The organism is Geodermatophilus sp. SYSU D00879 (genome assembly GCF_054050375.1).
Map to the genome: position 1 here is coordinate 1 of NZ_JBJGZF010000019.1, position 57,516 is coordinate 57,516.

At 75.4% G+C, this 57,516-nt stretch carries 50 protein-coding genes, 1 tRNA gene, 1 other RNA gene and 1 riboswitch (1 of these 53 only partly in view); of the genes, 29 read left to right on the forward strand and 23 right to left on the reverse strand.

Going from position 1 to position 57,516, the window contains the following annotated elements; genetic code table 11:
• Window positions 1–242: 242 nt before the first annotated feature.
• From ACI79B_RS19700 to ACI79B_RS19725, 6 genes are all read right to left on the reverse strand, one after another.
• The gene (locus tag ACI79B_RS19700; RefSeq protein WP_456929540.1) at window positions 243–1,655 is read right to left on the reverse strand and encodes an acyl-CoA carboxylase subunit beta; all 1,413 of its coding nucleotides are present in this window, start codon (window positions 1,653–1,655) and stop codon (window positions 243–245) included.
• A 58-nt stretch (window positions 1,656–1,713) separates the two neighbouring features.
• A complete protein-coding gene (locus ACI79B_RS19705) occupies window positions 1,714–2,952 on the reverse strand; it encodes a beta-ketoacyl-[acyl-carrier-protein] synthase family protein (protein WP_456929541.1) in 1,239 nt (412 codons plus the stop codon).
• 50 nt (window positions 2,953–3,002) lie between these two features.
• Window positions 3,003–3,242, reverse strand: a complete 240-nt coding sequence (locus ACI79B_RS19710) for an acyl carrier protein (RefSeq protein ID WP_387984847.1) — start codon at window positions 3,240–3,242, stop codon at window positions 3,003–3,005.
• Between the two features lie 77 nt (window positions 3,243–3,319).
• On the reverse strand, window positions 3,320–4,285 hold the full coding sequence (locus ACI79B_RS19715; protein ID WP_456929542.1) for a beta-ketoacyl-ACP synthase III: 966 nt from the start codon (window positions 4,283–4,285) through the stop codon (window positions 3,320–3,322).
• On the reverse strand, window positions 4,282–5,484 hold the full coding sequence (locus tag ACI79B_RS19720) for an acyltransferase domain-containing protein (RefSeq protein ID WP_456929543.1): 1,203 nt from the start codon (window positions 5,482–5,484) through the stop codon (window positions 4,282–4,284). Before ACI79B_RS19720 ends, ACI79B_RS19715 begins: the two co-directional genes overlap by 4 nt.
• A gap of 256 nt (window positions 5,485–5,740) precedes the next feature.
• Entirely contained in the window at window positions 5,741–6,919 is a 1,179-nt protein-coding gene (locus ACI79B_RS19725) for a PucR family transcriptional regulator (protein WP_456929544.1), read from the reverse strand.
• A gap of 44 nt (window positions 6,920–6,963) precedes the next feature.
• Here ACI79B_RS19725 and ACI79B_RS19730 point away from each other — a divergent pair, with 44 nt between their 5' ends.
• Window positions 6,964–7,653: a phosphatase PAP2 family protein gene (locus ACI79B_RS19730; RefSeq protein WP_456929545.1), complete on the forward strand. Its 690-nt coding sequence runs from the start codon at window positions 6,964–6,966 to the stop codon at window positions 7,651–7,653.
• The gene (locus ACI79B_RS19735) at window positions 7,650–8,135 is read left to right on the forward strand and encodes a pirin family protein (protein WP_456929546.1); all 486 of its coding nucleotides are present in this window, start codon (window positions 7,650–7,652) and stop codon (window positions 8,133–8,135) included. Before ACI79B_RS19730 ends, ACI79B_RS19735 begins: the two co-directional genes overlap by 4 nt.
• Window positions 8,136–8,183: 48 nt before the next feature.
• Here ACI79B_RS19735 and ACI79B_RS19740 read toward each other — a convergent pair whose 3' ends face one another.
• Window positions 8,184–9,473 carry a right-handed parallel beta-helix repeat-containing protein gene (locus ACI79B_RS19740; RefSeq protein ID WP_456929547.1) on the reverse strand — a complete coding sequence of 430 codons (1,290 nt, stop codon included), beginning with the start codon at window positions 9,471–9,473 and terminating at the stop codon, window positions 8,184–8,186.
• A gap of 153 nt (window positions 9,474–9,626) precedes the next feature.
• Window positions 9,627–10,652, reverse strand: a complete 1,026-nt coding sequence (locus tag ACI79B_RS19745; RefSeq protein ID WP_456929548.1) for a LacI family DNA-binding transcriptional regulator — start codon at window positions 10,650–10,652, stop codon at window positions 9,627–9,629.
• Window positions 10,653–10,836: 184 nt separating this feature from the next.
• Between ACI79B_RS19745 and ACI79B_RS19750 the strand changes: the two genes are divergently transcribed.
• From ACI79B_RS19750 to ACI79B_RS19775, 6 genes are all read left to right on the forward strand, one after another.
• A complete protein-coding gene (locus tag ACI79B_RS19750) occupies window positions 10,837–12,132 on the forward strand; it encodes an extracellular solute-binding protein (RefSeq protein ID WP_456929549.1) in 1,296 nt (431 codons plus the stop codon).
• Between the two features lie 100 nt (window positions 12,133–12,232).
• Complete coding sequence (locus ACI79B_RS19755; protein ID WP_456929550.1) at window positions 12,233–13,219, forward strand: carbohydrate ABC transporter permease; 987 nt, start codon at window positions 12,233–12,235, stop codon at window positions 13,217–13,219.
• A gap of 8 nt (window positions 13,220–13,227) precedes the next feature.
• Window positions 13,228–14,127: a carbohydrate ABC transporter permease gene (locus ACI79B_RS19760; RefSeq protein ID WP_456929551.1), complete on the forward strand. Its 900-nt coding sequence runs from the start codon at window positions 13,228–13,230 to the stop codon at window positions 14,125–14,127.
• A gap of 50 nt (window positions 14,128–14,177) precedes the next feature.
• Complete coding sequence (locus ACI79B_RS19765; protein WP_456929552.1) at window positions 14,178–15,278, forward strand: ABC transporter ATP-binding protein; 1,101 nt, start codon at window positions 14,178–14,180, stop codon at window positions 15,276–15,278.
• 93 nt (window positions 15,279–15,371) lie between these two features.
• Entirely contained in the window at window positions 15,372–16,772 is a 1,401-nt protein-coding gene (locus ACI79B_RS19770) for a GH1 family beta-glucosidase (protein WP_456929553.1), read from the forward strand.
• A 23-nt stretch (window positions 16,773–16,795) separates the two neighbouring features.
• Window positions 16,796–17,827, forward strand: coding sequence for a glycoside hydrolase family 88 protein (locus tag ACI79B_RS19775; RefSeq protein ID WP_456929554.1), 1,032 nt, complete (start codon window positions 16,796–16,798; stop codon window positions 17,825–17,827).
• Here ACI79B_RS19775 and ACI79B_RS19780 read toward each other — a convergent pair.
• Window positions 17,746–18,711 carry an FAD-dependent oxidoreductase gene (locus ACI79B_RS19780; RefSeq protein ID WP_456929555.1) on the reverse strand — a complete coding sequence of 322 codons (966 nt, stop codon included), beginning with the start codon at window positions 18,709–18,711 and terminating at the stop codon, window positions 17,746–17,748. The genes ACI79B_RS19775 and ACI79B_RS19780 overlap by 82 nt on opposite strands.
• Window positions 18,712–18,723: 12 nt before the next feature.
• Complete coding sequence (aceE, locus tag ACI79B_RS19785) at window positions 18,724–21,522, reverse strand: pyruvate dehydrogenase (acetyl-transferring), homodimeric type (protein ID WP_456929556.1); 2,799 nt, start codon at window positions 21,520–21,522, stop codon at window positions 18,724–18,726.
• Between the two features lie 316 nt (window positions 21,523–21,838).
• Between aceE and ACI79B_RS19790 the strand changes: the two genes are divergently transcribed.
• From ACI79B_RS19790 to ACI79B_RS19800, 3 genes are all read left to right on the forward strand, one after another.
• Window positions 21,839–22,264, forward strand: coding sequence for a DUF3052 domain-containing protein (locus ACI79B_RS19790; protein WP_387984824.1), 426 nt, complete (start codon window positions 21,839–21,841; stop codon window positions 22,262–22,264).
• 101 nt (window positions 22,265–22,365) lie between these two features.
• Window positions 22,366–22,827 (forward strand): peroxiredoxin, encoded by a 462-nt coding sequence (locus ACI79B_RS19795; RefSeq protein ID WP_456929557.1) that lies wholly within the window; start codon window positions 22,366–22,368, stop codon window positions 22,825–22,827.
• Between the two features lie 106 nt (window positions 22,828–22,933).
• Window positions 22,934–23,005, forward strand: a tRNA-Val gene (locus tag ACI79B_RS19800).
• 203 nt (window positions 23,006–23,208) lie between these two features.
• Here ACI79B_RS19800 and ACI79B_RS19805 read toward each other — a convergent pair.
• The gene (locus ACI79B_RS19805) at window positions 23,209–24,009 is read right to left on the reverse strand and encodes an esterase/lipase family protein (protein WP_456929558.1); all 801 of its coding nucleotides are present in this window, start codon (window positions 24,007–24,009) and stop codon (window positions 23,209–23,211) included.
• A 227-nt stretch (window positions 24,010–24,236) separates the two neighbouring features.
• Between ACI79B_RS19805 and ACI79B_RS19810 the strand changes: the two genes are divergently transcribed.
• The gene (locus ACI79B_RS19810) at window positions 24,237–25,145 is read left to right on the forward strand and encodes an alpha/beta fold hydrolase (RefSeq protein WP_456929559.1); all 909 of its coding nucleotides are present in this window, start codon (window positions 24,237–24,239) and stop codon (window positions 25,143–25,145) included.
• On the opposite strand, the gene ACI79B_RS19815 is transcribed toward ACI79B_RS19810, so the two are convergent.
• The 7 genes from ACI79B_RS19815 to ACI79B_RS19845 all read right to left on the reverse strand — a co-directional run bounded on the left by ACI79B_RS19815 (window position 25,120) and on the right by ACI79B_RS19845 (window position 37,640).
• Window positions 25,120–26,655, reverse strand: a complete 1,536-nt coding sequence (locus ACI79B_RS19815; protein WP_456929560.1) for a long-chain-fatty-acid--CoA ligase — start codon at window positions 26,653–26,655, stop codon at window positions 25,120–25,122. The two genes, ACI79B_RS19810 and ACI79B_RS19815, sit on opposite strands and share 26 nt — an antisense overlap.
• Window positions 26,656–26,714: 59 nt before the next feature.
• Window positions 26,715–29,669, reverse strand: coding sequence for a wax ester/triacylglycerol synthase family O-acyltransferase (locus tag ACI79B_RS19820; RefSeq protein WP_456929561.1), 2,955 nt, complete (start codon window positions 29,667–29,669; stop codon window positions 26,715–26,717).
• Window positions 29,666–31,906: a glycerol-3-phosphate 1-O-acyltransferase gene (locus tag ACI79B_RS19825; protein WP_456929562.1), complete on the reverse strand. Its 2,241-nt coding sequence runs from the start codon at window positions 31,904–31,906 to the stop codon at window positions 29,666–29,668. The genes ACI79B_RS19820 and ACI79B_RS19825 overlap by 4 nt, the downstream gene beginning before the upstream one ends.
• A 126-nt stretch (window positions 31,907–32,032) precedes the next feature.
• Window positions 32,033–33,040 (reverse strand): NAD-dependent epimerase/dehydratase family protein, encoded by a 1,008-nt coding sequence (locus tag ACI79B_RS19830; RefSeq protein WP_456929563.1) that lies wholly within the window; start codon window positions 33,038–33,040, stop codon window positions 32,033–32,035.
• A 59-nt stretch (window positions 33,041–33,099) separates the two neighbouring features.
• Window positions 33,100–34,506 carry a WS/DGAT/MGAT family O-acyltransferase gene (locus ACI79B_RS19835; protein ID WP_456929564.1) on the reverse strand — a complete coding sequence of 469 codons (1,407 nt, stop codon included), beginning with the start codon at window positions 34,504–34,506 and terminating at the stop codon, window positions 33,100–33,102.
• 105 nt (window positions 34,507–34,611) lie between these two features.
• Entirely contained in the window at window positions 34,612–35,616 is a 1,005-nt protein-coding gene (locus ACI79B_RS19840) for an alpha/beta fold hydrolase (protein WP_456929565.1), read from the reverse strand.
• Window positions 35,617–35,687: 71 nt separating this feature from the next.
• On the reverse strand, window positions 35,688–37,640 hold the full coding sequence (locus tag ACI79B_RS19845) for an FUSC family protein (RefSeq protein WP_456929566.1): 1,953 nt from the start codon (window positions 37,638–37,640) through the stop codon (window positions 35,688–35,690).
• A 63-nt stretch (window positions 37,641–37,703) separates the two neighbouring features.
• Here ACI79B_RS19845 and ACI79B_RS19850 point away from each other — a divergent pair, with 63 nt between their 5' ends.
• The 7 genes from ACI79B_RS19850 to nadA all read left to right on the forward strand — a co-directional run bounded on the left by ACI79B_RS19850 (window position 37,704) and on the right by nadA (window position 44,326).
• Entirely contained in the window at window positions 37,704–38,552 is an 849-nt protein-coding gene (locus tag ACI79B_RS19850; protein ID WP_456929567.1) for a Nif3-like dinuclear metal center hexameric protein, read from the forward strand.
• 15 nt (window positions 38,553–38,567) lie between these two features.
• Entirely contained in the window at window positions 38,568–38,852 is a 285-nt protein-coding gene (locus ACI79B_RS19855; RefSeq protein ID WP_456929568.1) for a DUF3311 domain-containing protein, read from the forward strand.
• A 3-nt stretch (window positions 38,853–38,855) separates the two neighbouring features.
• On the forward strand, window positions 38,856–40,511 hold the full coding sequence (gene mctP / locus ACI79B_RS19860; protein ID WP_456929569.1) for a monocarboxylate uptake permease MctP: 1,656 nt from the start codon (window positions 38,856–38,858) through the stop codon (window positions 40,509–40,511).
• Window positions 40,512–40,600: 89 nt separating this feature from the next.
• On the forward strand, window positions 40,601–41,341 hold the full coding sequence (locus ACI79B_RS19865) for a zinc ribbon domain-containing protein (RefSeq protein ID WP_456929570.1): 741 nt from the start codon (window positions 40,601–40,603) through the stop codon (window positions 41,339–41,341).
• Window positions 41,338–42,429 carry a bifunctional RNase H/acid phosphatase gene (locus ACI79B_RS19870; RefSeq protein WP_456929571.1) on the forward strand — a complete coding sequence of 364 codons (1,092 nt, stop codon included), beginning with the start codon at window positions 41,338–41,340 and terminating at the stop codon, window positions 42,427–42,429. The genes ACI79B_RS19865 and ACI79B_RS19870 overlap by 4 nt, the downstream gene beginning before the upstream one ends.
• 152 nt (window positions 42,430–42,581) lie before the next feature.
• Window positions 42,582–43,172: a dihydrofolate reductase family protein gene (locus tag ACI79B_RS19875; protein WP_456929572.1), complete on the forward strand. Its 591-nt coding sequence runs from the start codon at window positions 42,582–42,584 to the stop codon at window positions 43,170–43,172.
• 122 nt (window positions 43,173–43,294) lie between these two features.
• Window positions 43,295–44,326: a quinolinate synthase NadA gene (nadA, locus tag ACI79B_RS19880; RefSeq protein WP_456929573.1), complete on the forward strand. Its 1,032-nt coding sequence runs from the start codon at window positions 43,295–43,297 to the stop codon at window positions 44,324–44,326.
• A gap of 3 nt (window positions 44,327–44,329) precedes the next feature.
• Here the strand turns inward: nadA and ACI79B_RS19885 are convergent, their stop codons facing one another.
• Window positions 44,330–45,082, reverse strand: a complete 753-nt coding sequence (locus tag ACI79B_RS19885) for a sulfite exporter TauE/SafE family protein (protein WP_456929574.1) — start codon at window positions 45,080–45,082, stop codon at window positions 44,330–44,332.
• Between the two features lie 24 nt (window positions 45,083–45,106).
• On the opposite strand from ACI79B_RS19885, the gene ACI79B_RS19890 reads away from it, so the two are divergent.
• Window positions 45,107–45,466, forward strand: a complete 360-nt coding sequence (locus tag ACI79B_RS19890; protein ID WP_456929575.1) for a DoxX family protein — start codon at window positions 45,107–45,109, stop codon at window positions 45,464–45,466.
• A gap of 263 nt (window positions 45,467–45,729) precedes the next feature.
• On the opposite strand, the gene ACI79B_RS19895 is transcribed toward ACI79B_RS19890, so the two are convergent.
• Entirely contained in the window at window positions 45,730–46,299 is a 570-nt protein-coding gene (locus ACI79B_RS19895) for a hypothetical protein (protein WP_456929576.1), read from the reverse strand.
• Between the two features lie 263 nt (window positions 46,300–46,562).
• Window positions 46,563–46,723: riboswitch (cyclic di-AMP (ydaO/yuaA leader) on the reverse strand.
• A 125-nt stretch (window positions 46,724–46,848) separates the two neighbouring features.
• On the opposite strand from ACI79B_RS19895, the gene rnpB reads away from it, so the two are divergent.
• An RNA gene (gene rnpB, locus ACI79B_RS19900) (RNase P RNA component class A) lies at window positions 46,849–47,272 on the forward strand.
• A gap of 146 nt (window positions 47,273–47,418) precedes the next feature.
• Complete coding sequence (locus ACI79B_RS19905) at window positions 47,419–47,784, forward strand: YciI family protein (protein ID WP_456929577.1); 366 nt, start codon at window positions 47,419–47,421, stop codon at window positions 47,782–47,784.
• Here the strand turns inward: ACI79B_RS19905 and ACI79B_RS19910 are convergent.
• Entirely contained in the window at window positions 47,781–48,776 is a 996-nt protein-coding gene (locus ACI79B_RS19910) for a DMT family transporter (protein ID WP_456929578.1), read from the reverse strand. The genes ACI79B_RS19905 and ACI79B_RS19910 overlap by 4 nt on opposite strands.
• A 72-nt stretch (window positions 48,777–48,848) precedes the next feature.
• Here ACI79B_RS19910 and ACI79B_RS19915 point away from each other — a divergent pair, with 72 nt between their 5' ends.
• Together ACI79B_RS19915 and ACI79B_RS19920 are read left to right on the forward strand one after the other, a co-directional pair.
• The gene (locus ACI79B_RS19915) at window positions 48,849–49,862 is read left to right on the forward strand and encodes a LysR family transcriptional regulator (protein ID WP_456929579.1); all 1,014 of its coding nucleotides are present in this window, start codon (window positions 48,849–48,851) and stop codon (window positions 49,860–49,862) included.
• Window positions 49,859–50,431 carry a dihydrofolate reductase family protein gene (locus tag ACI79B_RS19920; RefSeq protein ID WP_456929580.1) on the forward strand — a complete coding sequence of 191 codons (573 nt, stop codon included), beginning with the start codon at window positions 49,859–49,861 and terminating at the stop codon, window positions 50,429–50,431. The genes ACI79B_RS19915 and ACI79B_RS19920 overlap by 4 nt, the downstream gene beginning before the upstream one ends.
• A 272-nt stretch (window positions 50,432–50,703) precedes the next feature.
• Here ACI79B_RS19920 and ACI79B_RS19925 read toward each other — a convergent pair whose 3' ends face one another.
• The gene (locus tag ACI79B_RS19925) at window positions 50,704–51,678 is read right to left on the reverse strand and encodes a nuclease-related domain-containing protein (RefSeq protein ID WP_456929581.1); all 975 of its coding nucleotides are present in this window, start codon (window positions 51,676–51,678) and stop codon (window positions 50,704–50,706) included.
• Between the two features lie 106 nt (window positions 51,679–51,784).
• Between ACI79B_RS19925 and ACI79B_RS19930 the strand changes: the two genes are divergently transcribed.
• Both ACI79B_RS19930 and ACI79B_RS19935 read left to right on the forward strand, forming a co-directional pair.
• The gene (locus tag ACI79B_RS19930) at window positions 51,785–52,741 is read left to right on the forward strand and encodes an NERD domain-containing protein (RefSeq protein WP_456929582.1); all 957 of its coding nucleotides are present in this window, start codon (window positions 51,785–51,787) and stop codon (window positions 52,739–52,741) included.
• Between the two features lie 142 nt (window positions 52,742–52,883).
• On the forward strand, window positions 52,884–53,663 hold the full coding sequence (locus ACI79B_RS19935; protein WP_456929583.1) for a prepilin peptidase: 780 nt from the start codon (window positions 52,884–52,886) through the stop codon (window positions 53,661–53,663).
• A 7-nt stretch (window positions 53,664–53,670) separates the two neighbouring features.
• On the opposite strand, the gene ACI79B_RS19940 is transcribed toward ACI79B_RS19935, so the two are convergent.
• Complete coding sequence (locus ACI79B_RS19940; RefSeq protein ID WP_456929584.1) at window positions 53,671–54,393, reverse strand: response regulator transcription factor; 723 nt, start codon at window positions 54,391–54,393, stop codon at window positions 53,671–53,673.
• 426 nt (window positions 54,394–54,819) lie between these two features.
• On the opposite strand from ACI79B_RS19940, the gene ACI79B_RS19945 reads away from it, so the two are divergent.
• The 3 genes from ACI79B_RS19945 to ACI79B_RS19955 form a co-directional block, all read left to right on the forward strand.
• The gene (locus tag ACI79B_RS19945; RefSeq protein ID WP_456929585.1) at window positions 54,820–55,929 is read left to right on the forward strand and encodes an AAA family ATPase; all 1,110 of its coding nucleotides are present in this window, start codon (window positions 54,820–54,822) and stop codon (window positions 55,927–55,929) included.
• A 148-nt stretch (window positions 55,930–56,077) separates the two neighbouring features.
• Window positions 56,078–56,416: a type II secretion system protein gene (locus tag ACI79B_RS19950; RefSeq protein ID WP_456929586.1), complete on the forward strand. Its 339-nt coding sequence runs from the start codon at window positions 56,078–56,080 to the stop codon at window positions 56,414–56,416.
• Between the two features lie 85 nt (window positions 56,417–56,501).
• A protein-coding gene (locus ACI79B_RS19955; RefSeq protein ID WP_456929587.1) for a type IV pilus twitching motility protein PilT crosses the window boundary here: on the forward strand, window positions 56,502–57,516 show its 5' portion. 74 nt of this gene lie beyond the right edge of the window; the window shows 1,015 of its 1,089 coding nt (coding positions 1–1,015); the start codon lies at window positions 56,502–56,504; its stop codon lies beyond the right edge, outside the window.

Sequence of the window (57,516 nt, forward strand, 5' to 3'; positions counted from 1 at the left end):
CCGCGACGTCACGCCGGAGCCCGAGGCCCTGGCCCTGATCCCGGACGCCACCGCGCACCGCCTGCAGGCGCTGCCGATCGGCTTCTCGGGGGACTCGGTGGTGGTCGCGGTCGCGGGGGGGGGCGGGGCGCCCCCCCCCCCCCGCCCCCCCCGCCCCCCCCCCCCCCCCCCCCCCCGCCCCCCCCCCCCCCCCCCCCCCCCCCGCGCCCCCCCCCGCCCCCCCCCCCTCGTGCGTGCCGGTCCTAGAGCGGGATGTTGCCGTGCGCCCCGCGGCCGGCCGGGGCGGCGGCGAGGGCCTCCACCAGGCGGCGGCGGGTGCGGGAGGGCTCCACCACCTCGTCGACGACGCCGATCTCCAGCGCCCGGTTCACCCCGCCGGCGATCCGCTCGTGCTCGGCGGCCAGCCGCGCGTGCAGCGCTTCCCGCTCGGTCGGCGGCACCGCGGCCAGCTTCTTGCGGTGCAGGATGCCGACGGCGGCCTTGGCGCCCATGACCGCCACCTCGGCGCCGGGCCAGGCGAACACGGCGGTGGCGCCGAGCGAGCGGGAGTTCATCGCGATGTAGGCGCCGCCGTAGGACTTGCGGGTCACCAGGGTCACCCGCGGCACGACCGCCTCGGCGAAGGCGTGCAGCAGCTTCGCGCCGCGCCGCACCACGCCGTCCCACTCCTGGCCCACGCCGGGCAGGTAGCCGGGGACGTCGACCAGCACCACCAGCGGCACGCCGAAGGCGTCGCACATCCGCACGAAGCGGGCGGCCTTCTCCGCCGACGCGGAGTCCAGGCAGCCGCCCAGGCGCAGCGGGTTGTTGGCGATCACGCCGACCGTCCGCCCGCCCAGCCGGCCGAGCGTGGTGACGATGTTCGGCGCCCAGCGCGGGTGCAGTTCCAGCCCCGGCCCGTCGAGCACGGCGGCCACGAGCGGCTTGACGTCGTAGGCCCGCTGCGGCTGCTCGGGCAGCAGGGAGCGCAGGTCGACGTCGGGGGCGTCCGCCGCCGGGGCGAAGGAGCCCTGCGCGGCGAACAGGTCCACCGCCTGCCGGGCGGTCTCCAGCGCCGCCGCCTCGGACTCGGTGACCACGTGCACGACGCCGCTGCGCCGGCCGTGGGTGTCCGGGCCGCCGAGGCGTTCCATGTCGACGTCCTCGCCGGTGACCGAGCGGACGACGTCGGGACCGGTGACGAACACCCGCCCGGCCGGCCCCATGATCACCAGATCGGTGAGCGCCGGCCCGTACGCGGCGCCGCCGGCGGCCGGGCCGAGCACGACCGAGACCTGCGGCACCCGGCCCGAGGCGCGCACCATCGCGGCGAACACCTCGCCGACGGCGTGCAGCGCGGTCACGCCCTCGGCCAGGCGGGCGCCGCCGGAGTGCCAGATGCCGACCACCGGCACGCGCTCGCGCAGCGCGGTGTCGATGGCGTCGACGATGTGCCGGCAGCCGTCGATCCCCATCGCGCCGCCCATCACCGTGGCGTCGGTGCAGAAGGCGACGGCGGGGCTGCCGGCCACCGTCCCGCGCGCGGCCATGACGCCCGAGGTGTCGCGGGGGGCGAGCAGGGCCACCGACCCGGCGTCGAAGAAGCGGGCGAGGCGGTCCTCGGGGTCGCGCGGGTCGGGGCTGGGCAGCGTCGGGACGGCGTGGACGGTGGTCACCGGACCTCCAGGGGCGGGCCTTGTGTGCGGGGCCGGCCCGGGGGCCGGGCGGGGCGGGTTACGCGGTCGTGAAGACCAGCGCGATGTTGTGGCCGCCGAAGCCGAACGAGTCGTTGACCGCGGCGGTGAGGGACGCCTGGCGCGGCTCGCGGCGGACGATGTCGAGGGCCTGCACGGCGGCGTCGTCGTCGGGGTCGTCGAGGTTCGCCGTCGCGGGGACGACCTGCTCGCGCAGCGCGAGGACGGTGAACACCGACTCCAGGGCGCCGGCGGCGCCGAGCAGGTGGCCGGTCTGGCTCTTGGTCGCGGCGACCAGGGCGTGGTCGCCGACGGCGCTGCGGATCGCGGCGGCCTCGGCGGTGTCACCGACCGGCGTCGAGGTGGCGTGCGCGTTGACGTGGCCGACGTCGGCGGGGTCGATGCCGGCGTCGCGCAGCGCGGCGCCGATCGCGCGGGCGGCGCCCTCGCCCTCCGGGTGCGGGGCGACCAGGTCGTAGCCGTCGGCGGTGGCGCCGGCGCCGGCCAGCCGGGCGTGCACCCGGGCGCCGCGGGCCTTCGCCGAGCCCGCGCGCTCGAGGACCAGCGCGGCCGCGCCCTCGCCGAGCACGAACCCGTCGCGGCCCTTGTCGAACGGCCGTGAGGCGCGCTCGGGCTCGTCGTTGCGGGTGCTCATCGCCCGCATCGCGGCGAACCCGGCCATCGGCAGCGGGTGGACGACGGCCTCGGCGCCGCCGACCAGGACGACGTCGGCGCGGTCGAAGCGCAGCAGGTCCAGGCCCCAGCGGATCGCCTCGGCGCCGGAGGCGCAGGCGCTGACCGGGGCGTGCACGCCGCCTCGGGCGCCGATGGCCAGCCCGACGGCCGCGGCCGGGCCGTTGGGCATGAGCATCGGGATGGTGAAGGGGGAGACCCGCTTGGGGCCCTTCTCCTCCAGGACGTCGTCCTGGCCGAGCAGGGTCAGCGCCCCGCCGATGCCCGTGCCGAAGACGACCGCGATGCGCTCGGGTGCCACCCCGGCGTCGGCGGCGCCGGACTCGGCCCAGGCCTGCTCGGCGGCGATGACGGCGACCTGCTGGCTGCGGTCGAGCCGGCGCGCGCGGACCCGGTCGAGCTGCTGGACGGGGTCGGTGGCCAGGGTCGCGGCGAGCTGGGCGGGGAACTCCTTCACCCAGTCGTCGTCGAGGCGGCGGACCCCCGACCGTCCGGCCAGCAGCGCGTCCCAGGTGCTGGCGACGTCGCCACCGAGCGGCGTGGTGGCTCCGAGGCCGGTGACGACGACGTCGTCGTGCGTGCTCATGACGGGTCCTCTCCTGGGGGCGTGCGGGCGCGGGCGGCCGGGGACCCGGCTCAGCCCTGGTTCTTCTGGATGTAGCTGATGGCGTCGCCGACGGTCTTGATGTTGCCGAGCTCGTCGTCGGGGATGGCCACGCCGAACTTGTCCTCGACGGCGGTGGCGATCTCGACCATCGACAGGGAGTCGACGTCGAGGTCCTCGGTGAACGACTTCTCCGGGGTGGCGTCGGCGGGGGCGACCCCGGCGACCTCCTCCAGGATCTCGGCCAGACCTGCCTGGATGTCCTCGCTCACGCGGGGGTCCTCTCTCTCGGTGGGGGCGGGCGCTGCCCGCCGTCGGGCCCGGACGTCCCGGGTGTCTGGGGTGCCGCTCAGGGCAGGACGAGCACCTGGCCGGCGAAGGTGAGACCGGCGCCGTACCCGAGGACGAGCGCGAGGTCACCGCTCCTGGCCTCGCCGGACTCCATCAGCGCGGTGAGGGCCAGCGGGATCGACGCCGCGGAGGTGTTGCCGGCCTGGACGATGTCCCGGGCGACCACGGTCTCCTTGCCGAACCCGAGCCGCCGGGTCATCGACTCGACGATGCGCAGGTTGGCCTGGTGCGGGGCGAACACGTCGATGTCCTCGGGCCCGACGCCGGCGGACTCCATCGCCTGGATGAGGGTGTCGGTGAGCCGGGTGGTGGCCCAGCGGTAGACCGCCTGGCCCGCCATGGAGATGCCCCGGGAACCCGCGACGATCTCGATCGCGGAGAACTGGTCGCCGTCGCTGCCCCACGCCACCGGGCCGATGCCCGGCTCGTCGGAGGCGCCGACCACGGCCGCGCCGGCGCCGTCGGCGAAGATCACCGCGGTGGAGCGGTCGGTCTGGTCGACGACGTCGGTGAGCCGCTCGACGCCGACCACCAGCGCGTTGCGCGCCGAGCCCGCGCGGATGGCCGCGGAGGCCATCTCGAGCGAGTAGCAGAAGCCGGCGCAGCCGGCGTTGAGGTCGAACGCGCCGGGGCGGGGGATGCCCAAGCGGTGGGCGACCTGCGGGCCGATGCCGGGGATCGGCTCCTTGAGGCTGGCGCTGGCGAGGATCACCAGGTCGACCTCGTCGGGCGCCAGGCCGCTGGCGGCCAGCGCCTTGCCGCCGGCGGCGACGGCCATCTCCTGCAGGGTCTCGTCCTCCGAGGCCCAGCGGCGCTCGGCGATGCCGACGCGGGTCTGGATCCACTCGTCGTTGGTGTCCATCACCTGGGCGAGCTCGTCGTTGGTGACGCGTCGGCGGGGCCGGTAGCCGCCGAGGCCCAGGATGCGCGCCCCGGGGGCGCCCTTCGGCAGTCGGATGCTCACGCGGGGACCTCCGGGTAGAGACGGGCGAGCGGGTCGCCGGCGTCGACGAGGTCGCCGTCCTGGACGAGCCACTCGGCGAGGACGCCGTCGTACCCGGCCGAGACCTTGACCTCCTCGCGGCGGCTGCGCACGCAGCCGAGCGGGGTGCCGGCGGGCAGGTGGGTGCCCTCGGGGACGTCGGCGGGGCTGACCGTGCCACGGACGGGGGAGACGACGACGCGCCAGTCGGGCTGGTGCTCGGCCTCGGGCCGGCCGCGGGCGGCGTCGACGATCGCGCGGGCGCGGTCGAGGTCGCCGGGGCCGGCCAGCGCGAGCACCTCGACGTCGGCGCCCTTCCACTCGCGCTTGGCCAGGCCCGCCAGCGCGCCCGCCGGCGGCAGCTCGATGGCCGCGGTGACGCCGAGCTCGCGCAGGGTGGCCAGGCACGCGTCGAAGCGCACCGGGCTGGTGACCTGGCTGACCAGGCGGGACAGCGCCTCGGCGCCGGAGTCCACGGCGGCGCCGTCGGCGTTGGACAGCAGCAGCCGGCTCGGGTCGGCCGGGCGCAGGCCGCCGACCAGGCCCTCGAGCTCCTCGCGGGCCGGGCCCATGTAGGAGGTGTGGAACGCGCCGGCCACCGACAGCGGCATGACCCGCGCCTTCGCCGGCGGCTCGGCCTTGAGCGCGGCCAGCCCGTCGAGCGGACCGGCGACGACGACCTGGCCGCCGCCGTTGAGGTTGGCCGCCACCAGCCCGTGCCGCTCGAGCGCCTTCTCCAGCTCGTCGGGGTCGGCGCCCAGGACCGCGGACATGCCGGTCGGGGTGAGCCCGCAGGCGCGGGCCATCGCGCGGCCGCGGACCGCGGTCAGCGCGATCGCCGCCTCGATCGACAGCACGCCGGCCAGCGCGGCCGCGGTGAGCTCGCCGACGCTGTGCCCGGCGATGACGACGTCGCGGCCGGTCTGCGGCGAGTGCGCGACCGGGCCGGGCAGGCCGCCGAGCTCGCGGGCGACGAACAGGCTCATCGCGACGACGAGCGGCTGGGTGACCGCGGTGTCGCGGATGGCCTCGGCGTCGCCGGTGGTGCCGAGGGTCAGCAGGTCGGCGTCGGCGATCGCCCCGGCCCAGCGGAAGAAGGACTCGGCGCCGGGGAGCTCCAACCAGGGGGTGAGCATCCCGGGCTTCTGCGCACCCTGCCCGGGTGCGAGGACGGCCAGCACCTCTTCACCGTCTCATTGGTCACGGTCTCCCGCGCGCTCGGCCGGCACGAAAGGTCACCGCTGCTGTTTGGAGGATTCCCACAACGGCTGAGCCTGGACGGGCCGTCGCGACGCCGATCCGTGGTGGACAACACTGCAGGACCCCCTTGTGGCCGGGGAGCCGTCAGTGCCGTCTCCGCGGAGGTGCACCGGGAGCGGCCCCCTCGCAGGGGCCCGCTGCGAGCCCGCGAGCGGTGGGGGGCGAGGGGGTCCTCCCTCAGTGCCAGAGGGAGCGCTCGCCGCCCAGGTCGGCCAGCGCGAGCGCGACCTGCAGCGTCCAGGCGCCGCGCGGGTCGGTGGCCACCTGCCCGGTCACCTCGGCGGCCCGCTTGAGCCGGTACCGGACGGTGTTCGGGTGCACGAACAGCGCCCGCGCGGTGGCCTCCAGGTTGCCGCCGCCGGCCAGCACCGCGCGCACCGTCTCCAGCAGGTCGCCGCCGGCGGTGCGCAGCGGCAGCACCACCCGCTCGGTGAGCGCCGCGCGGGCCAGCGGGTCGCCGTCGAGGGCCCGCTCGGGCAGCAGCGCGTCGGCGGGCACCGGCCGGGGCGCCCCGGGCCAGGCCCGCGCGGCCCGGAGGCCGGCCAGCGCCGCCGCGGCCGACCCGCCGGCCGCGCTGAGCCGGTCGACGACCGGGCCGAGCACCACCGGGCCCGGCCCGAACTCCTCGGCGACCCGCTCGGCCGCCAGGTGCAGGTCCTCGGTGCCGCCCAGCACCACCACCAGCTGCTCGGCGTGCACGCCGACGAGCACCTCGCAGCGGTGCGAGCGGGCGGCGCGGCGGACGTCGGCGTGCGTGTCGCCCTCGGCGGGGGCGACCCCGACCAGCACGGCCACCGGGCCGGTGCCGTCCCAGCCGAGCGCGGAGGCGCGGCCGGGCAGCTCGTCGGAGCGCTCGCCGCGGACCAGCGCGTCGACGACCAGCGCCTCCAGCCGCGCGTCCCAGGCGCCGCGGTTCTCGGCGAAGCTCGCGTAGACGTGCGCGGTGGCGAAGGCGACCTCGCGGCTGAACAGCAGCACGGCCATGCGCAGCGCGTCGGCGTCCCCGGGCTCGGCCACCGACTCGACGTGGTCGTCCATCACCTGGACGGTGAGCTCCACCAGGTCGACGGTCTGCTTGAGCGGCACGGCGCGGACCAGGTCGCGCGGCGCGGCGCCGAACACCTCGCCGGTGAGCCGGGGCGGCCGGTCGGGGGAGCGGCACCACTCGACCAGCGAGGCGATGCCGGCCTGCGCGACGAGCATGACCCACGAGCGCTGGTCGGCCGGCATGGTGCGGAACCAGGGCAGGTCCTCGTCCATGCGGGCGACGGCGCGGGTGGCGATGGCCCCGGAGGCGCGCTCCAGCCGCCGCAGCGTCGCCGCCGTCGGCGGGCGGTCGATCACCCGGTGGGCCACGCGGCCAGCGTGTCACGGTCCGTCGCGTCGGGGAGAGTGGGGGAGTGACCGCCCCGACCACCGCGCCCGCCTGGCCCCGCCGCCGGGTGCTCCGCACGATCGGGACCGGCCTCGCCGTCCTCGCCGTGCTCGGGACCGGGGTGGCGGCCCGCTTCGGCCCGCAGGTGCGCCTCGACGACGCGGTGAGCCGCGGGCTGTACGCCGGGGACGACCGCTCGGCGCCGGTGAGCGCGCTGCTGGAGACCCTCACCACCCCGGGCGTCACCTGGTTCCGCGTGCTGGTGTTCCTGCCGGTGCTGGTCTGGCTGGTCCGCCGCCGCGCGTGGCGCACCGTGCTGTGGGTCGTCGTCGCGGTCACCGCGGTCGGGCCGCTCACCACCGGCCTCAAGGAGCTGGTCGGGCGCGCCCGCCCCGCGTTCGAGAACGGCGGCCTGGTGTACGAGGGGCTGAGCTACCCGAGCGGGCACTCCTCGGGCATCGCCACGCTGGTCACCGTCGCGCTGGTGCTGGCCTGGCCGCGGCTGACCGCGCCCGGCCGCCGTGCCGCCGTCGCCGCGGGGGTCGCGCTCGCGGTGCTGGTCGGGCTGACCCGCGTGTGGCTGGGCGTCCACTACCCGTCCGACGTCGTCGGCGGGCTGTGCCTGGGGACGGCGTGGTCGCTGCTGGTCGCCCTGGTCGCCGGCGGGCTGCCCGGCGGTCCGGCGGCGCTGCCCGGGCGGGACGCGGCGCGGTGACCGGCGTCGAGGGCGCCGTGCTGCTCGAGCCGGGCGACGGCTCGCTCGGCCCGCTGCTGCGGGTCACCGACGACCGGCTGCCGCCCGGCGCCGGCTACGGCGTGCACGCGCACCGCGCCGTCGACGTCGTCGCGGTGGTGCTGGCCGGCTCGCTCACGCACCGGTGGGGCGGGGACGCCCCGCTGGCCGCCGGCGACGTCGGGGTGCTGCGCGCGGGCACCGGGCTGGACCACGACGAGGTCGCCGGCCCCGGCGGCGCCCGGGTGCTGCAGACGTACCTGCGCGCGGCCGACCCGGCCGCGGCCCCGGCGCACGAGGTCGTGCGCGCCTCCGCGGGCTGGGTCGACCTGGGCCGCCCCGACGCCCGGCTGTGGCTGGGGCCCGACGGCGCGGACGTCCCCGACGGCGTCGTGCTGCGCCCCGGCGGCGGGGTCGCCGTCGTGTGGCGGGTCGACCCCGGCCGTCCCGCCTGGGCGAGCTGACCCGGGGACCCTCCCCCGCGGAGGAGGGCCCCCGGCCGCCGGTCTCGGTCAGCAGACGTCCGGCGGGACGCTGGACCCGCAGACGTTGTCCACGAAGTCCACCGCGCCGACGTCGAGGAGGAACGGGATCTGCGGCGAGCTCAGCAGCACGTCGACCGGGGCGTTGCCGGTGAGCCCGTTCTCCTCGACGACGATCCCCTCCGCGGGGCCCGGGTCGATGCCCGCCGCGTTGTTGAACGGCGGCAGCGTCACCAGCACGAGCCCGCCGGCGGGGAACTGCAGCGAGGCGGCGTCGACCGAGGGCGCGTTGCCGTGCACCTCGTTGTTCCGCACCGCCACCGAGTCGGCGTTCACGATCCCGATCCCGGTGCCGGACACCCGCAGCGACGCCTGCACCTCACCCACGCCGGCGAGGCAGAACCGGTCGTTGCCGGACACCTCGTTCCACCGCAGCTGCCAGTCCCCGCCCTCGACCTGGCGGCCGGCCTCGGGGATCTCGGTGGCCGCGTCGTCGAAGACCAGCACGCCGACGCAGTTGCCGGACACGTAGTTGTGCCGGATGGCCCCGCCGCGCGACTCCCGGGCGAAGACGCCGATGTTGTAGCCCTGCACGTCGTTGGCGACGACGTCGGCGTAGGACTCGTCGGAGTCGGTGACCCCGATCCCGGCGGTACCGCTGTTGGGCGCCGCGGGCGTCCCGCGGTCGACGCCCTCCAGGATGTTCCGGGTGATCCGGGTGTGGGTCGAGTCCGCGGCGAGGATGCCGTAGCGCTCGTGCCCGTGCGCCCGGGTCTTGGCGACCCGGAAGCCGTCGGCGCCCCACGCGGCGATGCCGTTGGCCGGGTGGTCGTGGGTGGACAGGTGGCTGACCCGGACCGGGCCGTCGGGGTCGAGGAAGAACAGCCCCGAGACGTCGTCCCGCAGCGTGGCGGGGTCGCTCTCGGGGTCGGCCGCGTTCTGCGCCTCCCAGCACGGGGTGGACTCCACCTCGGGCAGCTGGTCCGGGGTGGTCCACTCCGGCCAGACGATCCGCGTGCCGTCGTCGCCGCGCCCGGCGCCGACGATCGTCAGGCCCTTGCCGTCGACGCAGACGGCCTCCTCCCAGGTGCCCGCCTCGATGCGGATCGTGTCGCCGGACGCGGCCCGGTCGACGGCGGCCTGGATGGACTCGCCCGGGTGCACCACCCAGGTGTCGTCCCCTCCCGACGAGCCGCCGCCGTCGGCTCCCGCCGCGCCGGCCGGGAGGGCGGCGAGGACGAGGACGGCCGATGCGGTGACCGTGAGCCCGCGGGCCGGGCCCGACGGCCGCGGACGCCCCGCTGGTCTGGAGTGCTGCATGTGTCCTCCTGGTCGCGACTCGCGCTCGGGGACCCGGCGCGTGGCACGACCATGGGGACGGAGTGACGGAAGGGTCCGGCGACACGACCGAGACGCCTGTGACCTCATACCTGGGTCGCGGGCCGGTTCCGACCCGGGGAGCGGGGTGCGCCCTCAGGCGGAGGCGCGGTGCACGAGGCGGGTCGGGCAGACCCGCGCCTCCACCCCGGTGTCCCCCTCGACCTGGCGCAGCAGCAGGTCGGTCATGTGCCGGGTCATCTCGCCCAGCGGCTGGGCGACCGTGGTCAGCGGCGGGTCGGTGGTGGCGGCCACCGGGGCGTCGTCGAAGCCGACGACGGCGACGTCGCCGGGCACCGAGCGGCCGGCCTCCCGCAGCGCCCGCAGCGCCCCCGCCGCCATCGGGTCGGAGGCGACGAACACGCCGTCGAGGTCGGGGGCCCGCTCGAGCAGCGCGGCCATCGCGCGGTGGCCGCCGGGCTCGGTGAAGTCGCCCTCGGCGACCAGTGCGGGGTCGAACCCGACGCCCGCGGCGTCCAGCGCGGCGCGGTAGCCGGCGTAGCGGTCCAGGCCCGCGATCATGTCCTGCGGGCCGGCCACGGTGGCCACCCGCCGCCGGCCCGAGGCGAGCAGGTGCTCGGTGGCGGCGCGCGCCCCGCCGGCGTTGTCGGCGTCGACGTAGCAGGCCTCGCGGCCGTCCGGCGGGCGCCCGGAGAGCACCAGCGGCACGCCGGCCCCGGCGAGCACGCCGGGCAGCGTGTCGTCGCGGTGCGGGGAGACGAGGATGACGCCGTCGACGTGCCCCTGGCGCACGTAGCGGCCGACCTTCTCCTGCTCGCGCCCGCCCCGGGCGGCCAGCAGGACGAGGTTCAGCTCGGTGTCGGCCAGCGCCCCGGACAGCTCGCGCACGATCCGGGCGAAGAACGGGTCGCTGAAGACCTGGACGTTGGACTCCGAGAGCACCAGCGCGATCGTGTCGGTGCGCCGGGTGACCAGGCTGCGGGCCGCCGGGTTGGGCACGTAGTGCAGCTGCGCGACGGCCTCCTCGACCGCGCGCCGGGCCTCCGGGCGCACCTTCGGCGAGCCGTTGACCACGCGCGACACCGTCGCGCGGGACACCCCCGCGAGCTGCGCGACCTCGTCGAGGGTGGGCGAGGACCCGCGACCGGCGACCGTCGTCACGTGACCTCCTCCGTCGTCGTGGGGGTCCATGGTGCACGCCCCGGGTTCCCGGCAGTTCGTGAGAGCGCTCTCTTGACACGGGAGTGTGACGCCCACCACTCTGCTCCCACCGCTCGTGAGAGCGCTTTCACGGACGTCACCGCAGTCCGGACGCAGCCGTCCGGGAACCGATCCAGGAGGACCGATGACCGTTCCCCAGAGACGCAGGGCGGCGCTGGGTGCCGCGCTGGTCGCGTCGCTGCTCGCTGCCGGCTGTGGGGGCTCCGGCTCCGACGACGACGGCACCATCACCCTCGACCTGGGCCTGTTCGGGACCTTCGGGTTCCAGGAGGCCGGGCTCTACGACGAGTACATGGAGCTGCACCCGGAGATCCGGATCGAGGAGGAGTCGGTCGAGCGGTCGGCCGACTACTACCGGGCGCTGCAGACCCGGCTCGCGGCGGGCTCCGGCCTCGCCGACATCCAGGGCATCGAGATCGGCTTCGTCGCCGACGTCGTGGAGAACCACGCCGACGCGTTCGTCGACTTCGCCGCGGAGGGCGACGCCGACGAGGTCCTCGGCCACTTCTACGACTGGAAGGTCGAGGAGGCCACCACCTCCGACGGGCGGGTGATCGGCCTGGGCACCGACGCCGGCCCCGAGGCCATGTGCTTCCGCCGCGACCTGTTCGAGCAGGCCGGCCTGCCCACCGACCGCGCCGAGCTCGCCTCGCTGTGGTCGACCTGGGAGGGCTACCTCGAGCTCGGCCGGCGGTACGAGGCCTCGCCGACCAAGCCGGAGGGCAGCTCGTTCGTCGACAGCCCGGCGAGCGTCTTCTCCGCGGCCGTCTACCAGGGCGAGACCGCGTACAACGACGCGGACGGCAACCCGATCCCCGACTCCAGCGACGGCGTCACCGCGGCCTGGCAGAACGCCAGCGTGGCGGCCGCGGAGCAGATGACGGCCAACCTCATCCAGTTCGGCGACGAGTGGAACTCCGCCTTCGCCAACGGCGCGTTCGCCACCATCTCCTGCCCCGCCTGGATGCTCGGCTACATCAGCGGGCAGGCCGGCGAGGAGGCCGCGGGCACCTGGGACGTCGCGCCGCTGCCCGGCGGTGCCGGCAACTGGGGCGGCTCCTGGCTCGGCGTCACCGAGTCCAGCGAGCACAAGGAGGAGGCCGTCGCCCTCGTCGAGTGGCTGACCGCGCCCGAGCAGCAGATCAAGATGTTCACCCGCGAGGCGCACTTCCCCTCCAGCCAGGAGGCGGCGGAGGACCCGCAGGTGTCCGACGCGACCAACGACTACTTCAGCGGCGCGCCGGTCGGGCAGATCTTCGGGGAGTCGGCGGCGGCGTTGCGGTTCACGCCGATCGGTCCCTACGACACCCAGATCCAGGAGGCGTTCACCAACGCCCTGAGCACGGTCGCCGAGGGGACCACCCCCGACGACGCCTTCCAGGCGGCCCTCGACGAGATCGAACAGGTCGTCGGCGGCTGACAGACCCCGGCCGGCGCCGGGGCGAGTCCACCCGCCCCGGCGCCGGCCGGCTCCACCCCCTCGTGGGGACCCTGCTCGTGAACTCCCCGGAAGGCCCGGCATGACCATCGCCAGCGACGACCCCCGGGTCGCGGCGGCCGCCGCACCGGCCCCACCGAGCCCGCACGTCCGCCCCGCGGCCGGCCGGCGCCGGTCCCGGCTCACCCGCAACCGCTGGGGCTACGCCTACGTCGCCCCGTTCTTCGTCCTCTTCGCCGCCTTCAGCCTCTACCCGTTCCTCTACACCGCCTGGATCTCGCTGCACGAGGTGCGGCTGTCCGACATCGACGGCGCCGAGTTCGTCGGCCTGGGGAACTACACGGAGCTGCTGCAGAACGAGTTCTTCTGGAACGCCGCGCGGAACACCCTCACCATCGGCATCCTCTCGACGGTGCCCCAGCTCGCCATGGCCCTGGGCCTGGCGCACCTCCTGAACTACAGACTGCGCGGCCGGACCTCCTTCCGGGTCGCGATGCTCATGCCCTACGCCACCAGCATCGCCGCGGCCACGCTGGTGTTCGCCCAGCTCTTCGGCCACGACCACGGGCTGATCAACGCCGGCCTCGAGGCGGTCGGGTTCGACCGGGTCGACTGGGAGAGCGGGACCTGGACCAGCCAGATCGCCATCTCGGTGATCGTCACCTGGCGCTGGACCGGCTACAACGCGCTGATCTACCTGGCCGCCATGCAGGCCATCCCGGACGACCTGTACGAGGCCGCCACCATCGACGGCGCCAGCCGCTGGAAGCAGTTCCTCCACGTGACCGTCCCGTCGCTGCGGCCGACGATCCTGTTCACGATCGTGGTCTCGACGATCGGCGCGGTGCAGCTGTTCGGCGAGCCGCTGCTGTTCAGCGGCAACGGCATGACCAGCGGCGGGGTCTCCAACCAGTACCAGACCCTCGGCCTGCTGATGTACGACCAGGGCTGGACCAACTTCCGCCTCGGTCAGGCCGCGGCCACCGCCTGGACCATGTTCCTGATCATCCTCGTCGTCGTCGGCCTCTACGGGCTCCTGGCCCGCCGGCGCGCCCGGGCCGAGCGGTAGGAGCCGTCATGACCACCCTCGCCTCCGCACCGGAGCAGGCCGTGTCCGCCCCGGCTCCCGCGCCCACCGGGCACCGCCGCCGCGCCCGGAAGGTGACCTCCGCCGGGCCGGTGACCTACGTGCTGCTCGGGCTCACCGCGCTGCTGTCGGTCTTCCCGCTGTACTGGACGGCGGTCGCGGCGTCGAAGACCAACGCCGAGCTCGCCGGCACCCCGCCGCCGTTCCTCCCGGACGCCGACCTGTTCACCAACATCGGCCGGGCCATGGACGAGGCGCCGATCGGCCTGGCGATCGTCAACTCCGTGGTCGTCGCCGGCTGCATCACCGTGGGCACCGTCCTGTGCAGCACGCTGGCCGGCTTCGCCTTCGCCAAGCTGCGCTTCCGCGGCAACAAGACGCTGCTGGCGCTGGTGGTCGGCACGATGATGGTGCCGACCCAGCTGGCGATCATCCCGCTGTTCATCCTCGTCGCCCAGCTGCAGTGGGTCGACCACCTGCAGGCGGTCGTGCTGCCCACGCTGGTCAGCGCGTTCGGCGTCTTCTTCATGCGGCAGTTCCTGTCCCAAGCGCTGCCCGACGAGCTGCTCGAGGCCGCCCGCGTCGACGGCGCCTCGACGCTGCGGACCTTCTGGTCCGTCGTCGTCCCCGTCGCCCGCCCCGCCATGGCGGTGCTGGCGATGCTGACCTTCCTCACCGCCTGGAACGACTTCTTCTGGCCGATCATCGCCCTCACCACCGAGAACCCGACGGTGCAGGTCGCGCTGGCCGGTCTCGGCGGCGGCTACGTCCCCGACACCGCGGTGATCATGGCCGGCACCCTCGTCGGGACCCTGCCGGTGCTCGTCGTCTTCGTCGTCCTCGGCAAGCAGATCGTCGGCGGCATCATGCAGGGCGCGGTGAAGGGATGAGGCGCCCGTCCGACCGTTCCGTCCCCCGCACCCCGGAAGGCGCCTGAGCCATGGCCACCGTCACCTTCGACTCCGCCACCCGCATCTACCCGAAGGCCGACCGGCCCGCCGTGGACGGCCTGGACCTGGAGATCGGCGACGGCGAGTTCCTCGTCCTCGTCGGCCCGTCGGGCTGCGGCAAGTCCACCTCGCTGCGCATGCTCGCCGGCCTGGAGGAGATCGACGCCGGCAGCATCCGCATCGGCGAGCGCGACGTCACCGACGCCCCGCCCAAGGACCGCGACATCGCGATGGTCTTCCAGAACTACGCGCTCTACCCGCACATGACCGTCGAGCAGAACATGGGCTTCGCGCTGAAGATCGCCGGCGTCCCGAAGGACGAGATCGGCCGGCGGGTGGCCGAGGCGGCGAGGATCCTCGACCTGGAGGACTACCTGCGCCGGCGGCCGAAGGCGCTGTCCGGCGGCCAGCGGCAGCGGGTGGCGATGGGCCGGGCGATCGTGCGCAACCCGCAGGTGTTCCTCATGGACGAGCCGCTGTCCAACCTCGACGCCAAGCTGCGGGTGCAGACGCGCACCCAGATCGCCGCCCTGCAGCGGCGGCTGGCCGTCACCACCGTCTACGTCACCCACGACCAGGTCGAGGCGATGACGATGGGCGACCGCGTGGCGGTGCTGCGCGACGGCGTCCTGCAGCAGTGCGACACGCCCGGCGCCCTGTACGACCGCCCGGCCAACACCTTCGTCGCCGGGTTCATCGGGTCGCCGGCGATGAACGTCGTCACCGGGCCCGCGGTCGACGGCGGCGTCCGGCTCGCCGGCGCGGTGCTGCCGGTGCCGCGGGACCTGCTCGACCGGGCCGCCGCCGGCACCGGGACGGTCACCGTCGGCTTCCGCCCCGAGGCGCTGGAGACCGCGCCCGCCGGCGGGGGCGTGCCCGTGGTGGTCAACGTCGTCGAGCAGCTGGGCTCGGACGCCTACCTCTACGCCACCCTCGGCGCCTCCGACGACGGCGACGTCCTGCACACCGCCGACGTCGTCGTCCGCACCGAGCCGCGCTCGGCCCCGGCGGTGGGGGAGACGGTGCACCTGCGGGTCCGCGAGGGCGGCCTGCACGTCTTCGACCCCGTGACGCAGCAGCGCGTCGGCTGACCCCTACCGTCCTCCCCGTCGGCGGCCCCCGCAGTCGCCGGGCCGCCCCCTGACCTCTGCCTGCTCACCCCTGCCCTGAGGAGCACCCCTGCCGTGACCACCACCGACACCCGCGAGGACGCCCTCGCCGGCCTGACCTTCCCGCCCGGCTTCGTCCTCGGCGCCGCGACCGCCTCGTACCAGATCGAGGGCGCCGTGACCGAGGACGGGCGGGGACCGTCGATCTGGGACACCTACAGCCACACGCCCGGCCGCACGTTCCAGGGCCACACCGGCGACGTCGCCGTCGACCACTACCACCGGTACCGCGACGACGTCGCGCTGATGGCGGGCCTGGGGCTGTCGGCGTACCGGTTCTCGGTGGCCTGGCCGCGGGTGCTGCCCCAGGGCGGCGGCCGGGTCGAGCAGCGCGGGCTGGACTTCTACCGGCGGCTGGTCGACGAGCTGCTCGCCGTCGGGGTGCAGCCCTGGCTGACCCTCTACCACTGGGACCTGCCGCAGGCGCTGCAGGACCGCGGCGGCTGGGCCGACCGGGACACCGCCGAGCGGTTCGCCGACTACGCCGCGGTCGTCGTCGACGCGCTCGGCGACCGGGTGCGGCACTGGTCGACGCTCAACGAGCCGATGTGCAGCGCGCTGCTCGGCCACGTGTCCGGCGCGCACGCCCCCGGCCTGCAGGACCCGGTCGCCGGCGCCCGCGCCACGCACCACCTGCTGCTCGGGCACGGCCTGGCCGCGGCCCGGCTGCGCGCGGCCGGCGTGAGCTCCCTCGGCGTCACGCTGAACTTCACGCCGATGCACCCGGCCAGCCAGGACCCCGCCGACGTCGACGCCGCCCGCCGGCTCGACGGCCAGCAGAACCGGATGTTCCTCGAGCCGGTCGTGCACGGCGCCTACCCGGCCGACGTCGTCGCCGACCTCGAGGCCGCCGGCGCCCCGCTGCCCGTCCGCGACGGCGACCTGGAGACGATCGCGGCGCCGCTGGACTGGCTCGGCGTCAACTACTACTTCGAGCAGACCGTGCGGGCCGGCACCCGCCCCGCGGACAGGCCGCCGACGTCGTTCATCGGCGGCGGGGACGTCGTCGAGCTCGACCCCGAGGGCCCGACGACGACGATGGGGTGGGGGATCAGCCCGCAGGCGTTCACCGACCTGCTGCTGTGGCTCACCGAGCGCGCGCCGGGCCTGCCGCTGGTGGTCACCGAGAACGGCTCGGCCTGGGAGGACGAGGTCGACGCCGAGGGCGCGGTGCACGACCCCGAGCGGGTCGACTTCCTCGCCCGCCACCTCACCGCGATGGCGGCGGCGATGGAGCGCGGCGCCGACGTCCGCGGCTACTTCGCCTGGTCGCTGCTGGACAACTTCGAGTGGGCCCGCGGCTACGCGCAGCGGTTCGGGCTGGTGCACGTCGACTACGCCACCCAGCGGCGCACGGTGAAGGACAGCGGCCGGGCCTACGCCGAGCTGCTGCGCCGGCACCGCGACGAGGCCTGAGGACGGGGGCCCGTGCGAGGGGGATGCGCACGGGCCCCCCGCGGCACCCCGTGCTGAGCGACGACGACCGCCGGCGGGTGCTGGCCGCCCTGCTGGTCTGCCAGCGGCACTCCTGGGACCAGGGCCTGACGGCGGCGGTGCTCGACGACGCCGGCGAGGCGGCGGCGCTGCGTGCCCTGGTCGACGACGCCGTGGCCCGCCAGCTCCCCGACGGCCGGCTGGCCGAGCTCGACCCGGCGTGCAGCGTCAACGGTGGCGTCGTCGGGGAGTACGCGGACCTGCTGGCGCAGCGCCTGGGGGACCGGGCGCTGGCCGCCGCGGCCGCCCGTCAGCGGGACTGGCTGCTGCGCCGGGCGCCGCGCGCCCCCGACGGCACGCTGTTCCACCTGGTCGGCACCCGCGAGGTCTGGGCGGACACGGTGTTCACGGTGGTGCCGCCGCTGGCCGCCGCCGGGTTCGCCGACGTCGCGCTGGCCCAGCTGGACGGGCACCGGGCGCGGCTGCGCCGGCCCGACGGGCTGTGGCGGGCGCGGTGGGACGAGGACGCCGGGCGGCCCTCCGACGACCGCGCCTGGGGCACCGGCAACGGCTGGGTGGCCGCCGCCCTCGCCCGCACGGTGGGCCGGCTGCCGGGGGCGGGACTCGCCGGCGCCGCCCTCGCGGAGGAGGCCCGCGCGCACCTCGACGCCTGCCTGGCGTACCGCCGGTCCGACGGGACGCTCGGCTCCGTCCTCGACGACGACGGCTCGCCGGCGGACACCGCGGTGGCCGCGATGCTGTCCTGGGCCGCGTCGACCGGCGCCGCCGCGGGCTGGCTGCCCGCGTCCTACGCCGCGGCCGGGCGGTCGCTGCTCGCCACGGCCGTCGCGCGCGTGGACGGGCTGGGACGGGTCACCGGCGCCGCGGCCGCGCCCCGGTTCGACCGCCCCGGGCACTCACCCGAGGCGCAGGCCTGGCTGCTGCTGGCCGACGCTCAGACGAGGGCGGCGACCAGGGCGGCGACGTCGGCGGCGCAGCCCCAGGAGAGGGTGACCCCGGCGCCGCCGTGCCCGTAGCAGGCGACGACCGGCCGCCCGCCGACCTCCAGCCGCTCCAGCCGGACGGCGGCCCGGCCCGGCCGCAGCCCGACCGCCCGCGACAGCACCGGCTGCCCCCGCAGCGCGGGCACCAGCGCGCACGCCCGCTCCAGGATCGCGGCCTCCACCCGCGGGTCCGGGTCGCGGCCCGTGGCGCCCTCCACCGCCGTCCCGCCGACGACGACGTCGCGCCCGCGGGGGACGACGTAGGTCAGCCCGGCCGGGCCGTCCTCGTCCAGCACCCACTCGGACAGGCCGGGGTCGGCGAGGCGGACCACCTGGCCCTGCACGGGCACGCAGCTGCCGTCGTCGAGGAGGGGCCCCGACCCCAGGCCGGCGGCCACCACGACGACGTCCCCTGCCACCTCGTCGAGGGACCCGACCCGGCCCGGCACGATCGCCACCCCGGCCGCGGCGCACGCGGCGGCCAGCCAGGGCAGGTACCGGCCGGTGTCGACCACCGGCAGCGTGCAGCGGGTGCCGGCGGGGGCGCCGGGCGGGAGCTCCTCCGGGGCCGCCGGGCGGACCCCGGGCACCCCCGGCGCCCACCACGGGTCGGGCTCGGGGATGCGGTGCACGTACGTGCCCGGGCGGAGCGCCACCCCGGTCGCCGGGTCGGCGGCGAGCCGGGTGAGGACCCCGAGCGAGGCGGCGCCCCACCGCAGGACGGCGTCGGCGGGCGCCACCCGGTAGGGGGACCAGATGGCGGCGGCCACCGCGGAGGTGGTCGCCTCCCACGGGTCGGCGGTGAGCAGCCGGACCCGGTGACCGGCGCGCGCGAGCTCGAGCGCGCAGGTCAGCCCGACCACCCCGCCGCCGACGACGGCCACGTCGCGCGGGCCGCCGTCGGCAGCAGGGGGCACGGGCGCGCTACCTCAGGTCGCCGGGCTCGGGTCGGTCCGCTCCTCGGCGGGCGCGGCCTGGACGTCGCGGATGCGGTACCTCTCCACCGCCTCGCGGACCGTGGACCGGTCCACCTGGCCCTGGTCGGCCAGCGACGCGAGCGTCCGCACGACGATCGACTCGGCGTCGACGTGGAAGTGCCGGCGCAGCGCCGGGCGGGTGTCGGACAGGCCGAACCCGTCGGTGCCCAGCGTCGCCATCCCGCCCGGGACGAAGGGCGCGATCAGGTCGGGGACCGCCCGCATCCAGTCCGACACCGCCACGACCGGGCCGGCGGTGTCCTGCAGCCGCTGGGTCACGTAGGGCACCTGCGGCTCGTCCTCGGGGTGCAGCAGGTTGTGCTCGCTGCACCCGTCGGCCTGCCGGCGCAGCTCGGTCCACGAGGTCACCGACCACACGTCGGCCGCCACGCCCCAGTCCTCGCGCAGCAGCTCCTGCGCCCGCAGCGCCCACGGCACCGCGACGCCCGACGCCAGCACCTGGGCCCGCGGTCCCTCGCCGGAGCCCGGCGCGTACAGGTACATGCCCGCGAGCAGGCCCTGCACGTCCAGGCCCTCGGGCTCGGCCGGCTGGTTGTAGGGCTCGTTGTAGACGGTCAGGTAGTACATGACGTCGGGGCTGCGGTGCCCGCCCAGCGGCGCGCCCGGGTCCTCGCCGTACATGCGCAGCAGCGCGTCCCGGGTGATGTGCCCGACCTCGTAGGAGAACGCCGGGTCGTAGGACACGACCGCCGGGTTGGTGTGCGCCAGCAGCAGCGAGTGGCCGTCCTCGTGCTGCAGGCCCTCGCCGTTGAGCGTCGTCCGGCCGGCGGTGGCGCCGAGGACGAAGCCGCGGGTCATCTGGTCGGCGGCGGCCCAGAACGAGTCGCCGGTCCGCTGGAACCCGAACATCGAGTAGAAGATGTAGATCGGGATCATCGGCTCGCCGTGCGTGGCGTACGAGGTGCCGACGGCGGTGAACGACGCCGTGGAGCCGGCCTCGTTGATGCCCTCGTGCAGGATCTGGCCCTGCTCGGACTCCTTGTAGGCCAGCATCAGCTCGCGGTCGACCGAGGTGTAGCGCTGCCCGCCCGGGTTGTAGATCTTCTGCGACGGGAAGAGGCTGTCCATCCCGAAGGTGCGGGCCTCGTCCGGGATGATCGGCACGAACCGCGGGCCGAGCTCCTTGTCCTTGAGCAGCTCCTTGAGCAGGCGGACGAACGCCATCGTCGTCGCCACCTCCTGCTTGCCCGAGCCGCGGCGCAGGACGTCGAGCGCCTTGTCGTCCGGCGCCTTGAGCGGCTTGAACTCCGAGCGCCGCCGCGGGACCGCCCCGCCCAGGGCCCGGCGCCGCTCGAGCATGTACTGCATCTCGTCGGAGTCCGGGGCCGGCTTGTAGTAGGGCGGCAGGGTCTTGTCGAGCGCCTCGTCGGGGATGGGCAGGTAGAGCCGGTCGCGGAAGGCGGCGAGGTCCTCGGCGGTCAGCTTCTTCATCTGGTGCGTGGAGTTGCGGCCCTCGAAGTGGCTGCCCAGCGTCCAGCCCTTGATGGTCTTGGCGAGGATGACCGTCGGCTGGCCCCTGTGCTCCACCGCCGCCTTGAACGCCGCGTAGACCTTGCGGTAGTCGTGCCCGCCGCGGGAGAGGTCCCAGACCTCCTTGTCGCTCATGTCCTCGACGAGCTTGCGGGTGCGCGGGTCCCGCCCGAAGAAGTGCTCCCGGACGAACGCGCCGTCCTCGGCCTTGTAGGTCTGGTAGTCGCCGTCGGGCGTCTGGTTCATCAGGTTGACCAGCGCGCCGTCGCGGTCGGCGGCCAGCAGCGGGTCCCACTCCCGGCCCCAGATCACCTTGATCACGTTCCAGCCGGCGCCGCGGAAGAACGACTCCAGCTCCTGGATGACCTTGCCGTTGCCCCGCACCGGGCCGTCGAGCCGCTGCAGGTTGCAGTTGACGACGAAGGTGAGGTTGTCCAGCTCCTCGCGGGCGGCCAGGCCGATCAGGCCCAGCGACTCCGGCTCGTCCATCTCGCCGTCGCCGAGGAACGCCCACACGTGCTGGTCGGAGGTGTCCTTGACGCCGCGGGCGTGCAGGTACCGGTTGAACCGGGCCTGGTAGATCGCGTTCATCGGACCCAGGCCCATGGAGACGCTGGGGAACTCCCAGAAGTCCGGCATCAGCCGCGGGTGCGGGTAGCTGGACAGGCCGCCGCCGGGGTGGCTGACCTCCTGCCGGAACCCGTCGAGCTGCTGCTCGGTGAGCCGGCCCTCGAGGAAGGCGCGGGCGTAGATGCCGGGGGAGGCGTGGCCCTGGAACCAGATCTGGTCGCCGCCGCCGGGGTGGTCCTTGCCGCGGAAGAAGTGGTTGAAGCCCACCTCGTACAGCGACGCCGACGACGCGTAGGAGGAGATGTGCCCGCCGACGCCGATGCCCGGCCGCTGCGCGCGGTGCACCATGATCGCCGCGTTCCACCGGATGTAGGCGCGGATGCGCCGCTCGACGTGCTCGTCGCCGGGGAAGTAGGGCTCCCGCTCGGGCGGGATCGTGTTGATGTAGTCGGTGCTGCGGAGGGACGGGACGCCCACCTGCTGCTCACGGCTGCGCTGCAACAACTTGAGCATGAGGTAGCGGGCGCGCCCGCGGCCTGCGTGCTCGACGACGCTGTCGAGCGACTCCACCCACTCCTGGGTCTCGTCGGGGTCGGTGTCGACCAGCTGGCTCGGGAGCCCGTCGGTGATGACCGCGCGGGGCTGTCCGGCGTCGCGGGTGGGGTCTCCACCCTGCTGCGGTGCGCTCATGCCCCCATCGTCGCGCGCCGGGATGGTCCGCGTCACGCAGGACCTCCCGGCCAGCGGTGCGCACGGCGTCCCGGGCGCGTCGCCGTCGACCGCTTGCGTGTGACCAGGCATGCCCTACGCTCCTGCCCACGCGGACCGACACCGTCGGCAGCCGCGCGTCCGGGCACGAGAGGGGTGACATGACCAGGCTGCGGGTGTCCTCCCCGCCGGTCGTGTCCGCCGTCGGCCCCCGTCCACCCCACGCGCCCGTCAGCCGGCGCCTCGTGCCCGCCGGTGCCACACCGGCGGTTCGTGATCTCTCGGAGGAACAGCAGGGATGAGCGTCGACTCGGGCAGCGCCGGCATGGCGGCCCGGCTGGGCATCAAGCCGGGCATGGTCGTGCAGGAGCTCGGCTGGGACGAGGACGCCGACGAGGACCTGCGCGACTCCATCGTCGAGGTCTCGGGCAGCGAGATGGTCGACGAGGACACCGACGAGGTCGCCGACGTCGTGGTCCTGTGGTGGCGGGAGGACGACGGCGACCTGTTCGACGCCCTCACCGACGCGCTCACCTCGCTCGCCGACGAGGGCGTCGTGTGGCTGCTGGTGCCCAAGTCCGGGCGGCCGGGCCACGTCGAGCCGGGCGACGTCACCGAGGTGGCGCCCACCGCCGGGCTCGCGCAGACCAGCAGCATCTCGGCCGCCAAGGACTGGTCGGGGATCCGGCTGGTCACCCCGAAGGCCGCGCGCAGCCGCCGCTAGACGAAGGACCCCCTCGCCCCCCACGCCTCGCTCCGCTCGGCGCGGGCCCCTGCGAGGGGGCCGTTCCAGTGGGTCACCGGGGTTGCGGCACGATCGGGCGCATGAGCCTCTCCGTCGGTGACGCCGCGCCCGAGTTCAGCCTCCCCGACCAGGACCGCCAGGTCGTCTCGCTCGCCGAGCTGCGCGGGACACCGGTCCTCGTCGTCTTCTACCCCTTCGCCTTCTCCGGGATCTGCACCGGGGAGCTGTGCCAGCTCCGCGACGAGCTGACCACCTACACCGACGCCGGCGTGGAGGTCGTGGCGATCAGCACCGACCCGGTGTTCAGCCTCAAGGCGTTCAAGGCCCAGGAGGGCCTGGACTTCCCGCTGCTGTCGGACTTCTGGCCGCACGGCGCCACCGCGCAGGCCTACGGGGTGTTCAACGAGAAGGCCGGCATGGCCGTGCGCGGCACCTTCCTCGTCGACGCCGAGGGCACCATCGCCTTCGCCGAGGTCAACCAGCCCGGCGACGCGCGCGAGCAGTCCGGCTGGAAGGACGCGGTCGCCGAGATCGCGGCCTGAGGCCCGGGTCCGGGACCCACCGCCCGGGATCGGCCCCCTGCAGGGTCCCGCCGCGAGCCTGCGAGTGGCGGGGGGCAGAGGGTCCTCTGTCTACCCTGGGCGGGCGGGGCGCGTAGCTCAGCGGGAGAGCTCTCGCCTTACAAGCGAGCGGTCGCCGGTTCGATCCCGGCCGCGCCCACCTCCGCACCACGCACGCCCGGCGCCTCCCGGCGTCGAGTGGCCGGCTGTCAGGGTCACGGGCATCGGGAGACCCCGGCACCTGACCGGTCGCGGTCGGCGAGGGCGCCCGTCGTCGACCTGCGGCTGTCTCAGGCGTAGCGAGACAGCCGCAGGTCGACGAGCGGCGGTGTCGAGGTGAGTCGGTGTCGAGGTGCGGCGGCGTCAGGCCGCGGCGGCCGGGCGGTAGGGCACCTCGGGGACGTCGGGCCGCGGGAACGCCGGGCGCAGGGTGAGCGGCGGGCGGAACGGCCGCCACGTGCCCTCCCGCTGCGCGAGCCGGTCGGCGACGGCGTAGAGGACCGCCGGGTTGTGGCCCATGCCCAGGTGGCTGGCGTACACGGCGACGTTCTCGGCGTGCGGCGAGAGCCGGTCCAGGCACGCCTTCCAGGCGACGATGCCGTCCTGGTGCGAGTAGATCGACGTCGACGGCACCGGCAGCGGCGTCGACTCGCTCTCCAGCGGCAGCGTCCGCTTCTCCACGTGCAGGTGCGAGTAGCGCTCGAACACCTTGTGCGCGCGGGTCTGGCTGTCCCGCTGCAGGCCGAACGGGCTGCCGAGGGTGATCACCTGGCGTACCGCGTCCGGCGTCTTGCGGGCGAGGTCGCGGGCGAAGATGCCGCCCAGACTCTGGCCGATGAGGCTGACCGGGCGGCCGTAGCGGTCGCTGAGGTCCTCGATGCGGCGGCTCATGCCCTCCACGCACTCCTGCGTCGGGCCGATGTTGCGCCCGAGCCGCCAGCCGTGGACGCGGTAGCCCAGCCGCCGCAGCGTGCGGCGCAGCGTCGCCGTCGACATGTCGTCGGCCATGAGGCCGGGCAGCACGAGGACGGGATGACCGTCTCCGGTGGGTAGTCGCGGCATCAGCGGGCGGGCCGCCAGGTAGAGACCGTAGTCGGCCATCGCACGGCTGACCTCGGTCAGGTACAGCGGCAGGCCGGGCCCCTCGTTGGGCTGTCGCGACACGTCGTCCTCCTCGCCGGCGGCCCTCACCGCCTCGCCCGGGCCGGTACCCACCATGGAGGACCGGTCACACCTGACTGCGACGACTCGCTGGGACCAGTGTGGCCCTGATCACACGCGTCGCAGGGGTCCCAGGTGCTCGACCAGGGCACTTTCCCGTGCCGGAATGACTGCCGGACGGCGACCCTCGGGGGCGCCGCCGGCACGCGCACCAGAGGGGGACCGTCGGGGTGGACGAGGCACCGGGGACCAGCAGGACCGTCGACCTGGGCGGCCCGGTGCACGTCGTGGACTACGGCGGGGCCGACGACGGACCGGCGGTGGTGCTGGTGCACGGGCTGGGCGGGTCGCACGGCAACTGGGACATGCTCGCGCCGCTGCTGACGCCGTCGGCCCGGGTGTGGGCGCTGGACCTGCCCGGCTTCGGCCGCAGCGAGCCGGGGGAGCGCCGCGCGACCGTGCCGGCCAACGTCGCGGTCCTGCAGCGCTTCCTGCGCGAGGTCGTGGGCGAGCCGGCGGTGCTGGTCGGCAACTCGATGGGCGGGATGGTCTCGCTGTTCACCGCCGCGGCCGCCCCGGACCTGGTGCGGGGCCTGGTGCTGCTCGACCCCGCGCTGCCCGGCGGCCGGCGTCGGCTGGACCCGCTCGTGGCGGGCACCTTCGCCCTCTACGCCCTGCCCCGCGTCGGGGAGCGGTTCCTCGCGCTGCGGCGGGCCCGCTCGGCGCCGCTGACCCGGGTGCGGTCGATGCTGCAGCTGGTCGGCGTCGACCCCGACGAGTTGCCCACCCCGGTCGTGGACCGCGCGGTCAGGCAGCTCGAGCAGCGCGAGGACGTCGCCGGGATGGACCGCGCCTTCCTCACCGCGGCCCGCTCGCTGCTGCGGATCCTGGCCGACCCGCGCCGCTACCGGTCGGCCATGGCGCGGGTGGCCGCGCCGGTGCTGCTGGTGCACGGCGACCGCGACCGGCTGGTGCCCGTCGACGCCGCCCGCGAGGTGGCGCGTGCGCACCCCGGCTGGCGGTACGAGGAGCTGGCCGGGGTCGGGCACGTGCCGCAGCTGCAGGTGCCCGACCGCCTGGCCGGCCTGGTGCTCTCCTGGGTCGGCGAGACCGTCAGCGGGCCCGCAGTTCGGTCTTGAGGACCTTGCCGCTCGGGCCCTTGGGCAGCTCGTCGATGACGACGACCTCGCGCGGGTACTTGTAGGCGGCCAGCCGCTCCTTGCAGAACGCGATCACCTCGTCCGGCTCGGCCGAGGTGCCCGAGCGCAGGCTGACGTAGGCCACGACCTCCTCGCCGAGCCGCTCGTCGGGCCGCCCGATGACGGCGGCCTCCATGACGGCGGGGTGGGAGTGCAGGACCTCCTCGATCTCGCGCGGGTACACGTTGAAGCCGCCGCGGATGACGAGGTCCTTCTTGCGGTCCACGATGAAGACGAACCCGTCCTCGTCCACGTAGCCGAGGTCGCCGGTGTGGAACCAGCCGCCGCGCATCGCCTCGGCGGTGGCCTCGGGGCGCCCGAGGTAGCCCTTCATGACGTTGTGCCCGCGCAGCACGATCTCGCCGACGTTGTCCGCGCCAGGAGGCAGCGGCCGGTCCTCGTTGTCGACGATCCGCACCTCGCAGCCCCACATGCGCTTGCCGATCGACAGGACCCGCCGCTCCTCGGCGCTGCGGTTGAACGTCGCGAGCGCGCAGGTCTCCGACAGCCCGTAGCCCTCGAGGATCGGCGCCCCGCCGTAGGCCGCCTCGAAGCCCTTGATCACCTCGCCGGGGATGGCCGCGCCGCCGGAGACGCAGATCCGCAGCGCGGAGACGTCGCGGCCGGTGAGGTCGGCGTGCATGAGCGCCACGTACATCGTCGGGACGCCGCAGAACACCGTGACCCGGTGCTGCTCCATCGCGTCGAGCACGGCGCCGACGTCGAACCGCGGCACCAGCGACAGCGTCGCGCCGGAGCGGATCGCGCAGTTCATGACGCTGGACAGGCCGAAGACGTGGAACAGCGGCAGCACGGCCATGGCGACGTCGTCGTCGCGGTAGGCGAAGGTCTCGGCGGCGACGCTGGCCGCCATGTAGGTCCCGAAGTGGGTGAGCTCGGCGCCCTTGGGCTTGCCGGTGGTGCCGCTGGTGTAGATGACCACCGCGGTGTCGTCGGGGGACATCTGCTCGACGTCGGTGAGGTCCGCCCCCTCGCCGGCGGCGACCAGCGCGTCGAACGGCGTGGTGTCCGGCGGGGCGTCCGGGCCGCCGGGCGCGGGCACGACGTACACGCGGACGTCGTCACCGGCACCGGCGGCGCCCTTGACCGCCTCCTCGGCGAAGGTGCCGAAGGTGATCAGCACCTTGGCGCCGCTGTCGGAGAGGTGGTAGCTGACCTCGGGGGCCTTGAGCAGCGGGTTGAGCGGCACCACCGTCATCCCGGCCTTGAGCGCGCCGAAGTAGGCGAGCAGGAACTGCGGCACGTTGGGCAGCTGCAGGGCCACGCTGTCGCCCCGCCGCAGCCCGGCCTCGCGCAGCCCGGCCGCGACCTGGGCCGAGAGCTGGTCGACCTGGCCGTAGGTCAGGGTGAGCGGGCCGAGCCGCAGCAACGGCTTGTCCGGCTGCGCGGCGGCGGACTCACGCAGGATGGTGGCGAGGTTGAAGGTCATGGGCTCTCCTGGGCTGGGACACCGGCTTCCGCCCGGTGCTGTACCGCAGGAGACCTGGCTCACACCTGGCCGAGCGCCACGACCTCGTCCAGTCCCGCCTGCAGGTCGGCCACCAGGCCCTCGGGATCGGTCACCGCGGCGGAGTCGAGGTTGACGCCGATGCAGCACTGGTCCTCGTGCGAGAGCAGCGTGACCATCGCCGCGCAGCCCGGCAGCGGCCCGAACGGGTACATCCGCAGGATCCGCGAGCCGGCGAAGTACACCGGGTGCGCGACGCCGGGCATGTTGCTCACCTGGACGTCGTTCGCGCTGGTCAGCCGCCCGGAGACCGCGCCGACGACCGGTGCGGGGAGCCAGTGCAGCGCCGGGCCGAGCAGGTCGTCGGTGACGCCGCTGGCGCTGGTCTCCCGCGCCGAGAGGACGAACTGGCGGATGGTGGCGATCCGCGCGGCCGGGTCGGCCTCGGCCAGCGACGCGGTGAACCGGGCGCCGGTGAACCGGTTGCCGCCCTGGGCGTCGTCGCGGGCGCGCAGGCTGATCGGGATCCCGACGGTCATCGTGGCCAGCGGGGCGCCGGTGCGCTCGTGGTAGCGGCGGAAGCCGCCGACCACCGCGGCGAGGAAGCCGTCGTTGAGGCTGCCGCCGGCCGCCTTCGCGCCCCGCTTGAGGTCGGCGAGCGGCACCTCGAGCACCTCGAACCGCCAGTCCCCGCCGCGGGCGGCGAGCGCGGGGCTGCTGCCGCGCGGCGGCGCGAGGGTCTTCGTCGCCGCCCGGGCGGCGTCGAGGGCCTGGGTCGCCACCTCCCGCGGGTGGCGCAGGGTGCCCAGCGCCTCCACGCCGCGGCGCAGCGCGGCCAGCGGCACCGACCGCGCGGTCCCGACCAGTTGCTCGGTCAGCGCCCCGACGCGGGAGACCTCGCCGGGCACCGGGGCCGGCGGCTCCGGGCGGGCGGGGTCGCGGTCGGGGCTGCGGCGGTGCAGCAGGCCCATGAGCTGGACGGCGCCCAGCCCGTCGGTGGTGCTGTGGTGGGTCTTCACGACGTAGCCCGCGCGGCCCTCGGCCAGGCCCTCGACCAGCAGCACCTCCCACAGCGGCCGGTCGCGGTCCAGCGGCGCGGAGGCGAACTCCCCGACGACGTCGAGCAGCTGCCGCGTCGAGCCCGGCTCCTCCAGCCGCACCCGGCGCACGTGCCGGTCCAGGTCGAGGTCGTCCACGGTCGCCCAGCGGGGCGCGCCGACGCCGAGGGCCGGCTCGACCACCTTCTGGCGCATCCGCGGCACCATGCGCGAGGCCCACTCGTGCGCGCCGAGGAAGCGGTCCCAGTCCGGCGCGGTCTCGAGCACCTCGAGCAGCGTGACGTTGGCGCGCAGCCGCGGGTCGGCCGCCTCGGCGCGCCACATCGCCGTCTCGATGGGGTTCATCTCCGGCGAGGTGCCCCAGTCCAGCGGCGCGGCCGGCACCGCGGGGGCGGGCGCGGACTCCTCGGCGGTGGGCGACTCGGCGACCACCGGCCGCCGCGTGCGCCCGGACCAGTTGGCCAGCGTGGCGAGGAAGGAGTCGCGCACCTCGGTCACGTGCCGGTCGAGGTCCTCGACCGACCAGTCGCTCGTGTCCACCGGCGGCAGCACCCGCACCTGCACGGTGCCGGGGGAGACCGTCGTCGCGCCGCGCCACATCAGCTCGCCGGCGTTGCGGATGACGACCGGGACGATCGGCACCCCGGCCTGCATCGCGACGTGGAAGGCGCCCTTCTTGAACGCGCCGAGGGTGGGGGTGGCCGAGCGGGTGCCCTCGGGGGCGACGACCAGCGAGATGCCCTCCTTGAGCCGCTGCACGGCCGGCTCCAGCGCCCTGCGGGCCTGGGCGGGGTCGCCGCGGTCGACGAACGCGACGTCGGCCAGCCGGAACGCCAGCCCGAAGCCCGGCGTCCGCGCCAGCTCCTTCTTGGCCACGCCGGTGAACCCGCCGCGCAGCAGCTTGGCGAGGATGAGGACGTCGAGCTGGCTCTGGTGGTTGAACAGGAAGACCGCGGGCCGGGTGGCCAGGTGCTCGGCGCCCTGGACGTCGAGCCGGACGCCGGCCAGCGCGCTGCCGAGTTCACCCGCGAGGGTGAGGCCGAGGTCGACCGCCTCCCGCCGCGAACCGCCGAGCGCGCCGACCGCCAGGCCCGTGGCGAAGCCGCCGAACATGCCGCCGACGCCGGCCAGGGTGCGGGCGACGTCGGCCGGGGAGGTGCTCGCGCGGCGCTTGAAGCGGGCGACCGGCCACGAGTAGTGGCGGGCCGCGGCGGTCAGCCCCTTGCCCGGGTTGAGCGCGCGGGCGCGGCCGACGGTGCGCAGGAAGGGGACGTCCTCGTCGCCGTTGGAGTAGGCGTAGCTCTGCAGCAGGTCGATGCCGTGCTCCTCGGCGAACGCGCGCACGGCCGCGGCCTTGCCCGCCCGCCACAGCAGCGGGCCGCCGGGGCGGCCGGTGCACACGCCGTCGACGATCTCGACGGGGGAGACCAGCACGTGCTCCACGCCCAGCGCGCGGGCGGCCGGCTCCACCTGGAAGCGGGTCGCCGAGGAGGCCAGGACCACGGTGTGCCCGGCCTGCAGGTGGGCGGTGACCAGGCGCCAGGCCTCGGGGTACAGCGAGCCGGCGATGCCCTGGACGAACAGCCGCTCGCCGAGCTCGGCCAGCTCGTCCTCGCTGCGGCCGGCCCAGGCGCGCATGCCGGCGACGGTGAACCGCTCGAAGTCCTCCTCGGTGGTGACCCCGCGCAGGCCGGTCAGCAGCAGCTGGCCGAGGTCGGTCGGGGTGACGTGCAGCGAGCGCAGGTGGTGGCGGGCGAAGGCGGCCAGCGAGTAGCCGTCGATCACCGTCCCGTCGAAGTCGAAGAACGCCCCGACCCGCGGGCCGGGCGGCGCCGCCTCGACGTCGGCCACCAGCTGTTCCTCGGTCCAGACGTTGGTCCGGGCCATGGCGGCCGCCTGCTCGCGCAGCCCGCCCCCCGTCGACGTCTCGGCCGTCACGGTTCCACCCCCACGTTCTCCCGCCGCGCCGCGGCGTCCAACTCGTCGATCACCACTACTCGGCCGACGACGTCCCGGACTTGAGCGGCCCACTCCTGCCGCCGGCGGGCCACGTCGTCCCGGCCGGGGTCGACCAGGTCGAGGTTGGCGGCCAGCCGCAGCGCCCCGGCGAACAGCTCGCGGGACAGCGACTCGGGCCCGTGCAGCCGGCCCTGCAGCAGCATCTGCTGGCCGACGCCGGAGCACTCGGCGAGGAACTCCGGCTCGACGACCGGCGTCCGCGGGTCACGGGCGGCCAGCCGCTCGGCGACGACGAGCTGCGCGTCGACGAACGACCGCAGCACCCGGTGGGCCACCAGCAGGTCGGCGCGGCACAGGACGTCGCGGCCGTCGGCGGTCTCCCACTGCGGGTCCAGCCGCTCGAGCTCGGTGGCCAGCCGGTCGCGGTAGGCGTCGCGCTCCTCGAAGAAGAACTCGAACTTCAGCTGGTCGCGCAGCCGGTAGGCCTCGTCCCAGCGGTCGCCCGGGTCGCGCAGCATCACCAGCTCGGCGATCGCCCGGTCCACGAAGTGGTGGATCGCGTTGTTGCGGTAGAAGGCGGCCACCAGGTGGTGGCCGCGCCCGATCGCGTAGACCGGCTCCTCGCCGCCCTCGTAGGCGGTCACCACGCCCTGCCCGGCCAGCGCGCCGAGCACCCGCCGCACCCCGCGCGGCGTCCGCAGCGCGGCGCCGGAGTGCGGCAGGCCCCGCTCGGTGAGGTAGCGCAGCAGCGGCTCGAGCACCCGCTGCACCTGCGCCAGCGTCAGCGCCCGGTCCCGCACGCCGAGCAGGGCGAGGGTCACCAGCGCCGTCGCCGTCGCCGGGGTGACCGAGTTGATGCCGACGGCGACCTGGAAGGCCACCTTCTGCAGGCCCAGCCGGCGCGAGCCGGGGTCGGCCGGGTCGGCGCCGCGCAGGGCCGCGGCCAGCGACAGCGGCTCGGCGAAGCCCACGTGCACCGTGCCCAGCGGCGTGCGCACCTGCTCGCGGATGTAGGACGCCATCCACGACAGGCCCTCGCCGCGCTTGGCGGCGCCGCCCTGCTCGGCGGCCATCCCCGAGACCTCGCGCAGCTGGTCGTAGGTGATCGACACCGGGACGAGGTAGACGTCCTCCACCCGCTTGCGCTCGACGGCGTCGGCGACGAAGCCGAGCAGCCCGTGCCGCGGCGGGCGCAGCTTGCCGGTGCGGGAGCGGCCGCCCTCCATGTACCACTCGAGGTTGAACCGCTTGGCCAGCAGGAACGCCAGGTACTCGCGGACGGCGGTCTTGTAGACCTGGTCGTCGCCGAAGCTGCGCCGGATGAAGATCAGCCCGGCCCGCTTGGCGATCGACCCGACCGGCCAGAACCGCAGGTTCTCCCCGCCGAGCACGTGGTTGCGCGGGAAGTCGTGCTGCGCGAGCACGTCGGCGAGGACCAGCGGGTCGACGTAGGAGCGGTGGCTGGGCAGGAACACCAGCGGGTGGGTGCGGTTCAGCTCGCGCAGGTCGGTGAGCCGCGCGGTGTCGGCCTGCACGTCCCAGGCGCGGGCGTGCACCGGCCGCAGCAGCCCGGTGAACACCTCGACGGCGGCCGGGTCCATCGCCGCGACGAGCTCGTCGAGGTCGGCGGCGGCCTCGGCGGCCACCTCCTCCTCGGGCTGCTCCAGCCGCCCGGCCAGCGCGGCGACCTCCGCGCGCCACTCGGGGCTGTGCCGGATCGCCTCGGCGACGTGCCGGGGCACCTTGGCCCGGTCGCCGACCACCTGCCGCTCGGCCCGGTCCAGCGCCAGCGCCGCCTGGTGCGCGACGAACGCGGCCAGGCTGCCGGTGCCGTCCCACCGGTCGGTCAGCTCGCCCACGGTGGCGGGCTCGGCGACGACGACCCGAGCCCGGTCCGGGTCGCGGCGCACCGCCGCGGCCTGCAGCGGGGCCGGCGGGCGGCGCAGCAGCGAGGGCCGGGCCGCCGACCACCGCCCGCGCCGGCCGGGCCCGCGGCGGGTCACCTCGGCGCCGCCGCGCGGCGCCCACGCCACCCGGGTCGCGGTGACCACGGTCGTGGGATCGGCGTCGGCCAGCGGGCCGGTCAGCGCCGAGCCGCTCAGCGGCAGGACCGTCCCGCCCGGGGGCAGCGCCTCGGTCACCATCCGCCGCTCGACCTCGCTCGCGGCGTCGACCAGCACGATGTGGGGGACGTCGTCGTCCGCTCCGGGGCTCATGCGCACTCCTTCCTCGGGGCTCGTCGCGGCCGGCCGGCGCGAGGTACAACGGGCGGGACGCCCCGCCGGTCACGGGCCGGCGCCGGGGGCCGATCCTGCTCCCGTCCGCCGCGGCGCGGGCCGGTCTCAGCCCTGGTCGAGGGTGGCGCGCAGCGCCTCCAGGCCCGTGTACTGCGGCTGCCAGCCCAGCTCCTGCTTCGCCTTGGTGGTGTCCATGATCGCCGGGTGGCTGGCCGCCTCCACCCACTCGGCGGCCGGCGGCAGGAACGGCAGCCGGGACACCGCGCGGGCCGCGAACTGCGCCGGCGCCGCGGGCAGCGGCACCGGGAGCGCGCCGTACTCGCGGGCGACGTCGGCGGCGGTCAGCACGCCGTCGCCGGCGATGTTGTAGGCCCCGGGCGGGCCGGCGGCGACGACGCACTGCAGCAGCGCGGAGCCGACGTCGTCCTCGTGGACGAACTGCAGCGGCAGGGCCGGCACCGCCACCGGGAGCGGGACCGGCAGCCGCCGGGTGCTCTGCTCGGCCAGCCACCGCCCCAGCGGGGCGAGCGGGCCGGGCAGCAGGTCCTTCGCGCCGACGGTGTGCGGGCCGAGCACCACCGGCGGGCGCAGCAGGTACAGGCCCAGCTCCGGGTGGCCCTGCGCCTCCTGCTGCAGCAGCTGCTCCAGCTCGGCCTTCTCCTGCGCGTAGAACAGCCGGGACGCCGGGCGCACCGGCCAGTCCTCGGTCATGCCCACCGGGTTGTCCCGGTGGAAGCCGTACGCGGCGAGCGAGGAGGCGTAGACGAACCGGCGCGCGCCGGCGGCGGCCGCGGCCCGGAACGCGTTCAGCGTGCCGTCGACGTTGATCGCCCGGGTGGTCTGCCGCGAGGCGTTCCCGGTGATGAGGAACGCCAGGTGCACGACGACGTCGGCGCCGGCGAACGCCTCCTTCAGCGCGTCAGGGTCGCGCACGTCGCCCCGGCGGTACTCCATCTTCGTCCAGCCGCGGGCGGCCGGGTCGAAGGGCCGGCGGGCGATGCCGACCACCCGGCGGACCCGCTCGTCGGCCTGCAGCAGCGGGACCAGGCCCTCCCCGAAGGTGCCGGTGGGGCCCGTGACGGCGACGGTCAGATCGGTCTCGGAAACGGTCACCACGGCGCGCTACCCGGCGTCGCCGGGCGTGAACCGGGTCACGCCCGGCAACCGCCGGGTCACGGCGCGGCCGCGGCCGGCTGCTGCTCCGCGGCGAGCCCGACCAGCTCGGCGATGCCGCGGCAGATGCCCTCGGCGAGCACGTCGACGTCGGGGAAGGCGTCGAAGTCGGCGTTGATGCCGAAGGTCATCGAGTTGAGGTAGCTGAAGATCCCGATGGAGATCCGGGTGCCGCCGGCGATCGGCACGTAGGGGTGCGCGGACACCATGCGCTTGCCGAGCACGTACAGCGGCACCCGCGGGCCGGGCACGTTCGTCGTCACCGCCTGGCACCACATCTGGCCGGTCTGCATGGCCGACCGGACCCCGAGGGCCAGCAGCGTCGGCGCGACGTAGTCGCCCATGCCGATGATCGAGCGGGCGTCGACCGCCTGCATCGTCCGCTTGTACTCGTCCATCTGCTGCTTGATCGCCGCCAGCCGGGCCCGCGGGTCGCCCTCGCCGACCGGCAGGTCGACGAAGACCGCGGTCACCCGGTTGTCCAGCGAGCCGCGCTCGCCCTCCTTGCGCACCGAGATCGGCACCATCGTGCGGACGACGGTGTCGCCACCGAGCGCCCCGCGGCCCTTGAGCAGGTCGCGGAAGCCGCGGGTGATGGCGGTGAGGACGACGTCGTTGACCGTGCCGCCCAGCGCGGTGCGGGCGGTGCGCAGGTCCTCGAACTCGGCGTCGGCCCACGCCCAGCGCCGGTGCGGGCCGATCGGGCCGGTGAGCGTGCGGGCCATCGGGGTCAGCGCCTGGCGGGCCAGCTGCGGGACCGACGACACCGCCGCCTTGGCGCTGTTGAACAGCCCCCGCGCGCCGGTGCTGACGGCCTCCGGGCCGTGCACCAGCTGGCGCAGGGGAGCGGTGACGGTCTCGGTCAGTGCGCCGGCGACCATCTCGACGCCCGAGGGGCTGCGCTGCGGCGACCAGTCGCGCGGCGCCTTGTGCTCGGCGTTCGGGTCGAGGTCGAACATGACCTGCATCAGGTCGGTGCCGGCGATGCCGTCGACCATGCAGTGGTGGACCTTGGAGATGATCGCCCAGCGGTCGTCCTCCAGGCCCTCGACCAGCCACACCTCCCACAGCGGCTTGGCCATGTCCAGGCGCTGGCCGAGGACCCGGCCGGCGAGGTTGCGCAGCTGCTCCTCACCGCCGGGCTTGGGCACCGCGGTGTGCCGCACGTGGTAGAGGATCTGGAAGTGCGGGTCGTCGACCCACAGCGGGCGGCCCAGGTTGAAGGGCACCTCGCGCACCCGCTGCCGGTAGCGCGGCACCAGCGGCAGCTTGCTCAGCAGCAGGCGCACCAGGTCGCCGTAGGACGGCGCCGGTCCCTCGAAGACCGCGACCGAGCCCACGTGCAGCGGTGCGTTCTCGGTCTCCGCGTAGTAGAAGCCGGCATCGGTCGCGCTCAGGCGGTCCACGGTCGCTCCCCAACTCGTCGAGACGGTGTCGGCCGGTCCCGTATCCGGCGACCCGGCCGTCGGAACACGGTCGTGTGGTGCCGGACACAGTAGGCAGGTCCTCGATCAGCCTGCCTGCCGGATGGTCCCGGGACCAGCCGCTGCCACCCTGTCGAGCAGGTCGGTGAGCGCCCGGTCGACGACGGCGGTGCGGGTGAGGTTGACGCTGTGCCCGGCGCCCGGGACGACGATCAGCTCGGCCTGCTCGCCGATCCCCGCGGCCAGTTCGCGGCCGTGGTCGGCGGGGGTCAGCCGGTCGTACTCGGCCGCGACGACGGTGCACGGGACCCGCCCGAGCACCGGCAGCGATGCCGTCTCGTCGTGGTCGAGGAAGGTGCCGTAGAAGGCCATGGTCACCGTCAGCGGCGTCTCCTCGAGCATCGCCTGCACGACGCGGACGGCCTCGCGCGTGGCGTCGTCGCGGCCGAACAGGTAGCGGCGGGTGAACCGGTGGCCCAGCCGCGTGCCGCGGCGCCGCAGCCGCTCGAGCCCGGGGGCCAGCAGCCGCAGCCACCACAGGTACAGGCCCAGCAGGTGCAGCTTCCGCATGGCCTTCACCGCCAGGCCCAGCGGCCCGCGGGGGACCAACCCGCCGGCCGAGGTGGCCAGCAGGAACGCGCCGACGACGCGGGTGCCGAACAGCTCGGGCCGCTGCCGGGCCAGCGCCATGATCGTCATGCCGCCCATCGAGTGGCCGGCGAGGACCACCGGCCGCCCGGCGGGGACGACGGCGTCGAGCACCTGGCCGAGGTCGCGGGCGGTGCGGTCGATGGTCGCCGTCCGCGGGTCGACCCAGCGGGACCGGCCGTGGCCGCGCTGGTCCCACAGCACGACGCGGGCGCGGTCGCGGATCGCCTCGACCTGCAGCTGGAACTCGCCGAGGCGGGCGGTGAACCCGTGGCAGAAGACCACGGTGACCGGGGCGTCCTCGGGTCCGTCGAACTCCACGTGCAGGTCCACGCCGTCGTCGGTGCGGACGGTGCGCGAGCCGGGCGGCGGGGGTCCGTCGATCCCCGGGACGACGGGGATGCGCGGCGGGACGGGGGCGGGGCGGGAGCGGTGGAACGGCACCCGTCCATGACAGCGCAGCCGCCGCGGACCGGCGACTCAGCGCCTTCCGCGCGCGGATGGCGGAGCGTGCGTCAGCCGCCGGGCGCCGCGGTCTCGGGGCGGCGGCCGGGGGCGGCGTCGCGGACCAGCCGCCGTGCGGCGTCGACCTCGCGGGCGACCGGGGCGAGCACGCCGTCGGCGTGGATCTCGGCGTCGTCGGGCACCCGGTGCGCCCGGACGTCGTCCTCGAGCTCGCGCAGCGCCCGCTGGAGCACCGCCACCTGCGCCGGGTCGGGGTCCGGCTCCCCGCCGCTGACGGCGATGACCGCCTCGGTGACCGCGTCGGCGGTCCGCTCCAGCTGCACGATGACCGGCCACCAGGCCGCGGCGCGGGTGCTGATCGGCGGCGGCTCGGCCAGCCGGCGCTGCAGCTGCGTGTGCAGCTCGGTGAGCGCCCGGTAGGTCGCGCGGCGGGCGCGGCGGCGCGCGACCGGGTCCGCGCCGAACGCGGCGCCGACGAAGGCGTCCAGCGCCAGCGTGGCCGCGCGCAGGGCGTCCTCCAGCGGGGCCCGCCAGGTCTGCGGCCACAGCAGGTAGCCCGCGACCAGCACGATCGCGCAGCCGATGAGGGTGTCCACCAGCCTGGCGCCGACCAGCTCCGGCCCGCCGGGGACGGCGAGGTCGAGCAGCAGGATGATCACCGGCGTCTGGAACACCGAGAACAGGCCGAAGTTGGCGCCGCGCGCCCAGGGCAGCAGCCCAGCAGCGACGGCCATGGCGACCACCACCCAGCCGTCGCGGGGCAGCACCGACAGCAGCAGCGAGCCGATGAGGACGCCGAGCAGCGTGCCCGCGCCGCGCTGCACCGCCCGGGTGAACACCGACCCGTAGTCGGGCTTGAGCACGATCGCCACGGTCAGCAGCACCCAGTAGGGCCGCTCGATGGGGAGCAGCTGGCGGGCGACCTCCGCGATGGTCATGCACAGCGTGAGCCGGAGGGCGAACTCGCGGGTGTCGGTGCTGCCGAGGGTGCGGTCGGCCAGGTCGCGCAGCCGCTCCCGCCAGGACGGCCGGGGCGGGGTGACGGCGGCGCCCGCGCGCTCCTCGGGGTCGCCCACGACGGCCCAGGCCAGCCGCACCCCGTGGCGCACCGCGCGGCGCACGGCGGGCCCGTCGTCGAGGGGGGGCGGGCGCTCGGCGGGCAGCTCGCGGCTGCCGGAGACCGCAGCGGCGAGGGCGTGCACCGCGGTCACGTCGTGCGGGTCGGCGTGCACCCCGGTGCGGGCGGCGGCGACCGCCGCCTCGACCAGCGGGGCGGCGGCGTTGAGGACCCCGGCCAGCTCCGACAGCTGCCGGTTGCGCCCGGCGGCGAGGCTGCGGGTGCGGATCACCCGGTCGTAGGCGGCGTTGAGCGCGGTGGTCAGCTCGCGGCGGGCGTCGTCGGTGCCCTCGGTGCCCACGGCGGTGAGCAGCCCGGCGATCCGGGTGAACACCGCGGCGACGGCGCTGCGGTCGGGGTCGCTGGGCTCGGTGGCGGCCTGCACCAGCGTGGCCAGCGTCGCCCACGCCGCGCCGGCGGCGAAGAACGCCACCTCGGCCGCCGCGGGCAGCGGCGTCACCAGCCCCGACGCCAGCGCGGTGTAGACGAGCAGCTGCAGCGCGCCCAGCGACATCGCCGAGTTGACCGCGCTGATGACCGCCGCGGCCACCGACAGCACCGCCACGACCACCACCGGCAGCACGCCGCCGCCGCTGGCGAACTGCCCGGCGACGAGGCCGACCGCGCCGAGGCCCACCGCGGCGGCGGTGCGGCGCAGCCGGTCGCGCAGCGGGCCGCCCTGCGGGGCGAGGGTGGCCGCGAGCGCGCCGGTGGTGGCGAAGACGCCGGCGCCGAGCGCCGTCTGCCCGCCGACGGCGAGCGCCACGGCCAGCGGCGCGGGCACGACGACGGCGAACCGGACGACGTCGCGCCACGGCACGGGTGGGGGAGTGGTGCGGAGCAGCTCCTCGAGCCACGCGGGTGCGCGCAGCGACCTGTCCGCCACGGTCGGGAGCCTGCCACCCGCGGTCGCCGCAGGCGGGACGGCGCTCGGCTAGCGTCGGCGCCCGTGACCGCCACCCTGGGCGAGGTCGTCGCCGCGCTGGAGGCCCGCTACGACCCGGCGCTCACGGAGGACTGGGACGCCGTCGGCCTGGTCTGCGGGGACCCCGCCGAGCCGGTGGGTCGCGTGCTGGTCGCCGTCGACCCGGTGGCCGCCGTCGTCGACGAGGCGCTCGAGCTCGGCGCCGGGCTGCTGGTCACCCACCACCCGTTGTTCCTCACCCCGGTGCACGGCGTCCCCGCCGACGACCCCAAGGGGCGGCTGGTGCACCGGCTGGTCCGCGCCGGCTGCGGGCTGTTCGTCGCGCACACCAACGCCGACCGCGCCCCCGACGCCGGCGTCAACGACGCTCTGGCCGCCGCTTTCGGCCTGACCGGCACCCGCCCGCTGCAGCCGGTGGCGCCCGGCTCCCGCGCCGGGCTCGGCCGGGTGGGGGAGCTGCCGCGGCCCACGACGCTGGCCGGCTTCGCCGCGCACGCGGCGGCGGTCCTGCCGGAGACCGCCGGCGGCGTCCGCGCGGCCGGGGACCCGGACCGGCCGGTGCGCACCGTCGCCGTCTGCGGGGGCAGCGGCGGCTCGCTGCTGCCCGAGGCGACGGCGGCCGGCGCCGACGTCCTGCTCACCAGCGACCTCCGGCACCACCCGGTGTCCGAGTCCGGGGAGCGACCGGGCCCGGCCTTGTGTGACGTGGCACACTTCGCCTCCGAGTGGCCCTGGGTCCCCGTGGTCGCCGACGTGCTGGCCACGGACCTGTCCGGCAGGGTCGAGGCGGTCGCCTCCCGGCGCCGCACCGACCCGTGGACGGTGCACCGGGGCCGGTCGGCTGGAGGGGACCCGGCCCGCGCGGCCGGCTGAGACCGGGAGGGCGCCGTGGCCACCGCCGAACGACCGCCGACGGGGGGTGCGGCCCCCCGGAGGAGCGACCGCAGCCCCTGGAACTGGCTGCTGCTGGTGCCGATCGTGGTGCCGCTGATCGTGCCGTTCTACAACCGCGTCGAGCCGACGCTGTTCGGCTGGCCGTTCTTCTACTGGGTGCAGCTGCTGTTCGTCGGGCTGGGCGTGCTGACCACCGTGGTCGTCTACCGGGCCACCCGTCGCAGCCCCGCGGAGCAGGCCGCCGCCCGCGCCGCCATCGAGCGGGACCGGGAGCGCTGAGCCGTGGACGGGGTCAACGTCGTCGAGCTGACCATCGTGATCGTCCTGTTCCTGGTCGTCACGGTCATGGGGTTCGTCGCGTCGCGCTGGCGGCGGGCGGAGAGCCTCATGCACCTCGACGAGTGGGGGCTGGGCGGGCGCAGCTTCGGCACCTGGATCACCTGGTTCCTGCTCGGCGGTGACCTCTACACCGCCTACACGTTCGTCGCCGTCCCCGCGCTGATGTTCGGCGCCGGCGCGGCCGGGTTCTTCGCCGTCCCGTACACGGTCGTGATCTACCCGCTGGTCTTCCTGGTCGTCATCCGGCTGTGGTCGGTGAGCCACGTGCGCGGGTTCGTGACGCCGGCGGACTTCGTGCGCGCCCGGTTCGACTCCCCGACGATGGCGCTGCTGGTGGCCCTCACCGGGATCGTCGCGACGATGCCCTACATCGCCCTCCAGCTGGTCGGCATCGAGGCGATCCTCAAGGCGATGGGCGTGGAGGGCGAGCTCCCGCTGATCGTCGCGTTCGTGATCCTCGCGCTCTACACCTACAACTCGGGGCTGCGGGCGCCGGCGCTCATCGCGTTCGTCAAGGACACCCTCATCTACCTGACGATCATCGTCGCGGTGATCGTCATCCCGGTGAAGCTCGGCGGCTGGGACGTGATCTTCGGCGCGGCCGAGGAGAAGTTCTCCGCCGGCACCGGCGCGGGCGTGCTGCTGCCGGGCACCGGGCAGTGGCAGTACGCGACGCTGGCCTTCGGGTCGGCGCTCGCGCTGTTCCTCTACCCGCACTCGATCACCGGCGTCCTCGCGGCCAGCAACCGCGACGTGCTCAAGCGCAACATGAGCGCGCTGCCGGTCTACAGCCTGGCGCTGGGCTTCATCGCGCTGCTGGGCTTCATGGCGATCGCGGCCGGGGTGACGCCGATCGGCGAGGACGGCAACACCGTCGTCCCGGTGCTGTTCCAGGAGATGTTCCCGAGCTGGTTCGCCGGCATCGCCTTCGCCGCCATCGGCATCGGCGCGCTGGTGCCGGCGGCGATCATGTCCATCGCCGCGGCGAACCTGTTCACCCGCAACATCTACAAGGAGTTCCTCAAGAAGGACGCCACGCCGCGGCAGGAGGCGCAGGTCGCCAAGGTGACCTCGCTGGTGGTCAAGGTCGGCGCGGTCGCGGCGATCCTGTTCATCGACCCGCAGTTCTCCATCGACCTCCAGCTCATCGGCGGCGTGATCATCCTGCAGACGCTCCCGGCGGTGGCGCTTGGGCTGTACACCCGGTGGCTGCACCGCGGTGCGCTCGTCGCCGGGTGGGTCGCGGGCATGGCCGCGGGCCTGCTGATGCTCTACAACGTCCCGCGGCTGGCGCCGGACGGCACGGTCCTGCGCGAGCACTTCGGCGGGTCGGCGTTCGCACTGTCCAAGCTCGGCCTGGACGCGCAGTCCAGCGTCTACGCGGGCTTCCTCGCGCTGCTGGTCAACCTCGTCGTCACGGTGCTGGTGACGATGGCGCTGCGCGCGGCCAAGGTGGACGACGGCGTCGACGGGACGGCGGAGAGCGACTACACCGCCGAGCGGGAGGACCCCACCTTCCGCGACCTGCCCGACCCGCTGGAGTCCGCGCCGCCCGGCACGGCCCGCGGCGCGACGGGGGAGGCGACCGGCCGCAGGTGAAGGACCCCGTCCCTCCCATCCCTCGCAGGCTCGGGACGAGCCTCCGGACGGGGCCGGGGTGAGGCGAGGCGCCCCGGTAGGTTGAGCGGGTGAAGGCCGACCACTTCGAGCAGCAGAAGCTGCTGGCCCTGGCCGACGAGGACGTCGCGCTCACCCAGCTCGCCCACCGGAAGCGCACGCTGCCGGAGGTCGCCGCCGTGGAGGCCGCCGCGGAGTCCGAGCGGACCTTCGCCGAGGCGGAGGTCCGCGCGGGGACCGAGGTGCGCGACCTCGACCGCGAGCAGAAGCGGCTCGAGGCCGACGTCGATACCGTCCGGCAGCGGGCCGACCGCGACCGGTCGCGGATCGACTCCGGGGCGGCGACGCCGAAGGAGATCACCTCGCTGCAGTCGGAGCTGCAGTCGCTCGCGCGGCGGCAGTCCGACCTCGAGGACCAGGTGCTCGAGCTGATGGAGCGCCGCGAGACCGCCGACGCCGCCCTCGCCGACGCGCAGTCCGGCCGCGCCTCCGCCGTCGCCGTCCGGGAGCGGGCCGAGCAGCTGCGCGACGACGCCCTCGCCGACATCGCCGACTCCACCGCCCGGCACGAGGCGGAGCGCGGGGAGATCGCCGCCGGCATCTCCGCCCCGCTGCTGGCGCTCTACGACCGGATCCGCACGCAGACCGGTACCACCGGCGCGGCGATGCTCAAGGCCCGGCAGTGCCAGGGCTGCCGGATCGAGCTGTTCGGCAAGGAGCTCGCCGCCGTCCGCAACACCGACCCCCACGAGGTGGTCCGCTGCGAGAACTGCGGCCGGATCCTCGTGCGCACCGCCGAGTCGGGCCTGTGACCCGGTTCATCGTCGAGGCCGACGGCGGCTCGCGGGGCAACCCCGGCCCCGCCGGCTACGGCGCGCTGGTCCGCGACGCCGCCACCGGGCGGGTGCTCGCCGAGCGCGCGGCGTCGGTCGGCCGGGCGACGAACAACGTCGCCGAGTACGGCGGGCTGGTCGCCGGCCTGCAGGCCGCCCTCGACCTCGACGCCGGCGCCGACGTCGAGGTGCGAATGGACTCCAAGCTCGTCGTCGAGCAGATGTCCGGGCGCTGGAAGATCAAGCACCCGGACATGCAGAAGCTCGCCGTCCAGGCCCGCGACATCGCCCGGCGGCTGGGCAGCGTCCGCTACACCTGGGTGCCGCGCGCGCAGAACGGCGCCGCCGACGCGCTCGCCAACAGCGCGATGGACGGCCGGCCGGTGCACCGCGACACCGCCGCCGAGCCGACCGTGGTGGAGGACGACGTCCAGCCGGCCGCCGAGCCCGCGCCCGTCGTCACCACGGTCACGCACCTGCTGCGCCACGGCCGCACCGAGCACACCCCCGAGCGCCGGTACAGCGGACGCAACGACCTGCCGCTGTCGGCCACCGGGCGCGCGGAGGCCGAGGCGGCCGCCGTGCGGGCCAAGGAGCTGGGCATCGAGGTCGTCGTCGCCTCGCCGCTGCGCCGCACCCGGGAGACCGCCGAGGCGGTCGCCGGCGTGCTCGGCCTGCCGGTGGAGCTCGACGACGACCTGGTCGAGCTCGACTTCGGCGACCTCGAGGGGCTCACCGCCACCGAGGCGCAGCAGCGGCACCCGCTGGCCGCCCGCCGGTTCGCGGCCGACGTGACGGTGGCCGCGCCGGGCGGCGAGTCGGTGGCCGACGTGAGCCGCCGCGTGGCCCGCGCCCGGGCGCGGCTGCTGGAGCGGTACGCCGGGAGGACGGTGCTCGTGGTCAGCCACGTGACGCCGATCAAGCTGCTGCTGGCCGCGGGTCTCGGCGCCGGCGACGAGGTGGTGCACCGGGTGTTCCTCGAGGCGGCGTCGCTGTCGACGGTCGCGTGGAGCTCCGACGGCCGCACCTCGGTCCGCCTGGTGAACGACACCGCCCACCTGCGGTAGGACCTCGCGAGATCGGCGGTCCCGTGGCCATCGGGCGCTGATCGCCACGGGACCGCCGATCTCGCGCGGTGCTCAACCGGTGAGTTGACGAGCGCCCGCCGGTCCCTCCTGCAGGCGGCTCCGCCCCGGAGCCGGAAGCGAGGAGGTGCCCCATGGGGCAGGTGGTGCTGTTCGCGGCGGTGTCGCTGGACGGGTACGTCGGGCGGGACGACGACATGCCCGGGCCGCTGTTCGACTGGTACGGCAACGGCGACGTCGAGATGACCTTCAGCGACCCGGACCGGCCCTTCCACGTGACGGCGGAGACGGCGGAGTTCCTGACCGGCATGGCCACCCGGGTGGGCGTCATGGTGTGCGGGCGCCGGTTGTTCGACATCACCGACGGCTGGGGCGGCGTGCCCCCGAACGGCGAGCACGTCGTCGTGGTCACCCACCGCCCGGCCGACGACTGGCCGCACCGGGACACCGCGCCGTTCACCTTCGCGCCGGACGTGCCGACCGCCGTCGAGCGGGCGAGGGAGCTCGCCGGCGACCGGGACGTCACGGTGAGCGCCGGGGACGTCGGCGGGCAGGCGCTGCGCGCGGGCCTGGTCGACCGGGTGGTCCTCGCGCTGGTCCCGGTGGTCCTGGGCTCGGGCCGGCCGTACTTCGGCGCCGGCGGCCCGCCGGAGATCCAGTTCGAGGACCCGGTGGTCGTGCAGGGCCGGCGGGTGACCCACCTGGTCTACGACGTGCGCCGCTGACGTCGCCGGGACGTCGCCGGGACGGGAAGCGGGCCGGGCGGCCCGGTGTTGTACGGGACACCCCGCCGCCGGCCTCCCCGGCGCTCCGGGGACGATGAGCCCCCCGCACTCCGAGGAGCCCCGTGACCGCGACCATCGCGCCCGCCACCCCCACCGTCGCCGGCGACGAGCGCACCCTGTCGCCCGCCGAGTACGAGACCTGGGCGGCAGAGGTCCGCCGGCTCGCCGACGAGCGCGGTGCGGTGGTGCTCGCGCACAACTACCAGGTGCCCGAGATCCAGGACGTCGCCCACTTCACCGGCGACTCCCTCTACCTGTCGCGGGTCGCGGCGCAGACCGACGCCCGCGAGATCGTCTTCTGCGGCGTCCACTTCATGGCCGAGACGGCGAAGATCCTCTCGCCGGACAAGACGGTGCTGCTGCCCGACCACGCCGCCGGCTGCTCGCTGGCCGACTCGATCACCGCCGAGCAGCTGCGCGAGTGGAAGGCCCAGCACCCCGGCGCCGTCGTCGTCAGCTACGTGAACACCACCGCGGCGGTGAAGGCGGAGACCGACATCTGCTGCACGTCGTCGAACGCCGCCGACGTCATCCGGTCCATCCCCGAGGACCGGGAGATCCTGTTCTGCCCCGACCAGTTCCTCGGCGCGCACGTCAAGCGCGTGACCGGGCGCCAGGACATCCACGTGTGGGCGGGGGAGTGCCACGTGCACGCCGGCATCAGCCCGGCCGACGTCCGCGCGCAGGTGGCCGCGCACCCGGACGCCGAGATCCTCGTGCACCCCGAGTGCGGCTGCACCACCTCGGTGCTCGACCTGGTCAGCCACGGCGACCTGCCCGCCGACCGCACCCGCGTGCTGTCCACCGGCGGCATGGTCGAGGCCGCGGCGCGGACGTCGTCGGGCCAGGTGCTGGTCGCGACCGAGGTCGGCATCCTGCACCAGCTGCGGGCGCTCAACAGCGGGACGGCGTTCATCCCGATGAACAGCCGCGCGGCCTGCCGCTACATGAAGATGATCACCCCGGCCAAGCTGCTGCACACGCTGCGGACCGGCGAGGGCGCCGTCGACGTCGACCCGGAGACCGCCGCCCGCGCCCGCCGCGCCGTCGAGGCGATGGTCGCCATCGGCGAGCCCGGCCGCGGCGGGGAGTGAGCGTCAGATCCTGGTGAAGAGGTAGACCGACACCGCGACGCCGAAGACGACGATCAGCACCCGCAGCGGCGTCGCGGGGATGCGGCTGGCCACCCGGGCGCCGAGGAACCCGCCGACCAGGCTGGCCGGCGCCGCGACGGCGACCACCTGCCAGGCGACCGGCCCGAAGACGCCGAACACGACCAGGGTGACCGTCGCCGTCACCGCGGAGAGCGCGGACTTCAGCGCGTTGGCCAGCGGCAGCCGGTGCAGCGCCGTCCCGAGCACCCCGACGAGGATGACGCCGAGCGCGCCGCCGAAGTAGCCGCCGTAGACGGTGGCGAGGAACAGCGCGAGGTAGAGCCACCACGGGTCGCGGACGGCGCCGTCGTCGCGGTCGCGCAGCCGGCGGGTGAGCAGCGGCTGCACCGCGAGCAGCAGGCTGGCCAGCAGCACGAGCACCGGCACGACGACGTCGAAGGCCTCGCTCGGCGTGGTCAACAGCAGCACGCTGCCGGCGACCCCGCCGAGCGCCGAGACCGCGCCGAGGCGCACCAGCCGGCCGCGCTGGCCGGCGTACTCGCGACGGAACCCGACCATGCCGCCGAGGTAGCCGGGCCACTGCGCCACCGAGTTGGTGACGTTGGCCGCCACGGTGCCCAGGCCCAGCCCCACCAGGGTGGGGAAGAGGATCAGCGACCCGCCGCCGGCGATCGAGTTGACCGCTCCCGCGCCCAGGGCCACCGCGGCCGCGATCAGGAGGTCGGCGGCCGTCACGGGGTGCCAGCCTACGGTCGGTCCATGCGACTCCCCGCCCCGGCGACCTGGCTGGCCGCCGCCCTCGGCGGCTCCGGCGTGCTGCACCTGGTGCGGCCGCGGACCTTCGAGGAGCTGGTGCCGCCCGAGCTCGGCGACGCCCGCGGCTGGGTGCTCGGCAGCGGGGTCGCGGAGATCGGTACCGCCGCACTGCTGGCCGCGCCGGCGAGCCGCCGGGCCGGCGGGTGGGCCGCGGCCGCGCTGCTGGCGTCGTTCGTGCCGGCCCACCTGCACCACTTCCGGGTGGCGCGCAGGCGGCCGGCGCTGCTGGCCGCGGCGGTGGTCCGGCTGCCGCTGCAGGCGCCGATGATCGCCGCGGCGCTGCGGGTGGCCCGGGGGCGCTGAGCGTCCCCGACCTCGGGTCGACCACCGACACGCCGACCTCCGCCGCCGCGGCAGTTCCTCGGCCACCCCGACGGGCGACCTCGCCGGCCGAGCACCGCCGCTACCTGGAGGCGCTGTCGGCCGAGCCGGTCGAGGAGCAGGCACGGCGACAGGTCGACATGGTGACCCCGGTCGTCGACGGCCGGCGGGTGAGCGGCTTCGTGCTGTACGCCGGCTGACGGGGACGCGGCCCCGGGCGGTTCCCGGGGCCGCGTCCGGGCCGGTCAGGGGTTGAAGCTCACGTGGACGTGGTCCATGTGGTTGGCGGTGGGGGACCCGCGGTCGGCCATCGCCCGCCAGCCGGAGCTCCCGATGACGAAGATCCGCTGCTTCCAGATGACGTAGTCGACGTTGAAGCGCGCGGCGTTGTCCAGGACGTACTGCGCGACGGCGTTCCCCTTGGCGGAGTCGGCGTAGACCATGAAGTCCGCGGCGAGCTGCTGGGTGGGGGAGTGCCCGGGCCGGGTGAGCACCGTGGACACCCCGAACCGCTGCGCGACCTCGGCGACGACCGGGCGGACGTGCGCCGCCCAGGCGCTGTAGGAGGTCGAGGTGGGGGTCGGCTTCCCGCTGAGGTTCGTGGACACCGCCGCAGCGGCGGGGGCGGCCGCCGGTGCGGCCGCGGGAGCCGCGGAGGCAGCGGGGGCCCGGTCCTGGGACCAGCCGTGCGACCAGTCGCGGCGGGGGCCGTCCCCGTGGGCCTGGGCCGCCGACTGGCCCGAGAGGCCGAAGACGACGGCGAGGGCGCCGGCGGTGAGGGTGCGGCGGATCGTGCGCTTGCTGTTCGAGGGCATGACGAGGAGAGCTCCTGACGTCGGTTCTCGCGCGGCGCCGTCCGTGGCTCGGCGGTCACCCGGCGCGTGAGGGAGGGACCTGCGGGACGGACCCGGGCGCGCGGCAGGGCGGCGGGCGGCTGCTGGAGGGCAGGCCGACGCCAGGACGGCCGGAATGGGTCCGTGGGGGCGCGGCGACCGGCGGAGGTGGGCGGGGCGCGGCGCTCGTCGCAGGGGTGCGGGCACGCCGAGGCAGGCGCCGTCGACGCACCCGTGGTGGTTCTCCGTTCTCCCGTGGCCGCCTACCGGGTCAGCTGACGGGTTCGGGCGGGGATCTGCGCCCTACCCCCTCCCGGTGGCTCGGGAGGTGGGACTCACCCCGGTGGTGCGGTGGGTCCCCGGCTCACGGCCACCCGCGGTGGCCGCGACTCGGCGGCACCCGGCTCGGCTCCCCCGATGGAGGACGTGACGACCGGCCGGACGGAGTCACCGTAGGAGGGTCCGCCGGAGCCCGCAGCGCGGACTCCGGAGTTCCGCTGAGGGCATCCGTAGACTGGTCGGCACGACGGACGAGTCGGCCGGGCGGTCGCGTCGGCGGGGGAGACCTCGCCGCCGAGGAACGTCCGGGCTCCACAGGGCAGGGTGGTCGCTAACGGCGACCCGGGGTGACCCGCGGGACAGTGCCACAGAGAACAGACCGCCAGCAGTGCCTCTCCGGAGACAGCGCTGGTGAGGGTGAAACGGTGGTGTAAGAGACCACCAGCGCACCGGGTGACCGGTGCGGCTCGGTAAACCCCACCCGGAGCAAGGTCGAGAAGGGACGGCGGACGGGCGACCGGACGCCGTCCTGCGCAGGCGTTCGAGGGCTGCCCGCCCGAGCCTGCGGGTGGACCGCTCGAGCCCGCCGGCAACGGCGGGCCTAGATGGATGACCGCCCATCGGGAGGCCGCGAGGCGCCCGAGGACAGAACCCGGCGTACAGGCCGACTCGTCCGTCGTCCCCTCCGAGCCGTGGTGCCCTCCGGGCCGTGGCGCGGCGGGCCCGTCCTCCCGGCGGGACGGGACCGATGAGTCGTCGCAGCGGCCGGGGTCCCCCTCTCGTGGCGGCCGGACGGGCCGCGGCGACTACCCGGGAGGACCCGTGACGCAGTACCTGCTGTCCATGCCGCACGACTCGGCCGAGGAGCCGACGATGGCGTCGATGGACCCCGCCGAGCTGGAGGCCGCACTGGCGGCGGCCGGCGCCTTCCTGGAGGAGCTCGTGGCGTCCGGCGCGCTGGTCTTCGCCGGTGGGCTGCACCCGCCGTCGACCGCGGTCACCGTCGACCACACCGGGGACGACCTCGTCCTCGCCGACGGGCCGTTCACACAGGCGCCGGAGTACCTCGGCGGCTTCTGGGTCGTCGAGGCGCCGGACCGGGAGGCGGCCGTCTCCTGGGCCGCGAAGGCGTCGAAGGCGCTCGGCGCACGGATCGAGGTGCGTGCCTTCCAGGAGGTGCCCGCCTAGCGCGCCGCCGTGTCCCCGAGAGGCGGCGGGACCAGTGAGGTGGTCCGCGTCCGGCCCGGGACCGGGCCGGTCCGGGGTGCTGCCGGTGCCCGCCGACCCGACCGGGGCCGGAGCTGCACGACGGCCACGGAGACCAGCACCAGCAGGCCGCCGGCGAGCTGGACCGGGGTGAGGAACTCACCCAGGGCGACCGCGGCCAGCGCGGTGGTCACCACGGGCTCGAACGTCGAGAGGATCGACGCGGTGGACGGCCCGGTCCTGCGCAGGCCGGCGAAGAAGGCGAGCATCGCCACGACGGTGGAGACCACGGCGATGCACCCGACCCACAGCCACCCGGCCGGCCCGAGGCCGAGGTCGACGCCGCCGGTCACCGCGGCGCGGACCGCGAGCGTGCCGGCGGCTCCGGTCATCACCAGCGCCGAGAGCACCACGGGGGGCAGGCGGTGCACCACGGTGTCCGCGACGAGGATGTAGACGGTGTAGGTCACCGCGGCGCCGAAGGCGGCGGCCGCGCCCAGCGGGTCGAACCGCAGCGCGCCGGCGCCGAGGAGGACCAGCAGCGTCCCGGCCGACGCGACGAGCACCGCGACCGCCCGTGCCGGTGTCAGCCGTTCCCGCCCGAGCGCGGCGGCGGCGAGGGTGACCAGGGCCGGGTAGGTGTAGAGCACCAGCGCCACCAGCGACGCGTCGATCCGCTCGAGCGCGGAGAAGTAGAGGCCCGCCTGGGTGGCGTACCCGACCGCGCCCAGCCCGAGACCGGTCAGCACCACCCGGCGGGTGGGTCCGCCGGCCCCCGGTGGCGGCCCCGCGGCGGGACGGCCGGACCGCAGCCCGGGCCGCAGTGCCAGGACGACGCCCAGCAGCGCCGCGGCCGACGTGAACCGGAGCAGCAGCAGCGCGTCGGGGGAGACGCCCGCCTCGTAGGCGAGCTTCCCGAACACGCCCATCGCCCCGAAGCACGCCGCGGACACCAGGCACAGTGCGAGACCCACGACCGCAGCGTCGACGGCGGATCCGGTGAGGTCCAGTGACGCTTCCTGGAGCGAACCCATTAGCGTTCCTGCATGGTCGATCTCGATCTCCACCGCCTGCGGATGCTGCGCGAGCTGGAGGAGCGCGGCACCCTCGCCGCGGTCGCGACGTCGCTGGGCTACACGCCGTCCGCGGTGTCCCAGCAGCTCGCGGTGCTGGAGAGGGAGGCCGGGGTCCGCCTGCTGGAGCGGGTCGGGCGCGGGGTGCGCCTGACCGACGCCGGGCGCCTGCTCGCCCGGCACGCCGGCGTCCTGCTCTCGGCGGCCGAGGCCGCTCGCGCAGACCTGGCGTCGCTGATCGGCGACGTCCGGGGCACGGTGCGGGCCGGCGGGCTGCAGTCGGCGACCCGCCGCCTGCTCGTCCCGGCCTTGACGCGGATGCTGGCCGAGCGCCCGCAGGTGCGGGTCGAGCTCTCCGAGCTGGAGCTGGAGCAGGCGCTGCCCGAGCTGCGGCTGGGCACCCTCGACGTGGTCGTCAGCGACGAGTACGACGGCCATCCCCGGCCCCGGCCGGCCGGGCTCCGGTACGAGCTGCTGCACCGGGAGCCGCTGCAGCTGGTGCTGCCGGCCGCGCACCCGGCCGCCGCGCACGGCGGACCCGTCGCGGTGGCCGCGCTGCGGGACGACGTCTGGGTGGCCGCCGCCGCCGGCACGGGCCACCACGCCCTGGTCGTCGGCACCTGCCGCTCGCTCGGCGGCTACGACCCCGACCTGCGCCACCGGTCCAACGACGCCGACGTCCTGCTCGAGCTGGTGCGCACCGCGGGGGCCGTCGCGCTCATGCCGGCCCTCACCCTCCCGCCGGCCGACCCGGCCCTGGCCGTGCGCGACGTCGCCGAGGCCGACGTCGGCCGCCGGCTGACGGTGCTCACCCGGGACCAGCCCCTGGCTCCGGCGCTCACGGCCTTCCTCGCCGCCGTCCGGGCACAGGCGCACGGGCTGGCGACCGGCCGCGACCCGGGGAACGCGACCGGGGGCGATGACTCCCGGCAGGGTCGCCGGTCTCCCCTGGCAGCCGACCGACCTCACCCCAGGAGGGCACCGTGACCGCCACCTACACCTTCGACGTCTTCTCCACCCTCGACGGGTTCGGCTCCTACGGCGAGGACGGCGACTGGGGCGGCTACTGGGGCAAGGAGGGCCCGGAGTTCCTCGACCACCGCCTGGCCGAGTACCGCGCGGAGCAGCGGCTGGTCCTCGGGGCCGCCACCTTCCGCGAGTTCGTGCACTTCCTGGACCCGGCCCAGGTCACCGACCCGCTCAACACCCGGATGCGGACCATGCCGACGACGGTCGTGTCGACGACGCTGCGGGCCCCTCTCGACTGGCCGGACGCGACCCTCGAGCACGGGGATGCCGTCGACGTCGTCGCCCGGCTCAAGGAGGAGTCCGACGTGCCGCTGCGCTCGCACGGCAGCCTGTCGATGAACCGGGCGCTCATGGCCGCAGGCCTGGTCGACCGCGTCCAGGTGACGGTCTTCCCCGTGATCAGCGGGAGGACCGGGACGGCGCCGGTCTTCGGGGGTGCGGCCGACTTCGACCTCGAGCTGCTCGGGAGCCGGACGTTCGACGGCCGCGTCCAGGAACTCGTCTACCGGCCCACGCTGCACGGCTGACCCCACCGGCCCGTCCGCGGCCCGCGACTCGTCGTCCGGTCCTGCCCCGACCGGTACCGTCGCCCCTCCGTGGTGGGGCGATCTCCGCGCGAGGGGGCGGGGCGGTCGGTGCGCTCAGCACGCCGTCCTCCACTCCCTCGAGGCCGCCGACAGCGGCTGGAGCTGGGGGAGTGGCCGCGACGTGCGCGCCGGCCGCGACCGATCGGTGGCGCTCCTCAGCGGCCGCACCCTGCCCGACGGCCGGGCTGTGCCCCGCCGCCGACCGTCCCCGCTCACCGGCCGACGGGCCGGTGAGCGGGGAAGTGCCGGCGGAGCTGCTCCGCGATCACCCCGACCTGGGCCGGGCTGTAGGGACCGTCCCGGAGGACGAGCTTCGCCGCCGACTTCGGACCCTCGAGCCGGACGTCGTCGATCCGGTCGGGTGGGAACAGCGGCCAGTCCGCGCCGACGAAGGTCAGCACGCCGGTGACCGCGACCCCAGGGGGGATCCCGGGTCCGCCGGTCAGGGCGTCGCGGACCAGGTGCGCCTGTCGTTGCACGGAGGCGACGAGCGAGGTGGCGTCGCGGCGGCCGACCGACAGCCTGTACCGGCGCGGCCCGAACAGGCCGCTCTGCCGGCTCACCCGGACCGTGCCGGTGTGGTTCTTCGCGTCGATGACGTAGACGCCCGAGGGCGACACCGCGAGGTGGTCGATGTTCGCCCTCGAGCCCGGGATGCGCCGGTCGTGCAGCACCTCGACGCCGCGGTCGACGAGCTGGTCGAGGCGACGGGCCACGGCTCGTTCGCCGATGGCCCCCTGGCGCCAGGCGGTGACGTGCTGCGGTTCCTCGGAGAGCGCCAGGACGAGTCCGCCGAGGACCGGGTGGGCGTCCCGGACCCGGCGCTCGTGGCGGGCCCTGCGACGCGCGTACTCGTCCTGCGCCGATCCACCAGCGGTGCCGGTGGCACGGGCCGCCGCGTCGGCGCTCGCGGCCGGGATCCCGGGCGCCGGAGCGGACGCGGTGTGGGACGGGCATCGCACCGCGCCGGCCGAGCGACTCCACGAGGCGGAGGTGCCGGCCGACAGATCCGTACCGCAGTGGAGGCAGGTGCCGTCTCGTCGTAGGCGCAGCGGCCGCCAGTCGTCGCTCACGGGGCGGAACCGTGCCACGGCGTTCCGTCGAGCGGTTGCCGCGGCGACGTCCCCGTCGGGACATGCGGCGGTGCCTCCCCGGCGACGGGGAGCGCGTCGCTCAGACTGCCGCACCGTGTACCGAGCACTGAGGCCGATGGTGATGGCAGCTCCTGCGGCCTGTCACCGGTGCGGGACCGCGCTCGCCGGCGGTGACCACGCGTGGCAGGCCACCCCTGCGGTGGGTGACCCGTCCTGGCTGTGCCTGCCGTGCGGGCGCCCGTTCGCCACCGGCCGGCCGGGGCGCTCGGCGGAGCTGGAGGCGATGCGCCGCATGCGCGCGGAGCCGGTCGTCGAGCGGGGCCGCGCCTCGCCGTCCCCGTGGCACCTGGACGTCCGGCCGCCGGTGGTGTCCCCGCGTCCGGCGCCGGCCGGCGTTCGACGGTGGGGCCGGCGGCTCGCCCTGAGTCTGCTGGTGGTCCTGGCCTCGTCGCCGCTGACGGCGGCCGGCCAGGGCGGTCGGGTGCTGGCGGTGCTCGTCGGCGGCCCGGCAGCCGTGCTGTTCTGGGTGTCGGCGGCCGGCCTGGTGGTGAGCGGGCTGCGCGGCGTCCCGGCGTCCCGTCGGCAGCCACCGCCGAGCGGGTGGCCGGCATCGCCCCCACGACGCGCGGCCGCCAGAGGGGGCCCGGTGCGGGTCGTCGGAGCCGAGGACAACTGGGTGAAGGGCGTCCGTGGCGAGCACGCCGTCGGTGCCGCGCTGACCGGCACCGGCCTGCCGGTGCTGCACGACCGGCGCCTGCGGGCGGGCTCCGACGCCAACATCGACCACCTGGTCGTCGCCGCCGACGCGGTGTACGTCGTCGATGCCAAGAACCTCGCGGGCTCGCTGACCACGGCCGGCGACCAGCTGCGCGTCGACGGCCGGGACCGCACCGCGCTGCTCGACGGCGTACGGCGTCAGGCCGACGAGGTGGTCGCGGCCCTGCGCCGGCTGGGCGTCCCGGCCCCGGTGCGGGCCGCGCTGTGCCTCACCGGCGCCGCGCGGCCGGCCGGCGTGCAGTTCGCCGGCGGCGTCCTGCTCACCACCCCGGACACCGTGTCGCAGGTGGTCACGCTGCCCGGCCTGCTCGCCGACGACCAGCGGGCCCGGATCGCCGACCTGCTCGCCTGGGCCTTCCCGCCGGCCGCGAGCAGCTGAGGCGGGCCGGTCCACCCGATGGGCGACGACGCCGTGTCGACGCGCGGCTAAGGTCCGAGGTCCCGAGCCGGGTCCGCGGCTCGTCGGAAGGGGCCGCCGGATCGCGCCGGGCGGCCGTCGCGGGGTTCAGCGGGGGTCCAGCGTGGTTCTGCTGTTCGTGTTCGCCGGCCTGTTCGGGCTGGCGATCGGGTCGTTCCTCAACGTGGTCGTCCACCGGGTGCCGGCGGGGCTGTCCGTCGTCTCGCCGCCGTCGCGCTGCCCGGTGTGCGAGAACCCCATCCGCAACCGGCACAACGTCCCGGTGGTCGGCTGGCTGGTGCTGCGGGGACGGTGCGCCGACTGCGGGACGCCGATCCCGCCCCGCTACCCGCTGGTCGAGCTGCTCACCGGCGTGCTGTTCGTGCTGGTGAGCTGGCGGCTGGCCCAGTTGGACGAGCTGGCCGCGCTGCCCGCCTGGCTGGTGTTCACCGCCCTCGGCGTCGCGCTGGCGTTCATCGACCTGGACACCCGGCGGCTGCCGAACGCGCTGGTGCTGCCCGCGTACCCGGTGCTCGCCGTGCTCCTCACCGGCGCCGCCGTCGTCTCGGGGGAGTGGGGGTCGCTGCTGCGCGCGGGGCTGGGCGCCGTGGCGCTGTTCGGCGCGTTCTTCCTGATGGCGGTGCTCTACCCGGCCGGGATGGGATTCGGCGACGTCAAGCTCGCCGGCGTGCTGGGCCTGGTGCTGGGCTGGTTCTCGTGGGCCGCGGTGGTCGTCGGCGCGTTCGCCGGCTTCTTCCTCGGCGCGGTGATCGGCGTCGTCGTCATGGCCGCCGGGCCCGACGGACGCAAGACCGCCGTCCCGTTCGGGCCGTTCATGATCGCGGGAGCGCTGCTCGGCCTGTGGATCGCGGACCCGGTGGTGGACCTGCTGCTGCGCCGGTGACCCCGGGTCAGACCCGCAGCGAGGCCTCGAACGGGCGGCGCGGCGCCGGCACGGCCTGCCGGGGGGGCGGCACGGCCTGCCGCGCGGAGCCGGGCGGGTGCTGGGTGAACCCGAGCCGGACCGCGGCCAGGACCGCCTCGGCCCGCGAGCGGACGCCGAGCTTCTCGTAGACGCGGGCCACGTAGGTCTTCGCCGTCGACGGGCTGATGTACAGCTCGGCGGCCAGGGCCGGGATCGACCGGCCGGCGACCAGCAGGTCGAGCACCTCGCGTTCGCGGGCGCTGAGGTCGGTGACGGCCGGGACGGCCGCCTCGCGCTGGCGCCGGAGGGCCGCGGCCAGGCCGGCGGCGGTGAAGGAGGTCGCGGCGACCGCGGCGTGCCGGACGGCGGCGACCACCTCGACCACCGGCGCGGTCTTGGGCACGTAGGCGGAGACGCCGGTCTCGAAGGCGTCGAGCAGGACGGCGTCGTCGGTGGTGGCGGTGAGCAGCACGATGCCGAGGTCGTCGAACCGCTCGCGCAGCTCGCGGGCCAGGGCCATCCCGTGCTCCTCGCCGGCGTCGAGGCCTACGACCACGACGTCGGGCAGCAGGGTGGCCGCGAACCGGACGGCCTGGTCGGCCGACGCCGTCTCGCCGACCACCTCGAGCCCGTCCTGCTGCTCGATCAGGTGGCGGATGCCCCATCTGGTGACCGGGTGGCTCTCGACCACCACGACGCGTGCGCCCATAGCGCGTTCCCCGTTCTGTGCCCCCGTGTACAGGTCCGCGCCGCTTCTCAACTCCGAGGAGAGGCGTGTTGCGCACAATTTGTAACGCCAGGGAACCGCCAGGTCAACGCCACATCTCGCCCAGGCGGGGGAAGGGGCCTGGGCAGCACTGCACCAACCGGGTCCACGACGTGCCGGCGGGCTCGGCAGGCGAGCCCGGCAGTCATCGGAGCACCTGTGCTGCAGAGAGTACCGATCATGCAACGCGCTGTAGCTGACCACGCCGCAGCGGGCCCGCGGTGTCCCCCGAACACCCGACAGCTGTCCACCGGTCGTCGTCCGCAGTCGGACCGAACGTCCGTCCCGCCGGCGCGCTGACCACCGCATTCTCCTCTCGGCAACCGAACGACCGCACAGCGCGGTCACGGCGACGAGGAGGTGGCGGTGATGGCCCTGGCGTTCGGTCTCGACGAGCGCGACGTGGCGACATTTGCCGACGCCCTCCGGCTGCCGGTGCTGCGGCTCGACGACCTGGCCGCCGTCGTGGGCGCCGCCCGCCACGACCGCGACCTGCGCCTGGTCGTCCTCGGCCCGGCGCTCGCCGCCGCGGACGTGCTGCGCTGCGCCACCGAGGTGCGCGCCGCGCGGCCCGGGGCGGTCGTGGTCCTCCTGCGGGCGGCACTGAACCGGCTGGAGCGGCACGTCGTCGGCAGCGCCGGCGTCGACGCCGTCCTCCCGGCCACCGACCTGGCCGCCGCCGCGCGCAGCTGCCTCGAGTTCCTCGCGGCTCGCGCCGCCTGGGGGCAGGGCCGCGTGGTCACCGTGCACGCCGGCAAGGGCGGCTGCGGGACGACGACGGTGGCCGTCAACCTGGCCGTCGCGCTCGCCCAGGACGCCGAGCAGCGGGTCTGCCTCGTCGACCTCGACCTCCGCTCGGGCAACGTCGGCGTGACGGTGGGCCTCGAGCCGCACCGGACGCTGGCCTCGGCGCAGGCCGCCGCCGACCTGCCGGACGCCGTGGTCACGCCGCTGCAGCCGGGCCTGGACTGCGTCCTCGCGCCGGCCCTGCCGGCGGAGGCGGAGCGCCTCGACGTCGGACTGGTCGCCTCGGTCCTCGACGCGCTGACCCCGCGCTACGACGTCGTCGTCGTCGACACGCCGCCGGTCGTGACCCGGCTGGTCATGTCGGCCCTGGACCGGTCGGAGCACCACGTCTTGGTGACGACGCCGGAGCGCCCCGCGCTGCTCGGCCTGCGGCGGACGCTCGACACCCTCGACCTGCTCGGCCACCGGCGCGACGTCCGGTCGGTGGTCTTCAACCGCTCGGACTCGCGGGTCGGCCTCACCGCCGCCGACGCCGAGCGCATGCTCCGCGCCCCGATCGCGGCCCACGTGCCGTCGAGCCGGGACGTCGCGGCCTCGATCAACTCCTGCCTGCCGTTGACGGTCTCGAGCCCCGACCACCCGGTCAGCTCGGCCGTCCGGCACCTGGCCCGGACACGGCTCGCTCCCCCGATCGCCGTGCCGCGACTCCCGGCAGGGGGCGCCGTGACGTGATGCGCGCCTGAGCCGCGCCGGTCCGCCACCCGGCGGCCCAGCAGGCACCCGGATCCAGCACCACCCGCACCACCGCCGGCCTCAACGGGGGCGCCGGCGTCACCCATCCCGACGGCCGACCGGCCGTCGACTCCTCGAGGAGAACGCAGTGCTCGCTTACATCAAGAAGGCCCGGGAGAACGACAAGGGCTTCACCCTCATCGAGCTCCTGATGGTCATCGTCATCCTCGGCGTCCTCGCCGGCATCGTCGTGTTCGCCGTCGGCGGCATCAACGACACCAGCGAGGAGGCCGCCTGCAAGGCCGACATGAAGACTGTTCTGACGGCCCAGGAGGCGTACTTCGCCCAGAACGACGCCTACGCCGCGGACACTGCCGCGCTCGTGACCGCGAAGCTGCTGCGCTCGGAGCCGGAGAACGTCTCCACCAGCAACACCGGTGCCGTGACGGGTGACGCTGGCACTCCCTGCGCCACCGTCACGATCTAAGCGAACCTCGGGCGGGGAGGGCCGTCGGTCTGACGGTCCTCCCCCCTCTCATGGCCCACCCAATCACTGCCTCAAGGGGAACCCCGTGCTCGCGCACCTGACCGGCAGTCGCATCGACGGCCTGCTCGAAGAGCTCTGGAACGCCGGCGGCACCGACCTGCTGCTCACCGCCGGCAGCCCACCGCGGATCCGCGTGCACGGTGACCTCCACCCGGTCCACGGCGCCCACCCACTGACCGCCGACGACACCGAGTCCCTCGTCGCCGAACTGCTCACCCCGGCACAGTCCGCCGCCTTCGCCGCACAGCAGGACTACGACTTCTCCTTCAGCTGGCGCGACGCCGCTCGCATCCGCGGCAACGCCTTCACCCAGCGCGACCAGGTCGCGCTCGCCCTGCGGATGATCCCGCGCGAGGTGCCGAGCCTCGACGCCCTCGGCCTCCCGCCCGTCATGGGCGACCTGGCGACCAGGCACCAGGGCCTCGTCCTGGTCACCGGCCCCACCGGCTCCGGCAAGTCGACGACGCTCGCTGCCCTCGTCGACCGGATCAACAGCCAGCGGGCGTGCCACATCCTCACCATCGAGGACCCGATCGAGTACGTGCACGACCACAAGCGCGCGCTGGTCAGCCAGCGCGAGGTCGGCACCGACACCCCGTCCTTCCCCGACGCGCTGCGCGCGGCGCTCCGCGAGGACCCCGACGTCGTGCTGGTCGGCGAGATGCGCGACCTGGACTCGATCCGCTTCGCCCTCACCATCGCCGAGACCGGCCACCTGGTTCTCGCGACCCTGCACACCAACGACACGGCGCAGTCGCTGTCCCGGATGATCGACGTCTTCCCCGGCGACCAGCAGGCGCAGATCCGCGTCCAGCTCGCGGCGGCGCTGACCGCCGTCGTGTACCAGCGGCTGGTCCCGCGGACCGAGGGCGGCATGGTCGCCGCCTACGAGGTGCTCGTCGCGAACCCCGCGGTGCGCAACCTCATCAAGGAGGGCAAGACCCACCAGCTGCGCAACGTGCTGGTCACCGGCCAGCGCGAGGGCATGGTGACGCTCGAGCAGTCGCTGTCCCAGCTCGTCCGGACCGGCGCGGTCCGGT

Coding starts and splice junctions, on each gene's coding strand:
- ACI79B_RS19890 (WP_456929575.1), top strand. CDS start 45,107: ATGCGACTCCCCGCCCCGGCGACCTGGCTGGCCGCCGCCCTCGGCGGC.
- ACI79B_RS19940 (WP_456929584.1), bottom strand. CDS start 54,393: ATGGGCGCACGCGTCGTGGTGGTCGAGAGCCACCCGGTCACCAGATGG.
- ACI79B_RS19755 (WP_456929550.1), top strand. CDS start 12,233: ATGACCATCGCCAGCGACGACCCCCGGGTCGCGGCGGCCGCCGCACCG.
- ACI79B_RS19825 (WP_456929562.1), bottom strand. CDS start 31,906: ATGAGCCCCGGAGCGGACGACGACGTCCCCCACATCGTGCTGGTCGAC.
- ACI79B_RS19815 (WP_456929560.1), bottom strand. CDS start 26,655: ATGACCTTCAACCTCGCCACCATCCTGCGTGAGTCCGCCGCCGCGCAG.
- ACI79B_RS19750 (WP_456929549.1), top strand. CDS start 10,837: ATGACCGTTCCCCAGAGACGCAGGGCGGCGCTGGGTGCCGCGCTGGTC.
- ACI79B_RS19790 (WP_387984824.1), top strand. CDS start 21,839: ATGAGCGTCGACTCGGGCAGCGCCGGCATGGCGGCCCGGCTGGGCATC.
- ACI79B_RS19705 (WP_456929541.1), bottom strand. CDS start 2,952: ATGAGCACGCACGACGACGTCGTCGTCACCGGCCTCGGAGCCACCACG.
- ACI79B_RS19915 (WP_456929579.1), top strand. CDS start 48,849: ATGGTCGATCTCGATCTCCACCGCCTGCGGATGCTGCGCGAGCTGGAG.
- ACI79B_RS19765 (WP_456929552.1), top strand. CDS start 14,178: ATGGCCACCGTCACCTTCGACTCCGCCACCCGCATCTACCCGAAGGCC.
- aceE (WP_456929556.1), bottom strand. CDS start 21,522: ATGAGCGCACCGCAGCAGGGTGGAGACCCCACCCGCGACGCCGGACAG.
- ACI79B_RS19795 (WP_456929557.1), top strand. CDS start 22,366: ATGAGCCTCTCCGTCGGTGACGCCGCGCCCGAGTTCAGCCTCCCCGAC.
- ACI79B_RS19740 (WP_456929547.1), bottom strand. CDS start 9,473: ATGCAGCACTCCAGACCAGCGGGGCGTCCGCGGCCGTCGGGCCCGGCC.
- ACI79B_RS19895 (WP_456929576.1), bottom strand. CDS start 46,299: ATGCCCTCGAACAGCAAGCGCACGATCCGCCGCACCCTCACCGCCGGC.
- ACI79B_RS19875 (WP_456929572.1), top strand. CDS start 42,582: ATGGGGCAGGTGGTGCTGTTCGCGGCGGTGTCGCTGGACGGGTACGTC.
- ACI79B_RS19760 (WP_456929551.1), top strand. CDS start 13,228: ATGACCACCCTCGCCTCCGCACCGGAGCAGGCCGTGTCCGCCCCGGCT.
- ACI79B_RS19945 (WP_456929585.1), top strand. CDS start 54,820: ATGGCCCTGGCGTTCGGTCTCGACGAGCGCGACGTGGCGACATTTGCC.
- ACI79B_RS19775 (WP_456929554.1), top strand. CDS start 16,796: ATGCGCACGGGCCCCCCGCGGCACCCCGTGCTGAGCGACGACGACCGC.